The organism is Apilactobacillus waqarii, from assembly GCF_019061205.1.
Lineage (GTDB): Bacteria > Bacillota > Bacilli > Lactobacillales > Lactobacillaceae > Apilactobacillus > Apilactobacillus waqarii.
Window position 1 is genome coordinate 1 of the sequence record NZ_JAHQYH010000008.1, and the last position, 57,671, is coordinate 57,671.

A 57,671-nucleotide genomic window follows, 5' to 3' on the forward strand; every position below is an offset into this window, starting at 1 on the left:
GAAGTTCTTTCAGATAAATAGTGTGGTGGCGATAGCTAGAAGGATACACCTGTTCCCATGCCGAACACAGAAGTTAAGCTTCTAAACGCCGATAGTAGTTGAGGGATCGCCCTCTGCAAGGGTAGGAAGTCGCCGCGCAATTATGGAGGATTAGCTCAGTTGGGAGAGCATCTGCCTTACAAGCAGGAGGTCACAGGTTCGAGCCCTGTATCCTCCATCCATACGAGCCGTTAGCTCAGCCGGTAGAGCATCTGACTTTTAATCAGAGGGTCGGCAGTTCGAACCTGCCACGGCTCATTAATTTAATATAATATGCCGACTTAGCTCAGCTGGCAGAGCACCTGTCTTGTAAACAGGGGGTCGGAGGTTCGAATCCTCTAGTCGGCATTATGCGGAAGTAGTTCAGTGGTAGAACATCACCTTGCCATGGTGGGGGTCGCGGGTTCGAATCCCGTCTTCCGCTTTGCCAATTCATTATATATGCCGGGGTGGCGGAATTGGCAGACGCACAGGACTTAAAATCCTGCGGTTAGTGATAACCGTACCGGTTCGATCCCGGTCCTCGGCACCATATGCACCCATAGCGCAACTGGATAGAGTGTCTGACTACGAATCAGAAGGTTGTAGGTTCGACTCCTACTGGGTGCATTTCTCGGGAAGTAGCTCAGCTTGGTAGAGCACCTGGTTTGGGACCAGGGGGTCGCAGGTTCGAATCCTGTCTTCCCGATAGAGTTTAATAACTCGTCATATTAGTCACATATCGCGGTGTAGCTCAGCTGGCTAGAGCGTCCGGTTCATACCCGGGAGGTCGGGGGTTCGATCCCCTCTGCCGCGATTAGGTCTTGGACCTTTAGCTCAGTTGGTTAGAGCAGACGGCTCATAACCGTCCGGTCGTAGGTTCGAGTCCTACAAGGTCCATAGTGGACTTTGTTTCACATCACATGGAGAATTACCCAAGTGGCTGAAGGGGGCGGTCTTGAAAACCGCTAGGTGGGTCAAACCACGCGAGAGTTCGAATCTCTCATTCTCCTTTATATTATCGCGGGATAGAGCAGTCTGGTAGCTCGTCGGGCTCATAACCCGGAGGTCGTTGGTTCAAATCCGGCTCCCGCAATTTTGGTTCGTTGGTCTAGTTGGTTTAGGACGCCTGCCTGTCACGCAGGAGGTCACGAGTTCGAGTCTCGTACGAACCGTTTATATGGCTCGGTAGCTCAGTTGGTAGAGCAACGGATTGAAGCTCCGTGTGTCGGCAGTTCGATTCTGTCCCGCGCCATTTAACTAAATATATGTTATACTTTATATTATGCGGGTATAGTTTAGTGGTAAAACCATAGCCTTCCAAGCTATTGTCGCGAGTTCGATTCTCGTTACCCGCTTTTATATGGGCCTATAGCTCAGTTGGTTTAGAGCGCACGCCTGATAAGCGTGAGGTCGGAGGTTCGAGTCCCCCTAGGCCCATTGGAGAAGTACTCAAGTGGCTGAAGAGGCGCCCCTGCTAAGGGTGTAGGTCGGGTTACCGGCGCGAGAGTTCGAATCTCTCCTTCTCCGTTAGTTTTTGACTGACCCGTTGGTCAAGTGGTTTAAGACACTGCCCTTTCACGGCAGTAACATGGGTTCGAATCCCGTACGGGTCATTAAAATATTTCTTTTATATAATTATCGCGGGATAGAGCAGTCTGGTAGCTCGTCGGGCTCATAACCCGGAGGTCGTTGGTTCAAATCCAGCTCCCGCAATTTTTGGTTCGTTGGTCTAGTCGGTTTAGGACGCCTGCCTGTCACGCAGGAGGTCACGAGTTCGAGTCTCGTACGAACCGTAAATGAGATCGTCCTTGATGGATAATCTTTTTTTATTGTCATAATATTTATTATGACCCGTTGGTCAAGTGGTTTAAGACACTGCCCTTTCACGGCAGTAACATGGGTTCGAATCCCGTACGGGTCATCATTTATGGAGAATTACCCAAGTGGCTGAAGGGGGCGGTCTTGAAAACCGCTAGGTGGGTCAAACCACGCGAGAGTTCGAATCTCTCATTCTCCTTAACGCAGAAAACAAAGGATTGCATTAAGTTGCAATCCTTTTTATTTGACTTCTTTTGTCTACAATTGTAGACTATAAATTGTTAAATAAATGAGTGGGGTGATACAGCTTTTGGAAAAGACTGATATTACGAAATCCGAATGGGAGGTAATGAGAATAGTTTGGACACTAGGGGAGACAACTAGTAGCCAATTGATCGACATTCTATCCAATAAAATGGATTGGAGTGCATCTACTATTAAGACGTTACTATCTCGTCTATGTGATAAAGAATTTTTAGGCATAAAAAAAGATGGCAGGAAGAACATCTATTATTCAGCCATTAAGGAACAAGCGGCATATGATATGTCTGTTAAGAGGGTATTTGAATCAATGTGTTGTATGCATTACGGAGAAACGCTTCATGACATTATCGAAAACATTGAACTAAGTAAAAGTGATATTGATTCAATCATCGATGTTTTAAAGAAAAAGAGAGATACAGCGCCTGAAGAGGTTCATTGTAAGTGCTTAGAAGAATAATTAATTTGGAGATGAAATAAATGTGCGGAAAAAAGCATGATATGAATGATGAAGAAAAACACAACGAAGAGATGGCTTGCTGCAAGAATCAGAATCACAATAACCCAGATCATAAGTGTGATATGCACCATGATGACATGAAAATGGAGGGTCATGCCCATTCTGACCATGAAAACATGAGCTGTTGCAGCCATGGTGGGGAAAATAACCACTCTCATGGAGACCATCATTGTGATATGCACCATATGAATCATGATATGGGTAACATGGACCATGAACATATGAATCATGATATGAGCCACATGAATCATGAAAACATGGGACATGATATGAGTCACATGGGTCACATGAACATGAGTGGTATGGACCACGGTAGCATGGGTCACATGCATATGGGAAACTTAAAGTTGAAGTTTTGGATTTCATTAATCTTAACGATTCCAATTATTATCATGTCACCAATGATGGGAATGAAGATGCCTTTCCAAGTAACATTCCCTGGATCTGATTTTGTTGTTCTAGTGTTAGGAACTATCCTATTCATTTACGGTGGTTACCCATTCTTTACTTCATGTATCAGTGAAATGAAGAACAAAAAACCGGGTATGATGTCACTAATCACAATGGGAATTTCCGTTGCTTACGTATATAGTGTTTACGCAGTTATTGCTAACGACATTTTAAAGGTAAGACCAATGGTAAATGATTTCTTCTGGGAATTATCAACATTGATTGTCATCATGCTATTAGGACACTGGATTGAAATGAATTCAGTAATGAACGCTGGTTCTGCTTTAAACAAACTAGCTGAATTATTACCTGACAATGCTCACTTAGTTCAATCAGATGGTCAAACTAGAGATGTATCAGTTCATGAATTATCAGAAGGCCAAACCATCTTAATTAAATCAGGTGAAAAGGTTCCTGCTGATGGAACAATTATCGATGGTAGTACTGCTTTAAATGAATCATTAATTACCGGTGAATCAAGAGACGTTCAAAAGGGTGTCAATGATTCAGTTATTGGTGGATCAATTAACGGTAGTGGAACAATCAAGGTTAAGATTACTGGTACTGGTGAAAGTGGTTACTTATCAAAGGTTATGAACATGGTAAGTGAAGCACAATCATCAAAATCAGAAGCAGAAGATTTAGCTAACAAGGTCGCTGGATACCTATTCTACGCCGCATTAATTGTTGCATTAATTGCTTTTGTAACTTGGAGCATCATTCATGGTGTCGCATACGCAATTCCAATCACTGTCAGTGTATTAATCATTGCTTGTCCACACGCATTAGGACTAGCCATTCCTTTAATCATTTCTAGAATGACTTCAATTTCAGCCACTCATGGATTATTGATTAGAAATAAGACTGCGCTAGAAGGTATCAAACAAATTAGATACGCTTTAATGGATAAAACAGGTACTTTAACTCAAGGTGATTTCAAGGTTAATGCATACGATAGTTTAGATTCAAACATCGACAAGAATGATGTAATTAAGATTTCTGCGGCAATTGAAGCATCCTCAAGTCATCCACTTGCTCAAGGAATTGTTCAAGCATTCAAGGATTTAAACGAAGAAGGACTTCAAGCAGAAAACGTTGAAGAAATCGCCGGTTCAGGTATCAAGGGAACAGTTGATGGTAAGGAATACCAAGTTGTCTCAAGTTCATACTTAGACAAGAACGATATTGATTACGATCAAAAGACTGCTGACAAGTATCTACAACAAGGTAACTCATTGAGTTATGTTGTCGAAGACGGCAAAGTTGTTGGATACATTGCTGAAGGTGATTCAATCAAGCCAGGTGCAAAGGACATGATTGAATTCTTAAACAGTCAAAACATTATCCCAGTTATGCTAACTGGTGATAATAAGCAAGCTGCTGATAAGGTAGCAAGCATTTTAGGAATTAAGGAAGTTAACGCTCAATTAGTTCCAGAAGACAAACAAAAATTAGTTACTAAGTACCAAGAAAAAGGTAAAGTTATGTTTATCGGTGATGGTGTCAACGATGCACCCAGTCTTACTAAGTCTGATTTAGGTGTTGCCATCGGTTCAGGTACTGATGTTGCCATCGAATCCGCCGACGTTGTCTTAGTAAACAGTGATCCAGCGGATGTGATTAACTTGATTAAGTTAGCAAAACATGCTCGCACCAAGATGATTCAAAACCTATGGTGGGGTGCTGGATACAACATCATTGCATTACCACTTGCAGCCGGAGCACTTTCTTCAATTGGTATCATTATTGGACCAATGTTAGGTGCCGTTATCATGTCACTAAGTACAGTGATTGTTGCAATTAATGCTATGACATTAAAAATTAAGTAAATAAAAAAAGCACTTGGATTAATTCCAAAGTGCTTTTTTATTATGCTCGTTTATAGTTTAATGACATTTCGGCTAAATTCAAAAAGTCATTTCTCTTCTTCCAATTATTGAAATCAAAGTAATTATGCCAAGTGGTCATTAGAACAGTTCGCTTACGGTTAACAGTTTCCTTTAGGATTACGAATGAAACCATGTTATCCAGATTACCATCATTGTCCATTTTTTCGATGCTTGCATCAAAGATTTTTTGATCATCTTCTGATAGGTTGAAGTATGAATAATTTACAAACTCAAATTTTTCTGTAAAGTTATGATTTTTCAATACATCGAATGTAATTGGGTTTTTGAAAATATTATGGTTCCCAGAAAAATCGACGATTTGGTACTGATCGTCACCATTTTTAAATAAACTTAATTTTACGTCGGGATGTTGTTTTCTGATTTTGTTTAAAATTTGATTACTACCAAATGTCATGCAGATTTGATTTTCCATTTTTACGCCTCCAAGATGATAAAAAAGATTTTACAAATCACACCTATATATTTACACTAAAGATAAATAAAAACAAGTAGAAGGTATGCAAAATGAAGGTTACTGTATTAGGATATTATGGTGGTTATCCAGATAATGGAATCGCCACCAGCGGATATTTAATTCAAACTGAAAAATTCAATCTATTATTGGACTGTGGAAGTGGTGTGCTATTGGAACTAGAAAAGCACTTAAACCCATACAATCTAGACGCTGTCTTATTATCTCACTACCACAGTGATCATATTGCAGATGTTGGTGTTTTACAACACTACTGGCAACTAGCACCTAATAAGCCAAAGGAAGGTCCTTTATCAATTTATGGCCACACTGAGGATGAAGAACACTTCAATGCTTTGAACTGGTTCGACGATACGGTTGCTAAACCATACCATGAAGATGATGTCTTAACGTTAGGTAACTTGGAAATTACATTTAAGAAAACACAACATCCTGTCGTTACATTCGCAATTAAGATTAAAGATAAAACAACTAAACAAGTACTAGTTTACACAGGTGACACTAGATACTTTGAAGACTTGGCATCATTTTGTGAAGGTGCCGACTTATTGATGACCGATACTAATTTCTATAACGATAAGGAAGGTCAAAAGTGGCATATGACCTCCAAAGAAACCGGTAAATTAGCGTTGGATGCTAAGGTTAACAACGTTTTAATCAGTCATTTACCACAATATGATGACTTTGATGATTTAAAGAAACAAACTGAATTGGCAACAAATAATTCAGTAAACGTGATCTTACCAAAAACAGGGATGGTAATTAATTTAAAAGACGGTAAATCATTGAACTAACCGTTGATAATAGGTTAAAATGTAGTTATCAAATAGCGAACGTGAGAAGAGGTGTCGATAATGAGAATGGAAAAAATTAATTCTGGAACAATCAAAGTAACAATCACTAATCAAGAATTAGATGAACGCGGAATTGATTTATTATCACTTTTAGGTGATGAAGATGGCATTGAATCTTTCTTATACTCAATCTTGGACGAAATCGATGTAGATGATGAATTCAAGAGTACTGGAGCGGTATCTTTCCAAGTATTACCAAACAGTACGGGGTTAGACATGTTTATTAAGAATAAGAATGTTTTTGATAACCAAAACCAAATCAATAACAACGATGATGAACAAGTAGAAGATGATAACATCGACGACGAAATAGAAGACGACGAAAACGATAATGAAACTTATGATGGTGCTGGTTCTGAAATGTTTACCGACACTGGTGAAGACAGAACCGACGAACAAAGAGCACAACTACCAAGTATGGGTCATTTTAAGGACTATACTGATACTAAGAGCTTGTACTCATTGATTCGTGCCAAGGAAATGCTTGGTAAAATCCTAGATTTCAAGAGTGAAGATCATAAGTATGATGACAAGACAAAGGAATTCATTGATAACATTCAATTGAACCTTTCAACTATGATCGATGCGCTCGAAAGAAGCGATGACTATGCGCATTACAAGCTAATGATGATCGCAACAATCAATCAAGCTAGAAGCGAACGTCAAGACTTGGATTCAACAAGCAAACGCTCAAATAGTGATCCATTCAAGGATATGGTTAAAAACGTCAAGCAACCAAGTTTAGGTCATTTTAATCCACAACTTGAAAAGTGGGAAATGATTCTAAAGGTTAGTGACTTCGACAACGTTGTTAAACTAGCCGATGCAATTCATGGCATTCAAGACGTTGATTCAATATTGTACAAGGTTGGTTCATTCTACGTGGTTCAATTAACTACCACTAGAACTGAAAACGAAGTCGACTTCAAGCACTTCACCAGTGCTGTGAGTGAAGCTGTTGAATATGGTAACCAAATCAACGCTGTGGACTTCAAACACTACAACGACAAGAAAGTAATCATGGATCATTCTGCAATGACCCAAGTGAATAAATACTTTGGCTAATAAAAAGACTGGCAAATATGCTAGTCTTTTTTTTCGTATCTAATTTATTGGGTGATGAAAATGTTAATGGCATCTAATAAAGATAAACTAGTTAGTGCGACAGTGGCTAAAGATAATGAAAAGTATTACTGTCCCATCTGTAAGGAAGAGTTAATTTTAAAACGCGGTAACATCAATGCGCCACACTTTGCGCACTTTAAGAATAGTCAGTGTGTGATATCCATGGAAGATGGTGAGAGCAATGAACATCTAATGGGGAAAGAACAACTATTGAACTTCATTGATAAAAGAAATACACATGTGGAAAAGTATTTATCTGAAATTAATCAACGTCCCGATTTGATATATCAAAAACTAGCGTTTGAGTTTCAATGCAGTCCGATTTCGCGGAAACGATTGTCAGAACGCATCGCGGGATACCATAAATTACATATGAAATCACTATGGATACTGGGAAGTAACTATAGAAAGCGGTTTGGCAGCGATAGTGTAAATAAGTTTTATTACTATATCGATTCAATTGGCTTTACCATCTTTTTCTGGTTGGTAAACGAACGCAAAATCGAGGTGCGCTACAACTGTCAGTACGTGTGTGGAAAACTACGATATCAGCGAAGCACATTTGCTCGATTGGATGAATTATTGAATTTTATTCACAATCCAGGAAACATCGTTAAGTATAAGAGCAATATGCATGGCGTGATTAGTCAGTTAACTAGGATTGAAAACCAGCTTTTTTATCGGAATCAACAGATTATAAAGTGGCAAAACGTTTGTTATAACCAGCATCATAATATATCCGGATCACCAATTGTTTGTGATATCAAACAGGTGACCAGTCCAATCATGGGGAAGAACTTCTTGATATGGAAAATATTAATTGTGGCTAGTATCAAAGAAAAAGTGAAATTAAGGGATGTGTTTGAGTTTGCCAATCAAATGGTCGGATTACAAACGAATTATCCACTTGTGCATAACACCACTCAATATATTAAAGATGAGTTCAAACTGTTGATAATGCAGCTGATAACTCAACGAAAAATTCAAATTAAAAATGGTAGAGTCCACATAATCGACGAAATTAAGTGGTTTGACGATTACTATCAAAAATTAAATGAGCTAAGTACGCAAAATAACACTATTTTTTGATAAGATGGAGATAGCATATTTCAAAAGGCGGTGTTTTTATGAGTGAAGTACAACAATTACCAAAGAGATCAGAAGTACCAGAAAAATTAACCTGGGACTTAACAACTATTTATAAGACAGATGATGACTTTGAAGCGGATTTCAAAGAATGCGTCAAGGAAGTCGAATCTGTGGAAAAGTTAAAGACTGATCATTTTGATGCAAAAACACTTTTAAGTGATTTAAAAGCAATCGAAAAACTAGAACGTAAAGTGGAAAAATTATATGTATACTCATCATTGAAGAGTGATGCTGATACATCAAATTCTGAATACCAAAGCATGAATGCTAGATGTGCTGATTTAGCATCTAAAGCATCATCAGCACTAGCATGGTTTGAACCAGCGGTTTTAAATATTAGTGAAGATAACCTAAAGAAGATGCTAGTTGAAGAATCAGAATTAGCAGATTACACACACTATTTTGATGAACTATTCAGCCAAAAGGACCATATCCTGGATGCTGAACATGAAAAAATTCTATCAAGTTTAGGTAACATCTTTGATACCCCTTCAAACGTATATGGTGTAATGACCAATTCCGACTTGAAGTTCCCAGTGGTATCAGACGAAGATGGTAACAAGATCGAACTATCAAATGGTGTCTACAGTAAGTTACTTGAATCCACAGACAGAAGTGTTCGTAAGGAAGCATTCCAACAGTTATACACAGTTTATAACCAATTCAAGAACACATTAGCATCAACACTTTCTGGTGAAGTGAAGGTGCATAACTTTAGAGCTTCAATGCGTCACTTTAGCTCAGCTAAGGAAGCTGCATTGAGCAATAACCACATCGATGAAAAGGTATACCAACAACTAATTGATACGGTTAATAAGTACCTACCTTTATTACATCGTTACGTGAAACTAAGAAAGAAATTACTTTCATTAGACGAAATGCACATGTATGACTTGTACACACCATTATTCGGTAACTCACCAATCTCATACAATTTTGATGAAGCCAAGGAAGAATCAATCAAGGCGTTATCAATTCTTGGGGATGATTACATTGATCATATCAAGGAAGAATTTAACAATCGTTGGATTGATGTAGTTGAAAATAAGGGAAAGAGAAGTGGTGCATACTCATCAGGAGTATACGACACTAACCCATATATCCTTTTAAACTGGCAAGATAACCTTGATAACTTGTTTACACTGGTTCATGAATCAGGTCACAGTATGCACAGTTACTACACAACCCATAATCAACCATTCCAATATGGTGATTACTCAATCTTCTTAGCCGAAATCGCATCAACCACTAACGAAAATATCTTAACAGATTATCTTTTGAAGAATACCGATGATGTTGAAGTTAAGAAGTACGTATTAAATCACTTCCTAGATGGTTTCAAGGGAACTATTTTCAGACAAACTCAATTTGCTGAATTTGAAGACTTTGCTCACCAACAAGAACAAGCTGGTAATCCACTAACAGCTAAGATGTTAAGTGATTTCTACTACAAGCTAAACCAACGCTATTATGGTGATGGAGTAGTATCTGATCCAGAAATTGCATATGAATGGGCTAGAATTCCGCACTTCTACATGAATTACTATGTATATCAATATGCAACTGGTTTTGCAGCCGCCATTGATTTATCAGATGGCATCTGTGACAACGACCAAGAAGCAATTGATAAGTACATCGGTTACTTAAAATCAGGTAGTTCTGATTATCCATTAAACGTAATGAAAAAAGCTGGTATCGACATGACTAATGCAGATTACCTAGAAAATGCATTCAAGGTCTTTGAAGAAAGATTAAACGAATTAGAATCATTAATTTAATAACAAAAAAGCTTCCAACTTTTAGTTGGAAGCTTTTTTTATTTTAGAACACGAAGGTGTTTCATTTTAGTTTCTTTTAGACTGCTTTCGCTTAATGCATCCTTTAAGTATTCAGGAGTTAAGTTCTTATCACAGCAAGCATTAAATAATGTTGAATATTCAATGTCATCAGTTAAAATACCATCATCGTTTCCTTCGCAGTTGAAGATAACAGCTGAGGCTGGTTTTTCAATCTTCATATTTTGGACCAAATCTTGGTCTTTTTTGATTGATTTCTTAGCAAGGTTTGAACGACGATCTTCCTTAAACATTTCAACATCTAGACCGCATTTCTTGGCAATTTCAATCGCCATTTCGTCTGAGTAGATGTAACCTTCAGTCAATAGTTTATCCTGAATCGCTGTTAAGAACTTACGTCCTTTTTTCATACCTTGGAATAAGGCAGCCTTATAATCTAAGACAACGTTTCTGTATAAGGCAGAAAGTTCTTCAGAAGATAATCGCTTTTTAAGTTGATTGTTTGAGTTACAGAAGTCGGTTTGGACAACCTTTAGATTGTAAATCGGAATGAACTGCAACTTAAATTTTGAATCAACGTCTTCAGAAATCTGTAAAACGGTATTTTCTGAATTTCTGCATGCTTTACACAATGGATCTATAAACAGAAATAGTTCAAACACTTTTATCCCTCCATTAAGATTTTTGTTTCGTTCTATGAATTCCATTAAATAGAATACCAAATACACCGGTAAATACAACCATTTCGCTCATAAACGGTAAAAAATTGTTTGCTTTTTTACTTCTTGAATAGTGTGGTAAAATAATGTAGTAAATTAGGTTTAACAAGGAGGTTAGCCTAGTGATAAAAAACTGGAGTGACTTTTTATTTCCATACGAACAAGCCGTAGGTGAATTAAAGGTTAAATTAAGAGGAATTCGTAAAGAATTCATTCAATCGGATAAAAGAAGTCCGATTGAGTTTGTTACTGGTCGAGTAAAACCAATCGACAGTATTAAAGAAAAAATGAAACGCCGCTATGTATCAGAAGATCGTTTATCTCAAGATATGGAAGATATTGCGGGACTTAGAATTATGTGTCCATTTGTCGATGATATTTATGTCGTTGTCGACATTCTTAGAAGAAGAAGCGATATTAATATCTTAGAAGAACGTGATTATGTAAATCGTGAAAAAGCTAGTGGATATCGTTCATACCATATTGTTTTTGAGTATCCAATCGAGTTAGTCGGTGGAGAAAAGAAAATTTTAGCCGAAATTCAGGTGAGAACACTTGCCATGAATTTCTGGGCAACAGTAGAACATTCACTAAATTACAAATACAATGGTGAATTCCCAGAAGAATTGAAGAAGCGTCTTCAACAATCTGCGGAAACAGCATTCGAGTTGGATGAAGGAATGTCTGAAATCAGAGATGAGTTAATTGAAACTCAAGAAGATGGAACCAAAAATGAACATAATAGGGATGAATAGTTATGAAGGTTGCAATTTATAGTAACGACGGATTTACATCCAAAGAGGTTGCTACACAATTAAAAGAAAAAATTGATGCGTCTGAAAAACTTGAATACGATGGATTAAATCCGCAAATTGTGATTTCCGTTGGGGGAGACGGAACACTTTTGTCAGCTTTTCATCATTACCGCGATGCAATTAGCAAGATTCGTTTTGTGGGAATCCATACTGGCCACCTTGGTTTTTACACCGACTGGCGTGACTACGAAGTAAAAGAACTAGTCGACAGTTTGGAGGACGATAATGGTCAAAGCGTTAGCTATCCATTGCTATCAATCAAGGTTCAATACACCGATGGTGGACCAGACGATAGTTTCGTTGCGCTAAATGAATCTACCTTAAAACGCATTAACGGAACAATGGTTACTGATATTTACATCAAGGATGAATTCTTTGAAAAGTTTAGAGGGGATGGACTTTGTGTTTCCACACCAACCGGTTCTACCGCTTATAACAAGTCAGTCGGTGGGGCAATCATTAATCCTCAACTAAACGCTATTCAGGTTTCCGAAATGGCATCCATCAATAACCGTGTCTTTAGAACTTTAGGTTCACCTGTAATTGTGCCACCTGACGAAACAATCACAATTGTTCCCGATTCACCAAAACACAACATTTTAACATGTGACCAGTTATTGATTTCTGATCGTCCAATTAAATCAATTTCATATTCCATCTGTAACGATAGAATTTACTTCGCTCAATATCGTCATACCCATTTCTGGAAACGTGTAAGTAATTCATTCATCGGAGTTCACGAGGATGACTAGGTTTACCTGGTCCAATCAACAGGACAGTCCCATCCGATTAAGAACATTCTTACGCCAAAATGGTATTTCGCGCACACTATTGAAACAGATTAAATTCGAAGGCGGAAAAATTGTAGTCAATGGAAGTGAAGAGAAGGTTAATTACATGTTGGCACAGGGTGACGAGGTAACCATTACGTTACCACCCGAACCAGCAAACGATATCATTGCGGTGTCGAATCTACCGATTAATATTTTGTATGAAGATGACCACTTCTTGGTTGTTGATAAACCAGCGCACGTGGCGTGTCTACCATCTCATTTATATAAAAATGACACGATTGCCAATCGAGTGAAAGGATACTTCTTGAGACAAGATTACGACAATCAAAAGATTCATATTGTGAATCGATTGGACATGGACACTAGCGGGATTATCATTTTTGCTAAACATCATTTTGCGCATTCAGTATTGGATAAACAGATGCAACACCATCAAATTGAAAAGATGTATGTGGCAATTGTGGAAAATCCATTGAATGACAAACATCTAGAAATTAACCTACCAATTGATCGACAACCGGGTTCGTTTATTAAGAGATGTGTGATTGATGGTGGAAAACCTTCCAAGACAGAGGCATGGGTGGTAAAAAATACACCTAGTCATTCATTGGTTAAAATTAAATTGCATTCTGGTCGAACCCATCAAATCAGGGTCCACTTCAATGCAATCGGTCATCCGTTAATTGGGGATTGGCTTTACAATCCTGACAATCATGAGCTGAATCGTCAGGCACTACATTGCTATAAAATGAAATTTTATAATCCGTTTACACGACAAGACGTAGTTTGTGAATCAAAAATTCCTACAGACATGTCGTCAATTATTCAAGGCTTCTAATATCTTGATATTAGGGGCTTTTTTTAGTTCCTGTAAATGAAGACTTTACGAATATGATATACTTATATATTGAATTGGATAAGGATGATTTAGATATGAAAAAAATCGAAATTGCAAAGAAATTTTTAAAACAAAATATCGATTTATTTAGATGCCCAGTATGTAAAAAAGCATTTATTAACCAAGTTGATAATTCAATCGTCTGTCCTAACAACCACTCATTGGATATTTCCAAAAAGGGAACCATTCAATTTATTAACCACAAGGTGAATACAGAATATGATGGGGATATGTTAGAATCAAGACGAAGAATTATGCAGGCGGGTTTTTTCGATGGGATTTTACACAAGATTAATGAACTAATCGATGCCGGGCATAAGAATATCGTCGACATCGGTAGTGGAGAAGGAACACCACTAAAACGTTTGGAAGACTTAAGGAAAAACGTGGATAGTGCGATTGGTTTTGATATTTCTAAACCAGGGGTCAACCTATCAACCAGTGAATTAAGCGATCAAATGTTTTTCTGTGTTGCTGATTTGGCAAACCTTCCATTTAATGATCAAAGCATTGATATTATTATGGATTTATTCTCACCATCAGCATACAAGGAATTCAATCGAATCATTGCACCTAATGGTCACTTGATTAAGATTGTGCCAAACTCACATTACCTATATGAATTAAGACAAAAACTTTATGGTAATGATAGCGAAAACAGTAGCTATGATAACCAAAAGGTTGTCGATTTATTTATGGAGCATTATCCAAATGCGAAGAAATACGATGTGAAATACACCGTTGAGTTACCAAAAGAGTTAACTCACGATTTAATGATTATGACACCACTTCATTGGGGCCATAATGCGAAAGATTTAACACAAGCAGAGGTTGAATCACTAACATCAATCACGGTTGATGTATCAATATTAGATAATCAGTTTTAAAGCGAGGAAAAATTATGACTAACCATATTGTTTTATTTGAACCATTAATGCCAGCTAACACTGGTAACATTGCTAGAACATGTGCCGGTACCGATACTGTTTTAGACTTAATCAAGCCATTAGGATTCTCAGTTGATGACAAGCACCTAAAAAGAGCCGGATTAGACTACTGGGACAAGGTTGATATTAACTATCACGAAAGCTTACCAGCATTCATGAACACACTAGGTGAAAAGGACAAACTTTACCTAGTATCTAAGTTTGCTAACCACGACTACACAGATCGTGATTACACTGATGATGACTACAACTACTACTTCATGTTTGGTAAGGAAACAACTGGATTACCTGAAATGTTCATGCGTGATAACGAAGAAAAGGCAATCAGAATTCCACAAGATGATACTCATATTCGTGCATTGAACCTATCAAACACATGTGCCATCGTTATTTATGAAGCATTAAGACAACAATCATTTCCAAACCTTGAAAGAACACACAAGTACGAATACGACAAACTAAAATAAATGATAAGGGGTAATCAATTTGGCAAAGAGAAAAACAAGCGCGCGTAAAAAGAAAAAAACAACCACCAATGCCAAATTATTTAATATCGATAGCAAGTATCAAAATCATATTATTGGATTTGTTATGATTTTGGTTAGTGCATTCAGTCTCTTTAAATTGGGCTTTTTAGGAATCACTTTCGATAATATCGTTAGATTCTTTATCGGAGATAGTAGTCCGTTTGGATTATTGATTACACTAGTTGTTGGCTTTATCTACCTAATTAAGGGACCTAAGCTTGAATACAATAAGCGTTGGATAATTGGTGGAACCATCTTTTATCTTGGGTTATCACTGTTCTTATCAGCATTATTGTTTTCAAACAGTAGCGACAATGCATTTATATCAAAGACACTAACTTTAATTAGTCAGGATTTCATTCACCTAACCGATGCTTCGTCAGTTGGTGGTGGAATGATTGGGGCATGCTTACTAGTAGTATTTGATTTCTTGGTTTCAATACTGGGATCAGAAATCCTATCAATCATCATGATGATTGTCGGATTGATTGTATTCTTTAACGTTCCAATGAACAAAGTCATGGATAACGTTAGAAAGTACTCTGAAGAATCATCACAAAAGATTGGTTCTGCTATCGAGGAACGTAAGCAACGCCGTTTAGAAGCAAAAGAAGCTAACCAAGAAGACGAAGAACCAAGTGAAGACGTTAATCCAATGTCTAGGGTTCAAAGAAGAAAGAATCCATCTCAATCCGAAGAAAAGCCTAAGATTAAACTTTCAGGTTGGATGGATAATGAACCCGAAAAACCAGAGGTAAAAAGTAAGCCAGAAGCTAACTTGGATCGTTCCGACTTCAAGTCAGCAGACGACTACAATCAAGATACAAGAAACAAACCAAAGTTATCTGAAATCATCAACGGTCACACCGAAAACGATAGTAAGGGAATCGATATTAAGGATATTGATGATTCCAACTATCAATTACCACCAATTGAATTGTTATCTGATGTAGCAAGAAGTGACCAAAAAGATGAGTTTAAAAACATCGACCGCAATACAACCGTATTGAAGAAGACATTAAACAGTTTTGGTGTAGATGCCGAAATTAAGAATGTTAACTTGGGACCTTCAGTTACCGAATACGAATTACACCCAGCAATCGGTGTTAAAGTTAGCAAGATTGTTAACCTAGCAGACGACTTGGCTTTGGCACTAGCAGCTAAGGACATTCGTATTGAAGCACCAATTCCAGGTAAATCATTAATTGGGATTGAAGTACCAAATAAGAAGGTCGCAATGGTGTCATTTAAGGATGTTGTCAAAACATCACAACAATCCAAGCACGGATTATTGACAGTGCCATTGGGAAGAAATGTTAGTGGGGATGTTATTACAACCGACCTAACTAAATTGCCTCATTTATTAATCGCTGGTTCAACAGGTAGTGGTAAGTCAGTTGCCATCAACGGAATCATTACTAGCATTTTAATGAATGCTAAACCAAGTGAAGTTAAGATGATGCTAATTGATCCTAAGAAGGTTGAATTAGGAATTTACAATGGAATTCCACATTTGCTATCACCGGTTGTTTCAGAACCTAAGAAGGCTGCAAGAGCCCTTAATAAGGTTGTTGCAGAAATGGAACACAGATATGACTTGTTTGCTAAGCATAATCAAAGAAAGATTAGTACTTTTAATGAATATGTAAAAGGGATGACCGAAGAAGAACGTGGCGATTTAAAGCCACTTCCATACATCGTAGTAGTTGTTGATGAATTGGCTGACTTGATGATGACAGTTTCAAATGACGTTGAAGGTGCCATCATTAGATTGGCACAAATGGGACGTGCTGCCGGAATTCACATGATTTTGGCAACCCAACGTCCATCAGTTGACGTTATTACTGGTCTAATTAAGTCTAACGTTCCATCTAGAATTGCCTTCGCCGTTTCAAGTGGGATTGATTCTAGAACTATCTTAGATACTAATGGTGCTGAAAAACTATTAGGTCGTGGGGATATGTTATACCTACCAATTGATAAGAATAAGCCAAGTCGTGTGCAAGGTGCATTTATATCTGATCAGGATGTTGAAAATGTGGTAGATTATATTAAAGAACAACAACCTGCCGAATATGACGACGATATGATTGTTACGGATGAAGAAATCAAGGTCGACGAAGAAAATGAAGACCAAGATGACTTATTCGATGATGCTCTAGCTTTTGTTGTAAAAGAACAAAAGGCAAGTACATCATTATTACAACGTAACTTTAGAATCGGTTATAATCGTGCAGCTAGAATTATTGATGACTTAGAACAACGTGGTTACATTGGCCCTCAGGAAGGAAGTAAACCAAGAGAGGTTTATAAACAACCTGATAATGACTAAAAAAATGGAACCCATCATTTTGATAGGTTCCATTTTTTATTAGTTTTCAAATAGTTGGAAGGCAGCACCTAGTACTAAACCACCAACAGTTGAGATAATCATTAACCAAACAAAAATCATGGTAATGATTTGAAATCTAGATTTCTTTTTCTTAGCCATTATTAACACCACTTTCCGCAATTAATAATATATTTTAAAGTTTACAGTTCATTAGTAAATAATGCAAACTAATTCATATTGAGGTGATTGTTATTTCTCCGTTTGGATTTTTGACCACGGTATTAGTTCAGGTGGTATTCTTATTCCTATTGTCCTTACTGTTCAATATCGTCAAAAAAATTATTAGCAAACTTTATAAGATTTCGATTAGAGCAAGTGATTTTTTTCCAATTATCATGAGCTATTATATCTACCAATTATCATTGGATAAACACGATCAATCGTTCTTACCATATGTATGGTTAGGACTTGTTATCATTGGGATTATCTACGCAATCTACTACTTATTTACACGCAATAATGCCAAAGTGGGGATTTTTTACAAATTCTTGTGGAGATTTTCAGTAATTTACTTTTTTGTGGTCTGGTCCTCCACCATTTTGATAATTGCAGCAAAAACGCTTTAAAACATTGAGTTACCAACTTTGGTAGCTCTTTTTTTATTGTCTAAAATTAGTGGATTTTAATCTAAATGTGGTGAAAATTAGTACATATTGGAAGAAATTTAATAATAAGGTGGTACGAAGTGGTGGATAGTGGTAAAATCAAGGTAATATAAATTGGAGGGAGTGAAGAAGCGTGTTAATGGGTGAATATGAACATTCAATAGATTCAAAAGGGCGCTTAATCATTCCTTCCAAGATTAGATCAGAAATAGGTGCGAACTTCATCATCACACGTGGACTTGATGGATGTTTATTCGGATATCCTATGGATGAATGGAAAAAGGTTCAAGAAAAGATTAATCAACTTCCTGTAAGCAAGAAGTCAGCAAGATACTTTTCACGTTTTCTATTCTCAGCCGCCGACGAAAGTAAGGTTGATAGCCAAGGAAGAATTAACATTCCAGATACTTTGATTAACTACGCTGGTATCGAAAAAAAATGTGTGATTGTAGGGGTTTCCACAAGAATTGAAATCTGGAGCAAGGAAAAGTGGGACGAATTCTCAGCTACTGCTGGTGAAGAGTTCGACGACATTGCTGAAGACTTAATTGATTTTTAGAAAAGAAGGTGACTAATTATGACGGAATTTCATCATGAAACTGTACTACTTAAGGAAGCGGTTGACGGATTAAATATTAAACCCGATGGCATTTACATCGACTGTACCCTCGGTGGGGGAGGCCACAGTGCCCGAATTTTGTCACAATTAACATCTGGTCATCTTTATTCATTCGATCAAGATGAAGTGGCAATCGAATATAACAAAACTAATCTCAAGCAATACATAGATGAAGATAAGGTTACTTTTGTTAGAAGCAACTTTAGATACATTCAAGAAGAAATGAACAAATTAGGAATTCAATCTGTTGATGGAATTCTGTATGACTTAGGAGTTTCATCTCCACAATTTGATGACGCAAGCAGAGGTTTTAGTTATCAACACGATGCACGATTAGATATGCGAATGGATCAGAGAAATCCATTAGACGCATGGAAAATCGTTAACGAATGGCCATACGAAAAGTTAGTGAAGATTTTCTTCCGTTATGGAGAAGAAAAATTTTCTAAGCAAGTTGCACGAGCGATTGAAAGGAACCGAGAAAACCATTCAATTGATACAACCGAACAACTTGTTGATGTGATTAAGGAAGGAATTCCAGCCGCGGCTAGACGTCACGGTGGTCATCCTGCCAAGAAAGTCTTTCAGGCATTGAGAATTGCCGTTAACGACGAACTGGGTGCTTTGGAAGAATCATTGGAAAAGGCAATCGATTTAATTGATGTGAGCGGAAGAGTGAGCGTCATTACTTTCCAATCACTAGAAGATCGATTGGTTAAGACAATGTTTAAGGAAAAGACCACGATTGAAGATTTACCAAGTGGTTTACCAATCATTCCAGATGACATGAAACCAGACTACAAACTAATTAATAGAAAACCAATACTACCGAGTGATGACGAATTGAGAGATAATCATCGTTCGCATAGTGCAAAATTGAGAGTTATTGAGAGAATTAATAAATAATAGAGAGAAGAGTTAATCTGATGGCACAAAATAATCTAGCTAATAGCGTATACGCTACCCCTGGTTATTACTCCGCAGGGGAACAACAAAAACAACAAAATCCAGAAGTAAAATCAAATGTAAGACTTGGATTGTCAAAATTTGAAAAAACTGTTGTAATATTAGGATGTTCACTTGTATTCTTTTTAATGGTTGGTCTAGTTGGTGAAAAGATTGCACTAGGTAACCACGCCACAGAACTTCAAGTAACAACTAATTTATTAGGCAAGGTTAAAGATGATAACAGTACATTAAAGCAAGAAGTAAGTGAACTTCAAAGCGGAAATCGTCTACAAAAAATTGCTAAACAAGCCGATTTATCTTTGTCCAATAAAAACGTAAGGAATGTTAGCAAATGAATAAATTAAATAATCGGAACAAACAAAAAAAACGCCGAGAAAACCGTAGCCGCTATGGACAATTTTTACTATTGCTATGTCTAGGCGTTTTTTTGTGTATGGTATTGAGATTTACATATGTATCAGTATTTAAAAACGTTGGTGGATACAACTTAAGCGAAATGGCGAAGAGTTTGTACACACAAAGCAACGTAATTTCTGCTAAGCGTGGAACTATTTACGATGCAAACGGTCAACCTCTTGCTGAAGACACTAACGTCTATACAATGTATGCCATCTTAAATAAGAAACAAGTTGGTCTAGATAACAAACCAATGTACATCACTGATAAGGAAAAGGCTGCCAAAGCCATTTCTTCAGTGTTGCCAATTTCCTATAAACAAGCATTAAAGGATCTTTCTCCTAGTACCAACGCTTTCCAAGTTGAATTTGGTGCAGCAGGTACTAACATTTCATTAACTCAAAAACAAAAATTAGATTCATACCACATCTCTGGTTTGAATTTCTTACAACAACCATCAAGACTATACCCAAATGGTGTCTTCGCTTCTCACATCATTGGATATGCGTCTGCTAACTCAAACTCTAGCGATAGCAAGGTATCACTAACCGGTCAAATGGGAATCGAAAAGGTATATAACGAACTATTGACGGGTAAGAACGGATACAAGACTACTCAACTAAACAACGCAGGTGTTGAAGTTGATAACGGTGAAAGTGTTAACAAACCAGCTAAGAATGGTGACGACGTTTACACTACTTTAGACTATCGTCTTCAATCATTACTAGAAACTGAAATGACAAGTGTTTACAATCAAGTTCATCCAAAGACAATGAATGCCGTTTTGATGAACGCCAAAACTGGTGACATTTTAGCAGCTACTCAACGTCCTACATTTAACGCTACTACCAAGCAGGGACTAAGTAGTATCTGGCGTAACACATTGATCCAGGATTCATACGAACCTGGTTCAACAATGAAGATTTTCACTGTGGCATCATCAATTAACAGTGGTCACTATAATGGAAATGCAACATATCATTCTGGTAAATACCTAGTTGATGGTAAGGTCGTTCCTGACTGGAATACTAATGGTTGGGGTAACATTACTTACAACAAAGGTTTCGCATTATCAAGTAACGTTGCCATGGCCCATCTTGAACAACAAATGGGTGCCAAGACTTGGCGCAACTACATGAACCGTTTCCAATTCTTTACTTCAACTAACTTAGGTTTCCCTGGAGAAGAAACAGGAAGCGTTCAATTTAACTACCCAATCGAACAAGCTAATACAGCGTTTGGACAAGGTATCCAAGTTAATGCAATGCAAATGATGAGAGCATTAACTTCAATCGCTAACGGTGGTACAATGTTACAACCAAGACTTGTTACAAAGATTGTGGATCCAAAGACCAAGAAGGTCATTAAATCATATCCAAAGAAGGTAGTTGGTCATCCAATTACCGCAAGTACAGCAAAACAAGTTATTCAACATATGGAAGATGTTGTTTATAAATCATACGGTATTGGTGGAGCATACAAGATTCCAGGCTACAAGATTGCCGCAAAGACGGGTACTGCCCAAGTCAGTGATGGTAAATCAGGATACGAATCTGGTGACGACAGTTACCTATACTCAGTTGCCGGAATTGCACCAGCAAATAATCCAAAATACATCTTATATATAACAATGAAACAACCTCATTTAACTGGAACCAAGACAGCCTCACAATTAATGGCCGAAATCTTTAACCCAGTGATGAGATTAGCATTGGAAGAAAACGTAAATGCTGAAAGTGAAAATAGTCTAAAGGTTCCAAGCATTACTGGTAAGTCTACTAGTGAAGCTAAGGCAGAACTAAAAGCTGCCGGTTTGAAATATGCAATTATTGGTGACGGGGATAAAGTATTAGATCAATCAATTGATGCCAACGAAAAAGTTTCAAAGAATCGAATGGTAATCGTTCAAACCAATGGTAGTAAGACGATGGCTAACCTAAAGGGCTGGTCTAGATATGATGTTGCGACATACTGTCGAATGGCAGGTATTGGTGCCGAACTTGACGGTGACGGATATGCCTATAAGCAATCAGTCAAACCTGGGGCAAGTCTAGACGGTGGAACCAAGGTAACCATAAAATTTAAATAGGGGATTGAAATCAGGATGTTTATGAATATTGTTTTACCAATCATAATTAGTTTTTTAATTACATTAATCTTTATGCCATCTCTAATTGGCTACTTCAGAAGAAAGCATGAAGGCCAAATGATTAGAGAAGAAGGACCAAAGTGGCACGAAAAGAAATCAGGAACACCTACAATGGGTGGTCTTCTTTTCATCATCGCAATTATTATTGCGTCACTAATTAGTGGTGGGGTTGCTCACATGATGAACCCAACGCTACTAATCCTATTGTTCATCCTAGTATTGTACGGATTATTGGGAATGTGGGACGATAGTATCAAGCTATTTAGACGTCAAAACGAAGGTCTAAAAGCATGGCAAAAACTAGCGGGTCAAATCGTGGGTGGACTAATCTTCACTTTCGTTTACGCACACCACTTCCCACTGGCATTAAAGATTCCATTTATGGGTGATTTACACCTTGGTTGGTTCTACGCAATTTTCATTATCTTCTACCTAACTGGTTTCTCAAACGCAGTTAACTTAACTGATGGTTTAGATGGTCTAGTTAGTGGATTATCAATCATTGCCTTCTTAGCTTATGCAGTTGTTGCATTAGTTCAACACCAAATGGATGTTGCAATTTTCTGTTTAGCAGTAGTTGGTGCACTATGTGCATTTATGGTATTCAACCACAAGCCAGCTAAGATTTTCATGGGAGACATGGGATCATTAGCACTAGGTGGTTCATTAGCTGCCGTATCAATTCTGGTTCATCATGAACTTTCATTAGTTTGGATCGGTTTCATGTTTGTATTGGAAACATTGAGTGTAATGATTCAAGTTACATCATTCAAACTTACTGGTAAGAGAGTGTTCTTAATGTCACCAATCCATCACCATTTTGAAATGCTAGGTTGGTCAGAATGGAAGATTGATATTGTTTTCTGGTCTGCAGGTGCTATTTTGGCAATTACCGGAGTTTTATCAATTATTTTATAATAATATTTTTGGGAGCATGAATTATGAAAAATATTGACGATTATCAAAATAAAAACATACTAGTTTTAGGTGCAGGAATGAGTGGAATCAACGCATCTAAGCTATTAAAGCAATTAAACGCTAACGTTTGGTTAAATGACGCTAATCCTTTGAAATCGGACGCAAAAGAAGAGTTAGAAAAAATTGGCGTTGAGGTAATTGATGCTAAACAAAGTCCAAAGATTTTAGATGATTACAATTTTGATTTAATCGTCAAGAACCCTGGAATTTTTTACGATAATGAATTAATTAAAGAAGCAATTAAAAGAAATATTCCGATCACAGTTGAAGTTGAAATTGCTAGTGAAGTCAGCGAAGCACCAATTGTTGGTGTAACTGGTAGTAACGGTAAGACAACCGTTTCAACTATGATTAATGACATCCTAAACGAAGAAAGAACTACTGGACATTCTTACGTAGCCGGAAACATTGGTGTTCCTGCAAGTACTGTTACCACCAAGGCAACTAAGAATGATGACATCGTCTTAGAACTATCTAGTTTCATGCTAGTTGGTATTAAGACGTTACATCCACACATTGCCGTATTAAACAACGTCTTCTCTAACCATCTTGACTACCACAAGACCAGAGAAAACTATGTTAACGCCAAAATGCGAATTACCGAAAATCAAGATGAAAATGACTTTTTCGTTGTTAACTTTGATAATGAAGAATGGCGTGAATTAAGCAAACGTAGTAAGGCTAAGGTGGTTCCTTTCTCATACGATGCAGTAAGTACAGATGGTGCATACGTGAAAGACGAACAAATCTTCTTTAAAGATGAATTTGTTATGAACATCGATGAAATTAGAGTGCCTGGTCAACAAAACGTGCAAAATGCACTAGCGGCAATTGCTGTTGCCAAGATTATGGGCAAGAGTAACTCAGCAATCAAGAAGGCACTAAGTACATTTGGTGGTGTCAGACACCGTGTCCAATACGTATTAACTGCCGATGGTAGAAAGTTCTACAATGACTCAAAGGCTACAGACATTGAAGCGACTCAAGTGGCTTTAAGAAGTTTTAAAGATAACGTTGTTTTAATTGCCGGTGGATTAGATCGTGGTTACACTTTCGAAAAACTCGAAAAGGATTTTGCCGACCACGTTAAGGCAATCACTTTATTTGGTGAAACTAAGGATTTATTAGCAGATACTGCTAAGAAGGCCGGCGTTAAAAACATCAAGATTGTTAACAACATGAAGGAAGCTGTGGATGAAGCGTGGGCAATGAGTGAAGAAGGCGACATTGTTCTATTGTCTCCAGCTAATGCTAGTTGGGATCAATATGATACCTTTGAACAAAGAGGAGACGAATTCATCCAACTAGTAGAACAAAAAACAGGTAGAAAGGAAGAAAACTAATGAGACTAATGATTTCAGGTGGAGGAACTGGTGGCCACATCTATCCTGCACTAGCATTAATTGAAGAACTTCGCAGAGTTGATCCTGATGCTGAAGTTTTATATGTTGGATCAACTAGAGGCTTGGAAAAGGATATCGTTCCAAAGCACAACATCGCTTTTGAAGAACTAGAAATTCAAGGATTCAAACGTTCTCTTTCTTTATACAACGTAAAAACCGTTAGTTTGTTTTTAAAGAGTCTACATAAATCAAAGAAGTTAATTAAAAAATTTAAACCAGATATCGTGATTGGAACTGGTGGATATGTTTCTGGAGCCGTTGTTTACGCTGCTTCACAAATGAATATTCCAACAATGATTCATGAACAAAATAGTGTGGTTGGTTTAACTAACCGTTTTCTAAGCAAACACGTTGATAAGATTGCCGTTGGATTCGAAGATGCCATCAGTCAATTCCCCAAGGAAAAGACTGTATACACTGGTAATCCACGTGCCCAACAAGTGGCGAACTTGAAATCTGATTTTTCTTGGGATCAATACGGATTAAAAAATGATGTTCCAACACTTTTAATCTTTGGTGGTAGCCAAGGTGCATTGAAGATTAACAAAGTTGTTTGCGAAAGCATTCGTCAATACAACGAAAAGAATTACCAAGTTGTGTTTGTTACTGGTAAGAAGCGTTATGATGATGTTATGGAACAACTAAAAGGACAAACAATTAACGATAATGTCGTAATTAAGGATTACATTGCTGATATGCCAAACGTTTTGCCAAAGGTTGATGCAATCGTTGGTAGAGCAGGTGCTACTAGTTTAGCTGAAATTACTGCCCTTGGCATTCCGTCAGTGTTAATTCCAAGTCCATACGTTACCGCTGATCATCAAACCAAGAATGCTTTGAGCTTGGTGAAAAACGATGCCGCTTTAATCATTACTGAAAATGACTTAAATGCGAAGACATTAATTGAAAATTCTGACTTTATCATGAACGATAAGGACAAGAGAAATGAAATGGCTGAAAACTCAAGAAAAATGGGTTGTCGTGATGCCGCAAGTCGTCTGTTGGAAGTTGCAAAATCAATTTGTCATTAATGGAGGAACTTTACTATGAAGTCTAAATTATTTTCCTCAAAAAAATCCTCGAATAGGGCTTCAAGAATATCCGATGATTTTGTTGAATTGCATAAGCAAAAGATAAAAAATAAAATGAAATCTTCCTCATATATCATCATTCCGTTGGTTGTGTTACTACTAATCTTGATTTACTTGGTTTCACCAATGAGTCGAATTAGTAGTATTAGCATTAATGGAAACGGATATATCTCTCAAAGCGATATTAAGAGAGAACTTCAGTTAGATGAAGGGGACAGTATTTTTAAAGTTATTGGTCATAAAAATAAAATTAACCAAAGGGTTATTAATGATGATCATCGCGTTAAATCGTTAGATTTTAAATTTACAGGATTTAATCATCTTTCTGTTGCAGTTTCACCATACAAAGAAATTGGTTATGAAACTCGTGGCAACAAGCAATATCTAATATTAGAAAACGGAAAGGTTACTAATATTGCTGTAAAGAATCCTAATGATTCTAAGATGCCTTATATAGTGAAATTTAATAATCAGTCATTATTGAAATCCATGATTGAAAAATATGTAAAGCTACCTAAGGACATCAGAGACAACATTCGTGTCATTTCATACTCACCAACTAAGGTGTACCCAGATGAATTACACGTTTATATGCGAGATGGTAATCGCGTTATTATCTTGATGCACGATTTTAATGATAAGATGAGCTTCTATCGTTCAATCGCCACTCAATTAAAAACAAAAAGTGTTATTAATTTAGAGGTTGGAGCTTACTCATTTCCAATCAATGATGAGAAAAAAAGTAGCAATACAACCACTAAAGCATCTACTAAAACTAAGCTAAAAGAAACGCTAAATAAGGATGCTAAGAAAACAACAACTACAACTAAAAAAAGAAACTAATAATGGTTCTTTAGAGTTGTCTACTCTTGTGTTAAAATTAACTTATAACTAACTTAAATATAAACTAGAGTATCTAAGAATAATTATGCTTAATTGGAGGTTCCCTTAGATAATGAATTCAGAAATGTATGTTGGATTGGATATTGGAACTACGTCAATTAAGGTGATTGTTGCCGAAAAAGTAAAAGGCCAAATGAACGTTTTAGGTTTAGGAAACGAACGTTCTGAAGGTGTTAGCCGAGGCATCATCGTCGATATTGACAAGGCTTCTGAATCAATTAGAAGAGCTGTTAACCAGGCAGAAGAAAAAGCTGGTATTCAAATTCATGATGTGATTGTTGGTATTCCTGCCAACCAATTAAAGATTGAACCATGCAGCGGTATGGTGGCAATCTCAGATCAATCAAGAGAAATTTCAGATGAAGACGTTAAAAACGTTACTGTATCTGCAATGATTAAAAACCTACCACCAGAAAGAGAAATTATGGACACCTTAGCTGACGAATTCATCGTTGATGGATTTGACGGCATCAAGGACCCAAGAGGTATGGTCGGTGTAAGACTTGAAATGAAGGGTCGTATCATCACTGGACCAAAGACTATCATCCATAATATTAGAAAAGCGGTTCAAAGAGCTGGATTAAATCCATCTTCAATCATCAACATGCCATTAGCACAAGGCATGACCATTTTAGATGATGGGGAACAAGACTTTGGAACTGTTCTAATCGATTTAGGTGGTGGCCAAACAACTGCTTCTGTTGTTCATGATCATCAACTAAAATTCACTACTGTAGATAGTGAAGGTGGAGAATACATCACTAAAGACATTTCTGTTGTGCTTAACACTTCATTAGAAAGTGCCGAAAAAGTTAAACGCGATTACGGTTATGCTGATGAAATCGAAGCATCAGAAAGCAATGAATTTCCAATTGAAGTTGTTGGTCAAAGCCAACCAGTCAGAATTTCTGAAAAATACCTAGCAGAAATTATTCAAGCTAGAGTAGACCAAATCTTTACTAGAATGTACAAGAGTTTAAGTAGCATCTCTGCTTTAAACTTACCTGGAGGTATTGTTCTAACTGGTGGAGTTGCAGCATTGCCTGGAATCTCAGAATTAGCAGCCGATAGATTTGATACTAACGTTAGAGTCTACATTCCAGATCAAATGGGATTAAGACACCCATCATTTTCACTTCCATTGTCACTAGTAACTTATCGTGCTAACATGAGTGAAATTCAAGTGTTAGTAAGATCATCACTAGAAGGCAAAACTGTAGTGAACAACACTCAATCCAATGATGATTTCATTGGTAACGATTATGGCGATGATGTAATCGATAACTCATCTGAATACATTCAACAAGATAATCAACCACAACAACCAAGCAAACCTAAAAAGTCTGGTTCAAAACTAGCTAAAAGCACTAAGGGAAGACTTAAACGCTTTTACCAAGACTTTTTCGAATAAAATAACAGAAGTACACGGAGGAAGTTAAAATGGAATTTTCATTAGATTCTACTGAAAACCAAGGCGCAAAAATTAAAGTTATTGGTGTAGGTGGCGGTGGTAGTAACGCCGTTAACCGTATGATTGCTGAAGATGTTAAAGGTGTTGAATTTATCGTTGCAAATACCGATGTTCAAGCATTAAACACATCAAAAGCTGAAACAAAAATCCAATTAGGACCTAAATTAACTAGAGGTTTAGGTGCAGGTTCAGATCCAGAAGTAGGAACTAAGGCCGCTGAAGAAAGCGAAGAAGCTATCTCAGAAGCACTTCAAGGTGCAGATATGGTATTCGTAACTGCCGGAATGGGTGGTGGTACTGGTAACGGTGCTGCTCCTATCGTTGCAAAGATTGCTAAGGACTCAGGTGCCTTAACTGTTGGTGTCGTTACTAGACCATTTACTTTTGAAGGACCAAGAAGATCTAAATATGCTGCAGAAGGTGTTTCAGCATTAAAAGAAAACGTTGATACTTTAATCGTAATTGCCAACAACCGTCTATTAGAAATGGTTGATAAGAAGACACCAATGATGGAAGCTTTCCAAGAAGCTGACAACGTATTAAGACAAGGTGTTCAAGGTATTTCAGACTTAATTACTAGTCCTGGATACGTTAACTTGGACTTTGCTGATGTTAAGACTGTTATGCAAAACACTGGTTCAGCACTTATGGGTGTTGGTACTGCTACAGGTGAAAACAGAACTGCAGAAGCAACCAAGAAGGCTATTTCTTCACCATTGCTAGAAGTTTCAATCGATGGTGCAAAACAAGTATTATTAAACATCACTGGTGGCCCAGACATGTCACTATTTGAAGCCCAAGATGCTTCAGACATCGTTGCTCAAGCTGCAACTAGCGATGTAAACATTATCTTTGGTACTTCAATTGATGAAGACCTAGGCGATGAAATCAAGGTTACTGTTATTGCTACAGGGATCGAAACTAGTCCAGAAGAACTACTAAACGGCCAAGCACGTCCATCAAGAGTATCAGAAAATCCTGGTAAGGTAGTTAGCCCAAGACATCACAAGGAAGACCAAGGTAACGTTAGAACTAACGACGAAAACACAGATAGCGACAAGCCATCTGACACACGTTTTGAAAACGTACAAAAGAAAGAATTTGATCCATTTGATGCTAACAACTCAAGTGACAATCAAAAGGAAGATAAATCAAGCGATGACGATTTGCCTCCATTCTTCAAATTCCGTCGTAAGAACTAATCACTTTTTCTAGATTTCTTTGAAGGGAATGAATTGAAATGACAGCTAAGTTTAGTTTTAGTAAATTCTTCGGAACTGATTACGATCAAGACGAAGATTTTTACGAAGAAGATAACTCCCAAGTGGAGAACAATGATAAGGTAGTTTCAATTAGCAAAAACTCAAGTCAAAGTCGTAATAGTAAAATTTCTGTCTTTGAACCTAAGATTTATGCTGATGTAAAAACAATTGCGCAAAAATTAATTGATAACAATGCTGTAATCATTAATTTTGATGCTGCTAGCGATGAAGCAACTAGAAGAATTATTGATTTCTTAAACGGAGTTGTTTTCACTATTGATGGAAATATTGAGAGAATTTCTGAATTAGTTTTTCTTTTCACTCCACACAACTACTATGTAGACGGGGAAATCAGAAAAGAAATGAATGAACGTTTAAGATAAAATGGATAAAAATATTGAACAGCATTTTAGAAAAGAAGAAGTTCCTTTCATCGATTCTTGTGCAGATTTAATTGATGAGTCAATTAATCAATATCGTCCAATCTTAACTAAGTTTTTAAATCCCAGACAGGTTTATATTTTAACAACTTTAGTTAACCGCCAGAGTGACTTGTCGGTCGCCTTTTTCGGGGGATATCCAAACTCAGAAATGAAACGTGGCTTGATATATCCAGAATACTTCGAACCATCTGAAGATGATTATCAAGTTAAGTTGTTTGAAATTAGATATCCAGTAAAGTTCTCAAAATTACGTCACAGTAAGATATTGGGAACTTTATTAGGTTCAGGTGTTGAGAGATCAACAATTGGAGATATTTTAACTGACGGAACAAGATGGCAATTCATATGTACAAGAGAAATTGCTGACTTCTTAAAAATGCAAATTAGCTCAATTGGTAAAACAAAAGTTTCACTGATTGAAACAGAATTTTCTGACGTAATTACGCCGGAGAATGAATGGAGAGATGAATCAACGACTCTATCATCATTTAGAATGGATAACTTAATTTCGGAAGGATTTAACATATCCAGAAATGATGCGAAAGAGTTAGTTAGTCATCAAAAGGTTCACCTTAACTGGGCGGTAAACAGTCGACCGGATTACGAAATTACAACACACGATGTTGTATCGGTTAGAAGATTCGGCCGCATTCGTTTAAAGCGTCAGGAAGGCCAAACCAAAAAAGGTAAATATAGAGCCATTATTTCTGTATTAAAAAAATAGGTTGGAGGAGAGATACAATGGTACTTAGCCCACAAGATATTCATAATAAAGAGTTTTCTGTAAAAATGAGAGGTTACAATATTGACGAGGTAAACGAATTCTTAGATCGTATTATCAAGGATTACCAATTAACTTTATCCGAAAATATCGATATGAAGAACCGTTTGAAACAAACTGAAGATGAACTAAAATACTATAATGGTATGAAGGATTCATTGAATCAATCAATTATCATTGCACAAAATGCTGCTGATAAGGTTAAGGTTGAAGCTCAGAACGAAGCCAACAACGTAACTGAACAATCAAGAAAACAAGCTGATGAAATTTTGAATGATGCTAGCGTTAAGGCTAAAGACATCGTTGAAAATATCTCAAACCAATCTAAAGCACTACTTATTGCAAATGATGATTTAAGAAAGACAACTGAATCATTCAGAGAAAAAATCAGAACTTTACTTGAAAGCCAAATGCAATTTGTTAATAGTCCAGAATGGGATCAAATGATTTCCGGAATTGACGGTAATTTCAACAAGGTTAACGAACAAATTAATAACCTTGACAATTTTAAGGAAACAGTTGTACAATCTGAAGGTAAAGAAATGCCAGCAGATGCAACTATTAAGATTTATCCTGATGGCTCATTCAAAGAAATTGAATAACTTGAGATAGAGAATAGAAAGCTTAGAATTCGACACAATATAGCGAGCTGACAAATGGTGGAAGGTCAGTTGTAAATCATTCTATGCAGATCACCTCTGGCTAATCTCTTTTAATGTAGTAAATAAAGATGGGATATTAAATTTTAATGTCCTAATTTGGGTGGTACCGCGGAAGACTTCGTCCCTTGTGATGAAGTCTTCTTTTTTTATAATTTGAAAAGGGAGTGTGTGTTATGCGTGTAAAAGATACTTTGAACCTAGGTAAGACCAAGTTTAAGATGCGTGGGAACTTACCTGTTAAAGAAGTTGAAAGACAAAAAGCATGGGAAGACAATCACGTCTACCAAATGAGACAAAAACTAAACGAAGGAAAACCATCATTTGTTCTTCATGATGGACCTCCATATGCTAATGGTGACATTCATATGGGACACGCTTTAAACAAGATTTCAAAGGACTTTATTGTAAGATACAAGTCAATGAACGGCTTTAGAGCACCTTACGTACCAGGTTGGGATACTCACGGTTTACCAATCGAACAAAAGCTTACTCAAGCTGGATATGACAGAAAGAAAATGGATACTAATGAATTCAGAAAACTTTGTCATGATTATGCTTTGAAACAAGTTGATCGTCAAAGAGAAGGTTTCAAACGTCTAGGTGTTACTGGTGAATGGGACAACCCATACCTAACTCTAAAGCCTGAATTTGAAGCTGCTGAAATTCGTGTATTCGGTAAGATGGCTGAAAAAGGCTTAATCTACCGTGGTAAGAAACCAGTTATCTGGTCATGGTCTTCAGAATCAGCTCTAGCTGAAGCCGAAGTTGAATATCACGATATCGAATCACCTTCAGCTTTCTACGCTGAAAAGGTTGTCGATGGTAAAGGTGTTTTAGACGAAGATAACACATACATGGTTGTATGGACTACTACTCCATGGACCATTCCTGCTTCAATGGGTATCACAATTGATGCCGGATTCGACTATGCAGTTGTTAAACCAGCTAACGATGATCGTAAGTTTGTTTTAGCTGCTGAATTAGTTGAAAAAGATGCCGAATTATTCGGTTGGGAAAATTACGAAATCGTAAAGACTGTAAGAGGTCAAGAACTAGAAGGTGTATTAGCTCAACATCCATTTATGGACAGACAACTATTAACCATGCTAGGTGATTTCGTTACTATCGATACTGGTACTGGTTTAGTTCATACTGCTCCTGGTTTTGGGGAAGATGACTACTACGTTGGTAAATCATACGGTCTAGACATCTTTGTTGATGTTGACGCACAAGGTTACCTAACTAAGGAAGCTGGTCCAGATTTTGAAGGTGTCTTCTACGACGATGCAAACGAAATTTCATTAAACAAGTTAAAAGAAAAGAACTTATTATTGAAGTACCAACCAATCACTCATAGTTACCCATTTGACTGGAGAACTAAGAAGCCGGTTATTTACCGTGCTACTGATCAATGGTTTGCTTCTGTTGATAAGATTAGAGATGACATTCTAAATGCCATCGAAGACGTTCAATTCAAACCTGAATGGGGTAAGAAACGTCTATACAACATGATTAAAGATCGTGGTGACTGGGTAATCTCAAGACAACGTGTTTGGGGTGTTCCACTACCAATCTTCTATGGTGAAGATGGTACTCCTATCATCACTAAAGAAACTACTGACCACGTCGCAGACTTATTTGCAAAACATGGTTCAGACATTTGGTTCGAAAAAGAAGCTAAGGACCTATTACCAGAAGGATTCACTAGTGAACATTCACCAAATGGTAAGTTTACTAAGGAAAACGACATCATGGATGTATGGTTTGACTCAGGTTCATCACACCAAGGTGTTTGTGCCGAACGTGATTACCTAACATACCCTGCAGACCTATACCTAGAAGGTTCTGACCAATACCGTGGATGGTTCAACTCAAGTTTAATTACTAGTGTTGCATTTAGCGGTAAGGCTCCATACAAGCAATTATTATCACAAGGATTCACTCTTGATGGTGAAGGTCACAAGATGAGTAAATCACTTGGTAACACAATTGCTCCTGATGAAGTTATTAAGAAGATGGGTGCAGAAATCGTTCGTCTATGGGTAACTTCTGTAGATACTTCTGCCGATGTTCGTGTATCAATGGAAAACTTTGTTAAGATTTCTGACTCATACAAGAAGATTAGAAATACCATGAGATACATGCTTGCCAACACTTCTGACTTTGATCCTAAGGAAAACAGTGTTGATTTTGCAGACATGAAGTCAGCTGACCAATACATGATGGTTAAGTTAAACAACTTCGTAAAAGACATTAAGGCAGACTACGACAACTTTGACTTCTTAAGTCTAAACCGTCGTCTACTTTCATTCATCAATGCTGATCTTTCAGCTTTCTACCTAGACTTCGCTAAGGATATCCTATACATCTATGCTGAAGATAGTGCGGAAAGAAGATCAATGCAAACAGTTCTATACAATGCAGCTGTTGCAATTACTAAATTAATTACACCAATTCTTCCTCACACTGCTGAAGAAATCTGGCCATTCCTATCTGAAAAAGAAGAATTCGTTCAACTATCAGAAATGCCAGAACAAATGGACTTACCTGGTGCAGATGAACTTTCATCAAACTGGCATAAGTTCATGGAAGTCAGAGATGACGTATTGAAGGCATTGGAAGAAGCTAGAAATAACAAGCTAATTGGTAAGGCTTCAGAAGCTAAGCTATCATTATTTGTAAATGATGAAGTGAAATCATTACTAGAAAACCTACACACAAATGTTGGTCAAATTTTGATGGTTTCACAACTAGAAGTTAAAGATTTAGCTGATGCTCCAAGTGATGCACAAAGCTTTAACGACGGTGTTTCAATCGTAGTTGAACATGCTGAAGGTGACACTTGTGAACGTTGTCGTCTAATCTCTACAGATGTTGGTTCTGATGCAGATTATCCACAATTCTGTGCACGTTGTGCTAAGATTGTTCGTGATAACTTCCCAGAAACAGCTACTGAAGGATTCGAAGAATAATCGATAAAAAACTGGGATTATCCCAGTTTTTTATTTTTAAGGAGAAATAATATGATTAAAGGTAAAGTAAATAATTTTAACCCAGATCACGATTTTGGTTTTCTAAAGGGCGAAGACAAGAACAAGGTCTTCTTCCATGGTTCAGCGGTCGAAAACAAGACTAGAAATGAAATTGAAATTGGTCAACAAGTGGAATATCAAATTGCACAAGGCATGAAGGGCCCACAAGCTGTCAAAATTCGTGTAATTGATTAGTCAGTCCATTGAAAAAATAATTAAATATATATAGAATGAATATATAACAAAAAAAGGGCTGATATTATGGATTTAGAGGAAAAGGTACTAGGTGTTGAGCCTAAGTACGATGGCGCAATTATCAACGTTGAAAAACAAACAGTTGAATTGCCAAATGGTGAAACATCGACTAGAGATGTTGTTCATCATTCCAATGCCGTTGGTATTTTAGTCTTAACTAAGAACAACAAGATGTTATTAGAAACCCAATGGAGAGCTCCTGTTGCTAAAGAAACAATCGAGATTCCTGCCGGTAAAGTTGATAGTAGAGACCATGGCACTGCCTTGGATACTGTAGTTCGTGAGTTGAACGAAGAAACTAGATACAAGGCTAACAACGTCAAACGAATCACCGGATTTTATTCAAGTGTTGGTTTTTGTGATGAATACATGGACCTATACTTGGCAACTGATCTGGAACCAGTTGAAGATGAATTACCTAGAGATCAAGGTGAATACTTGAGAATTAAGGAATACTCACTTGATGAAGCCATGGCAATGATTGAAAGTGGCGAAATCGAGGATGCTAAGACAATTACTGCTATTTATTATTGGAAGTTACATGACAAGATTGGTCTTTAATTAATAAAGGAGCAAGTCCAATATGATAACTAGAAAAGAGTATCAAAATAGTCAAAAAAGAAATTCTATTGACGATGATTTTATAAAAAGAGACGAACCAGTTGAGCAACCTACATTGAAGAGAACTAGACCCGAAGAAAAAAAGGGTAAGGCCCATGCAATGACAACCGAACAAAAGACAAAACGTTTAGGCAGAAGACTTAACTGGGCAATTGCATTTTTAATTCTTGCAATCATTGTCGTTTACTTAATACTAATCTACGTTAATCCTTAAGGAGATATTTATGAAATTTGGAATTTTATGTGCAATGGACGAAGAAATCAAATCATTGCTAGATAACTTAGACAACACTAAGAAAGTTGACATCAAAGAAATGACTTTCTACGAAGGTAACATTTCTGGACAAGAAGTTGTTCTTGTTCGTTCAGGAATCGGTAAAGTTGAAGCTGGTTTAACAACTGCTCAATTAATTACTAGCTTTGATGTTGATATCGTTATCAACTCTGGTTCAGCCGGTGGAATTGGCCAAGGCCTAGCTGTCGGTGATGTTGTTGTTTCAACTGAAACTGCATACCACGACGTTGACGCTAGAGCTGCTGGATACGAATACGGCCAATTGCCAGGCCAACCAGCAAGATTCAAAGCTTCAGAAAAATGGGTAAAAGAAATTACTGAAGCTTCTAAGGAAGTTGGTTTAAACGTTCAAAAGGGATTAATCGTTACAGGTGATCAATTCGTTGCCGACCAAGCAGTGATTGATAACATTCTAAAGAACTTTCCTGACGCACTTTCATGTGAAATGGAAGGGGCAGCTGTGGGACAAGTTGCTAACCAATTTGATATCCCATACGTTGTAGTTAGAGCAATGTCAGACAACGCCAACGGTGATGCTGATCGTAGCTTTGACGAATTCATCATTGATGCAGGTAAGAAATCTGCTCAAATGTTATTAGACTTATTCGCAAATCAAAAATAGAAGGGGTTTAGGTATACTTGACTGAAATCTACTTAGATAATGCCGCTACCACTCCAATGGATAAAAACGTTTTAAATGACATGTACGATAAGATGCAAAACGTTTACGGTAACGCTTCTACCTTGTACAGCATTGGTAGAAAGGCTCATACCGTATTGGAAGATAGTAGAGACATTATCGCCAACAGTATTAATGCGAAGCCAGACGAAATTATTTTTACAAGTGGTGGTAGTGAAAGTGATAATACCGCAATTCTTCAAACTGCTGAAGCAAGAAAGAATTTAGGAAACCATATTATTACAACTGCCATTGAACACGAAGCTGTGTTAAAACCACTTGCTTATCTTGAAGAACAAGGTTTTAAAGTAACTTATTTACCAGTTGATGAAACTGGAGTAATTAGTTTAGACGACTTCAAGGATGCATTAGACGATGATACCATCTTGGTAACTATCATGACTGCTAACAATGAGGTTGGTTCTCACATGCCAATTCATGAAATTGGTGAAATCTTAAAGGACCATCAGGCATGGTTCCATACCGATGCCGTTCAAGCTTATGGATTGTTAGATATTGATGTAAATGAGGACCAAATTGATTTACTATCAACATCTGCTCATAAGATTAATGGTCCTAAGATGACTGGTTTCTTATACAGACGAACTGGGGTAGATTTTCCAAGTTTTGTAAAAGGTGGAGACCAAGAAAAGAAGCGTCGTGCTGGAACAGAAAACATTCCTGCAATTTCCGGATTTGCGACCGCGGTTTCTCAAATTACACCTGAATTAAAGCACGAACTACATGATCGTTATTATGGATTCAAACATCAAATCATTGATGCTTTAAATGATAATGATATTGATTTTGTTGTTAATGGAACTGTAGAAGACAACCCGGTCCAACATGTGTTTAACATTTGGATTAAGGGGATTTCTTCAGACATCATTTTGGCTAATTTGGACTTGGAAGGAATTGCGATTTCAGCTGGTTCAGCATGTACAGCTGGAAACATTGAACCATCACACGTTTTGATGGCAATGTTTGGTAATGATACCAATCGTTCATCTCAATCAATTCGAATTAGTTTTGGTAAATTCACAACAGATTCAGAAATCGATGCCTTTACCACTGCATTAGTAAAGGTAATTAAGAGAATAAAGAAGGTTGACTAATATGGCTTTTGAAACAGCAAATCAATTACAAGGTGATTCTAAAACATACGCAGTTAGTCCTGAAATCAAAAAATTCACACTATCTGACATGGGTTTTGTAAAGACTAATGCTGGTAACTTTCAATTTGAAAGAACATTAGATCCTGAAGATCCTTACAATGGTATCAAGTTAAAGATTGTTTTTAAGAGTGATTTAAAAACATTCAAGATGAGTACCGTCACTGCAAATGGTTTAAATAAGGTTAATATTTTTACCAACAAAAATGCTGATGCATTAGTTGAACAATTCAATTTCTTGATGGATAACTTTGTGGAAAGAAAAGTTTTCGTGAGAAAATAATTAAAAAGAGGGCTTAATAGCCCTCTTTTTTGCATCTTCATTGCAATTGGTGCATTAAATGGGTTATTATATTTTTTATGGAATATACGACCTTCAAATCGTAGATTCTAAGAATCTAAAAGAAATGATGGTGATTTTAAATGGCAGACAATAGTAATACCCGTGTTGTTGTCGGAATGTCAGGTGGGGTGGATTCATCCGTTACCGCCTACCTTTTGAAGCAACAAGGATATGACGTTGTAGGTGTATTTATGAAGAACTGGGACGACACTGACGAGAATGGTGTTTGTACCGCAACAGAAGACTACAAGGACGTAGCCAAAGTTGCCTCAGAAATCGGAATACCTTACTACTCTGTTAATTTTGAAAAAGAATATTGGGATCGCGTTTTCACTTATTTCTTGAATGAATACAAAAAAGGTAGAACTCCAGATCCCGATGTTATTTGTAACAAGGAAATTAAGTTCAGAGCGTTCTTAGACTACGCCTTAGATTTAGGTGCAGACTACATCGCTACTGGTCACTATGCTCGTTTGCAACGTGATGCAGATGGTCACAACCACTTGCTTCGCGGAAGCGACGACAACAAGGACCAAACTTATTTCTTAAGTCAATTATCCGCAGAACAATTAGACCGCGTTATGTTCCCACTAGGTGACATGCCAAAGCCTAAGGTTCGTGAAATTGCAAAAGAAGCTGGTCTAGCCACTGCTGAAAAGAAAGATTCAATGGGAATCTGTTTCATCGGTGAAAAGAATTTCAAGTCATTCTTAAGTAACTACTTACCTGCAACACCTGGTAAGATGATGACTTTTGATGGTGAGGTAAAGGGTAACCATGATGGACTAATGTATTACACAATTGGTCAACGTAAGGGATTAGGAATCGGTGGAGACGGTAAAGATAACCGCCCATGGTTCGTAGTTGGAAAAGACCTTTCAAAGAACATCTTGTATGTTGGTAAGGGCTATGAAAACAAGCACCTATATGCAGATTACCTAGAAGCTTCAGATATTTTCTGGATTAATGACATTGCTGATCGTGGCAACGACTTCCGTTGTACAGCTCAATTCAGATATCGTCAAAAAGACGTTGGCGTAACTGTTCATCTAAACGATGATGGTAAGTCACTACGTGTTGATTTTGATGATCCTGCAAGAGCCGTTACACCAGGACAAGCCGTTGTATTCTACGATGGTGATGAATGTCTAGGTTCAGCAATTATCGATGCAGCATACCAAGACGATAAAGAATTACAATACATTTAAAACCAAAAGATGCTTATTCATTAAGCATCTTTTTTTATATAAACTTTGAATTTATCCGCATAAATTGAGATAATATATATAAATCAAAATGAACGAGGGATAAAAGTGAAACTTTACTTTGTAAGACATGGAAAAACTGAATGGAATCTAGAAAGCAGATACCAAGGCGCTGGAGGAGACTCCGAATTGTTGCCGGAAAGCTATAAACAAATGGATCAATTAGGTGAGTACCTAAAAGATGTTAAGTTTAGTCATGCTTATTCCAGTCCAATTAAGCGTGCTCGCATTACCGCTTATAGAGTTATCCAACACTTCCATCGCAAACCTCAATTGAGCCTATGGAACCGATTTGAAGAGTTTCATTTAGGTAAGATGGAAGGCCAAAAGTTTGACGATGTTAAAAAACAATTTCCAGAAAGTTTTGACAATTTCAGAAATCATCCAGAAAAATACGATGCCGACGAAATTGGTGGAGAGAGTTTTAATGACGTAATTAGCAGAATGCAGTATGCTATAAAACGTGTTGTAAATGAAAACGATTATGAAGATAACGTGATTATTTTCAGCCACGGTGCTGCCTTAAACGCACTAATCAATTCACTTTTGGGTGTTGAGATTAAGGATTTAAGAAAACGCGGTGGCCTAGCTAACACTAGTACAACCATTCTAGAAACAACCGATGGCGGAAAGTCATTTGAACTAGTAAGTTGGAATAATACTAAATATCTTACAAAGAAAACTGATAAAACTGACGTAATTTAATATGTAGGTGATTAAAATGGATCAAAAGTCTGAAGAAATTAAAGAAAAGCAACAAGCTGTTGAAAAGAAACGCGAAGAACAACAAAAAAAGGCCGATGAAACTCTTCATAAATTAGTTGAAGATATTGATAATCATCCAGATGATTACCGTACCTACTACGACTTAGGAAGCTTTTTAGTTCAATTACATAACTACACCCAAGCCGAAGAACTAATGATGAAAGCCTTAGGTCTATTCGCTGACAGAAGTAAGAAAGCCAAAGAAACCTTGGTATATGGACTAGGAAATGTCTACTATGCAGCCGGTGAATACGACAAGGCGATTGAACAATTCAATAACCTATCCGATGGTGACATGAAGACCGATGCCTACATCATGTTGGCACAAAGTTACATGGCCAAAGAAGATTACAAAAAGGCGGTCGTATTTGCTTTAACCGCACAAGGTTTTAGAAGACAAGACCCAGAAATAAACTACCTACTAGCAAGTAGTTTATTAGCTTTAGGAAACTTCAGTGAAGCAGCAGAATTCTATGACAAGGTCCTACAAGCTAAACCAAAAGATGGCAAGGCTAACTTTGATCGTGGAATCGTCGCAATGGTATTGGAAGAAGACTTTAACCAATACTTTGAAGTTGCTAAAAGAGCAGATCCTAAGTACTTTGAAAAGGGTCAAAAACGTCTAGCAGATATCGAAAAGTTTATTCAAGTAAAAAATGGTAAAAAATAAGGGGAGATAAGCCGTGGCAGAATCAATGAATTTGTTCTCAGTAGACGACAATGACGAACATATTGAAGACAATCAAGAGCTATTTATAAAAGGTAAAGTTGCGGCTACTTTCTTTGAAAGCCCCGATAGCTTCTTTAAGGTGCTATTGGTAAAAATTTCTGAAACAAACATTTCAGATTGGCATGAAGATGAAATTGTAATTACTGGTAATTTTGCGGATATCGCTGAAGAAAGCGAATATCAATTTTATGGTGAATTAGTTGATCATCCAAAGTATGGGAAGCAATTCAAATCAGATAACTATCAAAGCACGGTCCCAACTTCAAAAGAGGGACTAGTCGAATACTTATCTGGTGACAATTTTCCTGGAGTTGGTAAGCAAACCGCTAAACGAATGGTGGATGCTTTAGGAACCAATCTAATTTCAGATGTGTTGGAGAACAACTCATTGTTGGATCGAGCTGGATTATCCGACAAACAAAAATCAACTGTGTTAGAAACATTGAACAAGAACAATGGAATGGAACAGGTGATTATTGGACTAAACAGTTATGGGTTCGGGAGCAGTCTATCTTCTGCAATCTATAACAAGTACAAGGGTGATACCCTAAAGGTAATCCAAGAAAATCCATACAAGTTGGTTGAAGATATTGACGGGGTTGGTTTTAAAAAGGCCGACGATATTGCCAAACAAATGGGGATGTCTGCCAACAATCCTGGAAGAATTCGTGCGGGGCTAATTTATGCCCTTAAGACGCTTTCTTTACGTAATGGTGATACTTACACTCAAACCGGTCCAATCCTCGAAGAAACGCTAAAATTATTGAATAACGGTAATGCTGAACCAGTTAGTGGAGAAGACTTATCCGCTCAATTTTTAGAGTTAGCCAAGAACCAAAAGATTGTTGGTGAAGAAGACCGTGTTTACTTAAAAGAATTATATGATGATGAATGGCGTATTGCCGAACACATTAGTCGAATTATCAAGAATCCGGTCGTTAAGAAATTTGATGATGAGACAATTGATAAGAAGATTCGCTTAATCGAAAAGAAACTAAATATTAACTATGATGAATCACAAACCAATGCGTTAAAACAAGCCATCAAGTCACAAATGTTCCTATTAACCGGTGGTCCCGGAACTGGGAAGACCACTATCATCAAGGGAATTATTTACTTGTACGCTTATTTAAACGACTTATCTTTGGATATTAACAAGTACAAGGAACGTGAATTTCCAATTCTTTTAGCAGCGCCAACCGGGCGAGCTGCCAAGAGAATGCAGGAAACTACAGGAATTCCTGCCAGTACCATTCACCGTTTACTTGGATTAAACGGATATGAAGATAGTGATGAAGGGACTCAAGACATCGAGGGTGGCTTGTTAATCGTTGATGAAATGTCAATGGTTGATACCTTCCTATTCAGAGCGTTGGTACGTGCTATTCCAAACCAAATGAAGGTTGTGTTTGTTGGTGATAAGGATCAATTACCATCAGTTGGACCTGGTCAGGTCTTCACTGATTTATTGAATTCGAAACGAATTGATAGCATGCAATTGACCACCATTTATCGTCAAGATAGCAACTCAACCATTATTCCGCTAGCTCATAGTATTCAACAAGGAAAACTACCTGATGACTTTAACGATAAGCAATCAGACCGTAGTTTTATCCCATGTAATGCTAACCAAATGAGTTCAGTAATCGAACAAATTGTAAAACGCGCTAAACAAAAGGGATTCAGTGCAACCGATATTCAAGTATTATCACCAATGTATCGTGGTAATGCTGGGGTTAATCATTTAAACGAAGTCATCCAACAAATTATGAATCCTAACAATACCGATAACCAGGTAGAATATCGTGGCATTCATTACCGCCTCGGCGACAAGATTTTACAATTGGTAAATAGTCCCGAGGATAATGTTTTCAACGGTGATATTGGTCAAATTATCGATATTGAAAAAGGTAGTAAGCAAAGCTTAGATAAGATAACCGTTGCCTTCGATCAAAGCGAGGTAACTTATCAACGTAAAGATTGGATTCAAATCACTTTGGCTTACTGTACAACCATTCATAAGGCCCAAGGTAGTGAATTCAAGATGGTCATCTTGCCAATTGTTCCGCAATTTACCAAGATGTTGAAGAAGAACTTGTTGTACACAGCGATTACTCGTGCCAGTGATACTTTGATTATGATTGGGGATTATAACTCATTCCTATCATGTGCACAAAGTGAATCTGACAACAGAAATACTAGTTTGATGCAAAGAATCCAATCATTATTGGATGGAGAAGTTAAACCAGTGACAACATCTGTCAACGACCAAAGTAGTATTGTTAAAGAAGTTGCTGAAGAAAAGAAGTCACAAGCACCTGTTGATAATAAACCGGTGGAAGAACCTAAAGACAATTCAGTTTCAGATACTACGCAAAATAATGTGGCAACTGATGAAGATGAGGAATCACCTTTTGACGAGGCAACATTCGATGATAAACCAAAATCATACCGCTTAACTAAAGACATGATTTTATTGAATCAGGTTGATCCGATGATTGGGATGCACGGAATCAAACCATAATTGTTATATCAATTTGCTTTTTTTGTGGTAAAATTTAAGCATTAAAAGAACTCGAGAGGAGCACTTTCATGGTGGAGTCAATGGATAATAAAAATATGAAAATCTTTTCCTTAAGTTCTAACAGACCGTTAGCAGAAAAGATTGCCCAAACTTGTGGACTTAAGCTTGGTGAAGCAACAATTAATCGTTTTAGTGATGGCGAAATTCAAATTAAAATTGATGAAAGTATCCGTGGGGATGCCGTATACATCATTCAATCACTAAGTGAACCAATTAACGATAATATCATGGAATTATTCATCATGATTGATGCTGTTAGAAGGACTAGTGCAAAATCTATTAATGTGATTATTCCATATTATGGTTATGCTAGGCACTCTGCTAAGAAGCGTGAAAGAAAGGCAATCATTGCCAAATTAATCGCACGTGTATTAGAAAGAGCGGGAATTGACCGTGTGTTAACCCTTGATTTACACGCTGCTCAAATCCAAGGTTTCTTCAACAAACCAGTTGATAACCTAAAGGCTGATAAGCTAATGGCTAAGCACATGTTAGAAAACTACGATTTAGATAACGCCGTTGTCGTTTCACCTGATCATGGTGGAGTAGGAAGAGCCAGAGGTTTTGCAGGATTAATTGATGCACCAATTGCAATTATTGATAACAGAGATCCTGAAAACGATGCCCACATTCCAACATTCATCATTGGTGATGTTAAGGACAAGGTGGCTATTGTGGCTGATGACATGATTGACACTGCTTCACGTGCTGTAAAGGCAGCAAATGTTTTAGCTAAGAACGGTGCTTCAGCAGTATACCTTGTTACTACACACGGTATCTTTGCTGGGGATGCTATTAAACGCATCGAAGAATCACCAATCAAAAAGGTGATTGTATCCGATTCAGTTTACATTAGCGACGAAAAGAAAATTGATAAATTAGACATTGTGTCTGTAGCAGATTTAATGGGTAAGGCAATCTTGCGTATTCATAACAACAAATCTGTTGGTAAATTATTTAGATAAGAAGTTCACCCATGATTGGTTGGGCTTTTTTGTTTGCTTGTTTTCTTGCTTTGAGGGCCAATAAAATTTAAAATATAGATGTAGTATTATGAAAATTGAGGTGTTTAAAATGTATAAAGCTTCAGATGAACGATACGATAATATGAAAATCAGAAGAGCCGGAAACTCCGGTCTACAATTACCCGCATTATCATTTGGAATGTGGCATAGCTTCGGTGACGACGCCAACTTTAAAGACAGTCGCGAAGTAATGCTAAATGCTTTTGATAAAGGAATCTTTAGTTATGATTTAGCAAATAATTATGGTCCTGGTTCAGGAGCAGCTGAAAGAATGTTTGGTCAAGTCTACAAGAATGACTTGAAGCCCTACCGTGATGAACTAGTGATTACTACTAAGGCTGGTTACCACATGTGGCCTGGACCATACGGTTCATTCTCAGCTAGAAAGACTTTGATTGCCGCATTGGACAGATCACTAGAAAGAATGGGTCTAGACTACGTAGATATCTACTACAGCCATCGTTTTGACCCAAACACTAGTCTAGAAGAAACCGCCGAAGCATTGGACAGCACTGTTAGATCTGGTAAAGCATTATATGTTGGTATCTCTAACTACAATGGTGAACAAACTCGTGAAATCATTAAGTACTTCAAGGAATTACACACGCCATTTGTTGTTAACCAAGCATCATACAATATGTTAAACCGTTCTGCTGAAACAGACGGCACTATCGATGCATTAAAAGAAAATAACGACGGTTTAGTTGCTTACGGTCCATTAGCTGAAGGAATCCTAACTGATAAGTATCTAAACGGATTACCTGATGACTTGAAACTTCACTTTACTAACAGTTTCATGATGGAAAATAAGGATGAAGTTGTAAAACGTCTAAACCAATTAAATGAATTGGCTAAGAACAGAGACCAAACACTAGCTCAAATGAGTTTAGCTTGGTTATTACATGACCCAGTGGTAACAAGTGTTGTTACTGGTGCATCTGATCCTAAGCATTTAGATTCAAACCTAAAGGCTTTAGATAACCTAGACTTCACCGAAGATGAATTAACACGTATCAACGAAATTTTGAAAAAATAATTTTTAAAAAAGGAGCAGTCTTTTATGACTGCTCCTTTTTTTATATGACAAACATGGTTTAAATGCGTTATAATAGTAAATTGTTTTCAATCGTTTAAAAAAGGAGAGATAGAATGAATGATTCCGCTAAAAAGCTGAATTTAACGGAACTAATTGGTTTAGTTATTGGTTCAATCATTGGTGGAGGAATCTTCAACCTTATGCACGACATGGCATCACAAGCTGGTGTTGGGTCAGTGATAGTTGGTTGGGTTATCACAGCCATTGGGATGCTTTGTCTAGCATTCACATTTCAAAATTTAACTAACAAACGACCAGATTTACAAGCTGGAATTTACAGTTTCGCTGATGCTGGATTTGGTCACTATATCGGGTTTAACTCCGCATGGGGATACTGGTTATCAGTTTGGTTAGGAAACATTAGTTATGCGACTCTATTGATGAGTTCACTAACTTACTTTTTCCCAATCTTTGATAACGGTCATAACTTGGTATCATTTATTGCTGCTACTATTATTCTATGGGGTGGCCACTTCCTTGTGTTAAGGGGAATTCATTCAGCATCATTTATTAACACAATTATTACTATTATCAAGTTGATTCCAATCTTCTTGTTTATCGTTATTATGATTACTGCATTTAAACTAAACGTATTTACTAGCGACTTCTGGCTAATGCATGGTAAACCATTTAACTTCTCAGATGTGTTGGGACAAGTTAAGAGTACAATGCTAGTTACAGTTTTCGTATTCTCAGGTATCGAAGGAGCAGTAATCTTCTCAGGATACGCTAAGAAGCGAAAAGATATTGGTAGAGCAACCGTTCTTGGAATTATTGCCGTAACCATGATTTACATGTTGGTAACACTACTTTCATTTGGTGTTATGCACCAAGCTCAATTATCACAACTAGGTCAACCAGCCATGGCCGATTTATTACAACACGTTATGGGTAAGTGGGGTGCTATCATCGTAAACATTGGTTTAATCATCGCTGTATTGGGTGCATGGTTATCATGGACAATGTTTGCTGCGGAAGTGCCTTATGAAGCTGCAAAAGTTGGGTCATTTCCAAAATTCTTTGCTAAGGAAAACAAGAATGGAACTCCCGTTAATTCACTAATCTTTACTAACGTGTTAGTTGAATTATTCATGGTTTCATTCTTCCTAGCATCAAGTGCTTATAACTTGTTTTTATCAATTTCAAGTTCAGCGGTGCTAATTCCTTATGCATTCTCAGCATTATACCAAGTTAAGTATTCATACCTTGATAAGGGTGCTAGCGACCGTAGACGTAATTTAATTCTTGGAATTATTGCTAGTGCATATTCCATTTGGTTGATTTATGCAGCTGGATTAAACTACATTCTATTGACCACAATATTGTTTGCGGCAGGGCTACCAGCTTATTGTTACTTACAAAAGGTCGATAATAAAAAAGATCATATTTTTACCAAACTAGAAAGATTATTAGCGATAGCATTGGTTATTTTAGCCGTAATTGCTATTTACGAACTAGTCACTGGTGGAATTACCATATAAAAAAAGAGTGATTAATATCACTCTTTTTTTAGTATATAAATGGATATTTTGTTTTACGGTATTCTATATCGTAAAAGCGGCTTCCCAATGTTTCACCATCGGCATGAGCGTATTCCAATGATGGAATTTCAACATGAATGTTATCGCTTGTGATTCTAAAAGCAGACTTCACTTTTAACTCACGTTTGAATAACACACGCATGATTACGTAGCATAGTTGGAAAATATTTTTTCTAGTTAAGACTAGTAATTCAATGTCATTATCATTGTCATGATTTAAAGCAGTCACCATGAATGCCTTTTTAATCTTATGTTTTTCATCGTTAGCCTTAATATCTACAGGGAATGTGCTTAGGTTGTAGATAGTAGGGAAGATTGAAAGGTAGTATTCGATTCTGGTCTTTAAGTTGATCTTATGTGAAATGAAATTGTTTTTTAGGTTAAAGACGTTGGCATCTAAACCAATTCCTAAATTGTTTAAGAAAATACCACGTTGTTTTTTAATGTGTTCATCGAATAAGCCAATTTCATGATTTTCAACATGATGATTCTTGATTTGTTCAATGAAGTTATTATTCATGTTATGTTGTTGCTTCATGTGGGTGTAGAAGTTATTGTTAGCTCCGGTTGGAATAATCAATACCGGTACGTTTGGAATTGATTCATTCTTTGATTGAGCAGCATGAATACCTTCGATGGTTTCATGAACTGTTCCATCTCCACCAATCACAATAATGGCCTTAGGTAGTGAGTCATTTCTAAATGATGTAACTAAATAATGCGAAATAATGGATACGCAGTGAAGAGGGCGTCTAGTAATCTTTAGACGGTACTTAATATCGTTTGCGTCCAATTGCTTTTTAATTTCGGGCCATTGATGTTTAGCTCTTCTTTTATTAGCCACTGGATTGAAGATGACTAAATAATCAGTGTTCAACTTAAATACTCCTTTCTATGTAAAAATAAAAACGAATTCAATTAAGAATTCGTTTTTAATAAGCATCAATTTGAAATTATTTTTTATTCATAATTAACATTGGTAAAATCAAAGGATGTCTTTCGGTCTTATTATATAAGAATTCTTGTAAATCATCGATGATAGCGTTTCTGATGCTTGATTCGTTGGCATTCTTGTTACGCATAGCACGACGAATAGTTCTAAATACTAATCGTCTTCCTTCGTCTAGTAATTGACCAGACTCTCTCATATATACGAAACCTCTGGATAGTAAGTCAGGACCAGATTGAATTTCTTGATCTTTTAGATTAATTGTAGCAACAACTACAACTAGTCCTTCTTCAGATAATAGTTGACGGTCACGTAAAACAACGTTTCCAATGTCACCAATTCCGTTACCATCAATGTAAACATCTCCGGCAGCGAAGTGACCAGCAATTCTAGCTGAATCCTTGGTTAGTGCTAAGACATCACCATTCTTCATAATGAAACTGTTTTCCATTGGAACACCACATTGTTCCGCTAGTTCAGTATGAATTTTTAGCATTCTGAATTCACCGTGAATAGGCATGAAGTATTTTGGCTTCATTAAACTAAGCATAAGCTTTTGTTCTTCTTGTCCACCGTGACCAGAAGTATGGATCTTGTTAATCTTACCATGAATAACTTTAGCACCAGCTTCTTCCAATTCGTTGATAACACGGTTAACACTAACCTTGTTACCAGGAATTGGGTTACTTGAGAATACTACAGTATCATTTGGTTGGATTGCAATTTGTCTATGAGTACCATTAGCAATTCTGGAAAGGGCAGCCATAGTTTCACCTTGAGAACCTGTACATAAGATAAGGGTCTTTTCGGCTGGAAGAGATTGTAATTCAGAAGCGTCAACGAATGTACCATCAGGAACGTTTAAGTATCCTAATTCTTGTCCATTAACAATTGCAGCTTCCATACTTCTTCCGAAAACAGCAATCTTTCTACCATGTCTTATGGCAGCGTCACAAGCTGTCTTAATTCTGGAAATATTTGATGCGAAAGTCGCAAAGATGATTCTTCCAGTTTCTTCATCAAAGATGTGTTCAACTGCAGAACCAATCCAACTTTCTGACTTAGTCCAAACAGGTCGTTCAGCGTTTGTGCTATCCGACATTAGACATAGGACACCTTCGCGTCCCAATCTTGCCATTTCTTGTAAATCAGGCGGCTGTCTCGTAACAGGGGTCAAATCAAACTTGTAATCCCCGGTTTCGACAATCACTCCAGAAGGGGTGTGAACCGCGATTCCCAAAGTATCAGGAATTGAGTGGGTGGTACGGAAGAATGAAACTTTTGTCTTGTTAAACTTTAAGACGGTTTGTGGATTAATTTCATGAATTTCAGTACTTCTCAATAAACCATGTTCTTCTAACTTGTTCTTGATTAATGCTGACGCCAATGGACCAGCGTAAATGGGAACATTTAAATCGCGGATTAGGTATGGAACACCACCGATATGATCTTCATGTCCGTGGGTGATAACTAATGCTTTGATTTTGTCCTTGTTTTTTACTAGGTATTGATAATCAGGGATAACGTAGTCGACCCCTAATAAATCATCCTCTGGGAATTTAATCCCTGCATCGATTAAGATGATTTCATCTTGAAATTGAACACCGTAAGTGTTTTTTCCAATTTCACCAAGTCCACCAACGCCATAAATAGCTGTTTCGTTATTTTTGACGTTTAGTTTGTTCATAATTATTTAAACTCCGTAATTTTAAAATCTGGGCTCTTTTGTTCGTAAGCCAAATGGTTACCTTCAAGAGGTTCAATAAATTCAATGTTGTGATCAGTGTTCTTGTCAACAAGTTCTCTTGCTTCAACTTCTGTATCACAGTCTACATAAAGTGATTTTGTGAATTCTCTCTTAGGATTAGCCTTAGTATCTTCTTGGTATAAAACTTTAAATATCATAAAAATTAAAATCTCCTTCTATGTTTTTTTTACCGATCGATTGTGTAATACACATCTAATTGTTTTTAATTTTATCATATTAATAATGATAAGTATAGTAACCAATAATTTGATAAAATGATAGAATAAAACCAGATAATATTTGCAAGGAGGAGATGATTTTGCCACTTTTTGTAGAAATTGTAATTGGCTTTATTGTCGCAGTTATAGCGTACAATTTAATCCATTATTTCTTCATTACTCGACCAATTGATAAAGGTCACAATCAAACATTAAAAATATTAAATGGATTAGTTAATAACCTCTTAGAAAAGGAAAAAAATGAAATTATAGAAGTTCATGATTTATCCAATATTTGGGGGAGAAACATATATGCGTTTGAATATGTGATTTCAAAGTGTCCAACAGATGAATTAAACGATGAACTAATCAATCAAATTAAAGAAGCAATCAACAAAGCAAATGAATCGAAAAGATTTAACCATGAGGTGGTGTTAACCGATTCATTTGTGAGGGATAATCAAGTTCACGTCGATTTAGCATACCTATTAAATGCAGCGACATACGAGTATGTATTAGATATGCGTCAGTTAAATAAGGTAAATTAAAAGACCTAACAAAATGTTAGGTCTTTTTTTGATTATTCGATGAACAAGTCATTGTCCACTTTTGAGAATGGGTTTTCTTTGTCGACGTGATCGTAGAATAGAGTTCCGTGTAAGTGATCAATTTCGTGTTGGCAAACAATCGCAGGATAGTTTTTAAGTCTAACTGTGTGTTCAGTACCTTCAACGTCTTGATACTTAAGAGTAATTCTAGCAGCACGGTGAATGAATCCAGGAACGTCTTCATCAACTGATAGACATCCTTCACCTTCAGTGATAGCACATCTTTGAACTGAGCTTGATAGGATGACAGGGTTGATAATGACATCCTTAAAGATTGGTTCGCCTTCACCTTCGAAGTCGTTTGGCACTAGTACAGCAGCCATCATTTCTGATACACCAACTTGAGGTGCAGCTAGACCAACTCCAGCTCTTAGTTTATATTTGGCACAAAGTTCAGGATCTTGACTTACTTCAAGATATTCCATCATGTCTTCAGCTAATTTTTTATCTTCCGCGCTAAGTGGAAATTTAACTTGTTTAGCTTGTTGTCTTAATACTTTATTTCCATCGCGAACGATGTCTTTCATTAGTATCACTTAAATGACCTCCCAAAAAGTTTATTATTGTATTATAACATAATAACGGAAATTATTTGATACTAATATGATACATAAGAGTTGCTTATTTTTAGAAAATGGTATAATTACAGATACTAAATTAAACGGAGGCTCATTATGAAAACTAATTTGGTAGTTGATGGAGAGCAGCAAAGAATTGAATCACTAATTGAATTCATGATTTTAGAGGATTATCCGGTTAACTTAACTATCGCAAATTTAAAAATGAATGATTTTATCAATCAACTTCAATCTAATTTGCTATGTGAACATTTTGAAGTCAAATTAGCGGATGACAAAATGGATTATCATGATTTTGATGGGTACTTGTACCTATATGATTTTCCAAAGGAAACTGTTGAAGAAAAAAGCGAAGTTACTTCATTTTTATCACCTTACTTAGATCACTTTAGAAAGTCACTAAATCAAGTTATTAAGGAAGGGTTTAGCGGCAAGATTATCGTTAATGGTTTTCATGATGAAGTTTTCGCATACTTTGCAACCAAGTTTTCCGGAAAAGAAAATAACAAAGTTGTATCAACAGGGATGCTAGCAAAGACATTACTATTAAAGCACTCACTACGTCGCTACTTTGATATCAGTTTATCCGATATCAACGTCAGTGTATTAGGTAGTGAATCCAATAACTTAATCTCATGGAGTAGGGCTTACATTGGTCAATCCCCAATCCTAGCTTACCTAGCAAATCCTAACAATATGTTTAGCACCGAAATCTTTGCTAAAGCAGAAGAAATTATCAATAAATCTGACACACCTTGTGACGAAGTAATCCAAGCCAAGGCAATTGGGGTAATTCTGGATGCCTTTTACATGGGTAACTCTTGTTTGGCAAGTGTAGGACATGTTAGTCAAATAGATGGTAAAATAACAGTGACAAGCGAACCAATCATGTTGAATCAAACAGGATTGGTCCCAACTGTGGAATTAGTATTATCTGACAAAGAAAAACAAGCTTTCGATGATGCCAAACAATATACTAATGAAATAATTGATGAAATTTTAGAAAGTAAGTAGGAATGATTATGAATAACTATTCTTATCCCATTTTTCCTGATTGGTCCAAAGAAGAATTAATGGACATGATGGCCTTATACAATGCTGTGGAAAGTGCCTACGAAGATGCCAATGGCGTTAATGCTGAAAAGGTGGTCAAACTATACAATCGTTTTAGAGAGATTAATCCGGCTAAGATGGAACAAAAACAAATTGACCGTGATTTTCAAAGCATCTCCGATTACAGCATTTATCAAACTTTCCAAGCAGCCACAAAGGCTAAGACCAAAAACGTAAGAATGTAATTTGTTTTAAGGAAGATATGTATGAATGATTTATGGTTAAAAAACGCAGACGAGGCAATTCAGTCTTGGTTTAAAGAAATTCGTGAATTCACCGTTAGTTCACTTAATCAGATTCATGATATTTCCACTAAGTCTAGTCGAACTGATTTGGTTACCGAAGTTGATAAATCAAACGAACAGTTCTTTATAAAAAAGATTAGGGAATTTGATCCCAAAGCACATATTCTAGGTGAAGAGGGCTTTGGGGATGATGTGACTAATCTAGATGGCCATGTATGGATAGTCGATCCAATTGATGGAACGATGAACTTTGTAAAGCAGCATAATCATTTTGCGATAATGTTAGCTTTATACATTGATGGCAAAGAAGAGCTCGGCTATATTTTAGATGTAATGAATGACAAACTTTATCACAATTGGGATGGTAAAGTTTATGAAAATGATACAGAAATTAATCCACCAGAAGATATTTCATTATCAGAAGGATTAATGGGATTAAGTGGACCATTATTAATAAATAATGAGAAAAACATGCAGGCAATCTCTAAAGCAAGTGAAGGTGCCAGAATATATGGTAGTGCAGGTATCCAGATTATCGCTGTTTTGAAGGGCGAACTAGTAGGATATATTTCCACTTTAAAGCCATGGGACATTGCAGCTGGAAAAGTGCTTTGTGATACGCTTGGTATTAAGGTGTCTGATATTGACGGAAATATAATTGATGTGGTATCATCAGACATTGTATTGGTAGCGACGAAGATTGCACAAAAGGACATACTTAATATTGTTAAGTATGGTTCTGACTGTGACTGATGTCACAGTTTTTTTATGCAAATTTAATTATTTAATGTAATAAACTTGGTCCGAGTTGCTAAGTATTAAAGAAACAAATATTTATGCTTCGAAGGGAAGGAAACTAATAATGAAGACAAGAGACGATATTAGAAATATTGCTATTATTGCCCACGTTGACCACGGTAAGACAACTTTGGTTAACGAATTACTAAAGCAATCAGATACTTTAGACGAACACGTTCAAATTGATGATCGTGCCATGGATACTAACGATATTGAAAAGGAACGTGGTATCACAATCCTTTCAAAGAATACTGCCGTTAGATACCAAGACAAACAAATTAACATCTTGGATACACCAGGACATGCTGACTTCGGTGGAGAAGTTGAACGTATCATGCGAATGGTTGATGGTGTTCTACTAGTTGTTGATGCTTTTGAAGGAACTATGCCACAAACTCGTTTCGTTTTAAAGAAAGCTTTAGATCAACACCTAACTCCAGTTGTTGTTATTAACAAGGTTGACCGTCCAGGTGCACGTCCTAGTGAAGTAGTTGATGAAGTATTAGACCTATTCATTGAATTAGGTGCTGATGATGAACAACTAGACTTCCCTGTTATCTACACTTCAGCTATGAACGGTACTTCAAGTTATGATGAAGACCTATCAACTCAAGAACACACTATGAAGCCTGTATTTGATACTATCATCAAGGCTATTCCTGCTCCTATCGACAACTCAGACGAACCATTACAATTCCAAGTTGCTATGCTTGATTATGATGATTTCGTTGGTCGTATCGGTATTGGTCGTGTATTTAGAGGTACTATCAAGGTTGGGGATAACGTTACTGTTATGAAACTTGATGGTTCAACTCAAAACTTCCGTGTTACAAAGCTTATGGGATTCTTTGGTCTAAAGAAATTAGATATTAATGAAGCTAAAGCTGGTGACTTAATCGCTGTTTCAGGTATGGATGAAATCAACGTTGGTGAATCTGTTGTAGATCCATCAAACCAAGAAGCTCTACCAATCCTAAGAATTGATGAACCAACTCTACAAATGACTTTCGGTACAAACACTTCACCATTTGCTGGTAAAGAAGGTAAGTTTGTTACTGCTCGTCAACTACAAGATCGTCTAGAAAGAGAATTACACACTGATGTTTCTCTACGTGTTGAAGAAACTGACCAACCAGGTTCATGGACTGTATCTGGTCGTGGTGAACTTCACTTATCAATCTTAATTGAAAACTTAAGACGTGAAGGTTACGAACTACAAGTTTCTCGTCCACAAGTTATTATTAGAGAAGTAGATGGTCAACAATGTGAACCATTCGAATCAGTTCAAATCGATACTCCTGACGAATACTCAGGTACTATCATCCAAACATTATCTGAAAGAAAAGGTAACATGCAAAACATGGAAAGTGTTGGAAACGGACAAACTCGTTTGACATTCCTTGCACCTTCTCGTGGTTTGATTGGTTACTCAACTGAATTCCTATCAATCACTCGTGGTTACGGTATCATGAACCACACATTCGATAGTTACCAACCAGTTATCAAGAACTGGAACCCAGGTAGAAGAAACGGTGCCTTAGTTTCAATTAACGAAGGTAAGACTACTACTTACGCTACTATGGGTATCGAAGACCGTGGTACTATCTTCGTAGATCCAGGTACTGAAGTATACGAAGGTATGATCGTTGGTAAGAACAGTCGTGACAACGATATCTCAGTTAACATCACTAAGGGTAAGCAAATGACTAACGTTCGTGCTTCTGCTAAGGATGAAACTGCTAAGATTAAGGAACCACAACACTTAACTCTAGAAGAATCACTAGAATTCTTGAACGAAGATGAACTTTGTGAAGTAACTCCAGAAAACGTTCGTCTAAGAAAAGAAATTCTAAACACTAACGAACGTGAAAAGCAAGCTAAGCGCAAGCGTCACAACAGCTAATACTTTAGCGTTTAATAAAAAGGATGGACATTTTGTCCATCCTTTTTTGTTGTCTTTAAAATACTAAAGCAAATAGTGTAGATATGCTATAATGTTAGTTATATTAAAAGGTTACGTTGGAGATGTAAAAATATGATACGCAAAATAGCCGAGTATTGGCACAAGTGGCATATATCAGAACACTGGAAAAGAATGAAATTTAATATTAACGCAATGGACTACTACATTTTTGTTCCATTTCTACTACTATCTGTAATTGGAATAATTATGGTTTATTCAGCTAGTTCAAACGTTGCGACGCAAATTGGTGGAACCCCAACTGGATACTTAATCAAACAAAGTATGTTTGTGGTAGTCAGTTTAGTGATTATTCTAATTTGTTTGGCGGGGAATAATCAGTTTGTCAGAAAAGCTAAATTTTTAGGGATTTTCTTTATCGTATTATTTGCTGCCTTGATCTTGCTAAAGGCATTTGGACATTCAGTTAACGGTTCTGCAGGATGGATTCCAATCGGTCCTTTACATGTGCAACCAGCCGAAGTTGCCAAGGTTTATATCATTTTAAGAATGGCTCAATTCTTGGCTTCTAGAGAAGATCGAATCATTAACGGAGAAAAATCAAGAACACATGTCCAAGTTTTTTCAATCTTCGTTATGTTGTTCCTTGTTTTTATCCAACCCGACTTGGGTGGTACCGTTATTAACTTAGCAATTATGTTTGCAATCCTATTTGGATCCGGAGTTAATTGGCGAGGTGCAACGTTACTTACCTCCGCTGGATTATTATTTGGATGGATATCACTAAAAATCCTATCCTTTGTATTTAAAGATGGAACAAGCATTTACCAAATCCAACGTATCACCGCTTACAGTAATCCGTTTAAATACGCCAACGGAATTGGACAACAATTGGTTAATTCTTACTATGCATTAAGTAATGGTGGAATCTTTGGTGTTGGTTTAGGAAACAGTATTCAAAAGACCGGATACCTACCCGAACCAAATACCGATTTCATCATGGCAATTATCGCTGAAGAATTAGGACTAATTGGGGTATTGTTCATCCTATTCCTATTACTTACAATTATTGTTAGAGCATTCCAACTAGGCATTCGTTCAAACGATACATACGATACTTTAATTTGTTATGGTGTTGGAACATACATGTTGGTTCAAGCATACTTCAACGTCGGTGGTGTAATTGGTTTACTACCAATCACCGGGGTTACTTTCCCATTCATTAGTTATGGTGGATCTAGTATGTTAACCTTAGCATTGTGTATTGGAATGATTTTGGTAATTAGTGCAAAACAAAAAACTCAAAAAACTAGAAGAATCCGTTACTAAAGTGGAGGGAATTTTTTGACAGATACAATCGAAAACAGAAAAAGCCTAATTGTTTATGTTTATTCAACTAAACAAGTCAGACAATTGAAAAAATATGGCTTAATATATTATGTCTCACAAAAAATGCACTACGTGGTTATGTATGTAAATGCTGATAACTACGATTGGATTAAAGAAAAAATTAGTAGCTTAAAAATTGTGAAGAAAATCGAAGAAACGCCTTACGAACAACTTTCCAGTGAACTATCACTTGAAGGGGACTTCGAAGATGTGGATGATGACGAAGATTATTAAGGAGTTTGGATAAATGAGAGTTGTTTCAGGTAAATTTGGTAGTCGAAGCCTTAAACCTGTGCCAGGTAGTAAGACGAGACCAACAACCGATAAAGTGAAAGAATCCTTATTCAATATGATTGGCCCATTTTTCAATGGTGGGTCATTTTTAGATTTATACGCAGGTTCTGGTTCGGTCGCAATCGAGGCAGTATCTAGAGGAATTGATAGTGCGGTATTGGTGGATCACCAATATCTAGCCATCAAGACAATCAAAGAAAACGTTAAGATGACCAAGGAAATGGATGCCTTTAGAATTTACAAGATGGATTCAGACATGGCATTAAATCGTTTTGCTGAACAAAATGATAAGTTTGATTACATTTTCTTGGATCCACCATACAAAGACCAAAAGATGGTCGACCAACTACATATCATTAGGGAAAAAGAATTACTTAATGATGATGGAATTGTCATTTGTGAAACCGATGATAACGTTGTTCTACAAGACGACGTAGAAGGTTATGATATGGTCAAACAAAAGAAGTATGGAATTACCATTATTTCTATTTACAGAATAAAGAGGGGATAGTTATGACAAAAGCAATCTTCCCGGGAAGCTTCGACCCATTGACTAAGGGACATCTAGATCTAATTAAGCGCGCAAGTAAGATGTTTGATGAGGTTGTCGTTACTGTGGCCAAGAATACCAGTAAAAATGGTGTCTTTAGTTATGATGAAAGAATGAGTTTAATTAAACCCAATATCGAAGAAATTGAAAATGTCTCAGTCACTTCTGCTGATGGATTAACAGTTGATCTTGCCAAACAGGTAGGCGCAACCGTAATTGTCAGGGGACTTCGTAACTCTAGTGACTTTAATGCTGAAAGCTCAATTGCTTCAATGAACTACAACTTGGATAATTCAATCGAATCAGTCTTTTTGATTACACGTCCTGAGTTTCAATCTGTTTCATCTAGTTTGATTAAGGAAATTGCTCATTTTGGCGGAGATATTACTCCTTATGTACCACAAAACGTTGCTACGGCATTGAAAGAGAAGTTAAGTTAATGTTTAAAAATAACAGACGGAATAAATTAATCGCACTCTTTGTGGCAATTGCTGCACTAGCGATTTTTGTTAATATTCCATTTCTACCAAAGTATATTGAAAGTCCCGGAACATCACCTAATTTAAAACCAGTTGTTTCAATCAAAGGACACAGTGATAAGTTTAAGGGTAAATTCATGTTTACCACGGTGAGTGAATCACAAGCATCAATTGCATCG

The 57,671-nt window shown here is 36.9% G+C and carries 57 protein-coding genes, 21 tRNA genes and 1 rRNA gene (1 of these 79 running past the window's edge); 72 read left to right on the top strand and 7 right to left on the bottom strand.

Annotation, left to right across the window (positions count from 1 at the left end):
- Positions 1-21: 21 nt before the first annotated feature.
- The 24 genes from rrf to KTJ72_RS05545 all read left to right on the top strand — a co-directional run bounded on the left by rrf (position 22) and on the right by KTJ72_RS05545 (position 4,899).
- A 5S ribosomal RNA gene (rrf, locus tag KTJ72_RS05430) occupies positions 22-138 on the top strand.
- Positions 139-144: 6 nt separating this feature from the next.
- Positions 145-217: transfer RNA gene (locus KTJ72_RS05435), tRNA-Val, on the top strand.
- Positions 218-224: 7 nt separating this feature from the next.
- Positions 225-297 (top strand) — tRNA-Lys (locus KTJ72_RS05440).
- 17 nt (positions 298-314) lie between these two features.
- Positions 315-387 (top strand) — tRNA-Thr (locus KTJ72_RS05445).
- Between the two features lie 4 nt (positions 388-391).
- Positions 392-463: transfer RNA gene (locus tag KTJ72_RS05450), tRNA-Gly, on the top strand.
- 19 nt (positions 464-482) lie between these two features.
- A tRNA-Leu gene (locus tag KTJ72_RS05455) sits at positions 483-571 on the top strand.
- 3 nt (positions 572-574) lie between these two features.
- Positions 575-648: transfer RNA gene (locus KTJ72_RS05460), tRNA-Arg, on the top strand.
- Positions 649-653: 5 nt separating this feature from the next.
- Positions 654-727 (top strand) — tRNA-Pro (locus tag KTJ72_RS05465).
- A 34-nt stretch (positions 728-761) separates the two neighbouring features.
- A tRNA-Met gene (locus tag KTJ72_RS05470) sits at positions 762-835 on the top strand.
- Positions 836-844: 9 nt separating this feature from the next.
- Positions 845-918 (top strand) — tRNA-Ile (locus KTJ72_RS05475).
- Positions 919-943: 25 nt separating this feature from the next.
- Positions 944-1,031: transfer RNA gene (locus KTJ72_RS05480), tRNA-Ser, on the top strand.
- Between the two features lie 9 nt (positions 1,032-1,040).
- Positions 1,041-1,114: transfer RNA gene (locus KTJ72_RS05485), tRNA-Met, on the top strand.
- A 4-nt stretch (positions 1,115-1,118) separates the two neighbouring features.
- Positions 1,119-1,193, top strand: a tRNA-Asp gene (locus KTJ72_RS05490).
- 7 nt (positions 1,194-1,200) lie between these two features.
- Positions 1,201-1,273: transfer RNA gene (locus KTJ72_RS05495), tRNA-Phe, on the top strand.
- A 32-nt stretch (positions 1,274-1,305) separates the two neighbouring features.
- A tRNA-Gly gene (locus tag KTJ72_RS05500) sits at positions 1,306-1,376 on the top strand.
- Between the two features lie 7 nt (positions 1,377-1,383).
- Positions 1,384-1,458: transfer RNA gene (locus KTJ72_RS05505), tRNA-Ile, on the top strand.
- Positions 1,459-1,460: 2 nt separating this feature from the next.
- Positions 1,461-1,548 (top strand) — tRNA-Ser (locus KTJ72_RS05510).
- Between the two features lie 13 nt (positions 1,549-1,561).
- Positions 1,562-1,634, top strand: a tRNA-Glu gene (locus tag KTJ72_RS05515).
- 26 nt (positions 1,635-1,660) lie between these two features.
- Positions 1,661-1,734, top strand: a tRNA-Met gene (locus KTJ72_RS05520).
- 5 nt (positions 1,735-1,739) lie between these two features.
- Positions 1,740-1,814: transfer RNA gene (locus KTJ72_RS05525), tRNA-Asp, on the top strand.
- 55 nt (positions 1,815-1,869) lie between these two features.
- Positions 1,870-1,942, top strand: a tRNA-Glu gene (locus KTJ72_RS05530).
- Positions 1,943-1,950: 8 nt separating this feature from the next.
- A tRNA-Ser gene (locus KTJ72_RS05535) sits at positions 1,951-2,038 on the top strand.
- A gap of 90 nt (positions 2,039-2,128) precedes the next feature.
- Complete coding sequence (locus tag KTJ72_RS05540) at positions 2,129-2,560, top strand: CopY/TcrY family copper transport repressor (protein WP_283249225.1); 432 nt, start codon at positions 2,129-2,131, stop codon at positions 2,558-2,560.
- 281 nt (positions 2,561-2,841) lie between these two features.
- On the top strand, positions 2,842-4,899 hold the full coding sequence (locus KTJ72_RS05545; RefSeq protein WP_217304356.1) for a heavy metal translocating P-type ATPase: 2,058 nt from the start codon (positions 2,842-2,844) through the stop codon (positions 4,897-4,899).
- A 40-nt stretch (positions 4,900-4,939) separates the two neighbouring features.
- On the opposite strand, the gene KTJ72_RS05550 is transcribed toward KTJ72_RS05545, so the two are convergent.
- On the bottom strand, positions 4,940-5,392 hold the full coding sequence (locus KTJ72_RS05550; protein ID WP_217304330.1) for a hypothetical protein: 453 nt from the start codon (positions 5,390-5,392) through the stop codon (positions 4,940-4,942).
- Between the two features lie 92 nt (positions 5,393-5,484).
- Here KTJ72_RS05550 and KTJ72_RS05555 point away from each other — a divergent pair, with 92 nt between their 5' ends.
- The 4 genes from KTJ72_RS05555 to pepF all read left to right on the top strand — a co-directional run bounded on the left by KTJ72_RS05555 (position 5,485) and on the right by pepF (position 10,358).
- Complete coding sequence (locus KTJ72_RS05555; RefSeq protein WP_217304331.1) at positions 5,485-6,246, top strand: MBL fold metallo-hydrolase; 762 nt, start codon at positions 5,485-5,487, stop codon at positions 6,244-6,246.
- Between the two features lie 60 nt (positions 6,247-6,306).
- Positions 6,307-7,371 (top strand): adaptor protein MecA, encoded by a 1,065-nt coding sequence (locus tag KTJ72_RS05560; protein WP_217304332.1) that lies wholly within the window; start codon positions 6,307-6,309, stop codon positions 7,369-7,371.
- Positions 7,372-7,437: 66 nt separating this feature from the next.
- Entirely contained in the window at positions 7,438-8,520 is a 1,083-nt protein-coding gene (locus KTJ72_RS05565; protein WP_217304333.1) for a competence protein CoiA, read from the top strand.
- Positions 8,521-8,558: 38 nt separating this feature from the next.
- Entirely contained in the window at positions 8,559-10,358 is a 1,800-nt protein-coding gene (gene pepF / locus KTJ72_RS05570) for an oligoendopeptidase F (protein WP_217304334.1), read from the top strand.
- Between the two features lie 38 nt (positions 10,359-10,396).
- Here the strand turns inward: pepF and KTJ72_RS05575 are convergent, their stop codons facing one another.
- Positions 10,397-11,038: a DsbA family protein gene (locus KTJ72_RS05575; RefSeq protein ID WP_051592213.1), complete on the bottom strand. Its 642-nt coding sequence runs from the start codon at positions 11,036-11,038 to the stop codon at positions 10,397-10,399.
- Positions 11,039-11,217: 179 nt separating this feature from the next.
- Here KTJ72_RS05575 and yjbM point away from each other — a divergent pair, with 179 nt between their 5' ends.
- The 6 genes from yjbM to KTJ72_RS05605 all read left to right on the top strand — a co-directional run bounded on the left by yjbM (position 11,218) and on the right by KTJ72_RS05605 (position 17,408).
- Positions 11,218-11,850, top strand: coding sequence for a GTP diphosphokinase (gene yjbM, locus KTJ72_RS05580; RefSeq protein WP_034534502.1), 633 nt, complete (start codon positions 11,218-11,220; stop codon positions 11,848-11,850).
- A gap of 2 nt (positions 11,851-11,852) precedes the next feature.
- Complete coding sequence (locus tag KTJ72_RS05585) at positions 11,853-12,662, top strand: NAD kinase (RefSeq protein ID WP_034531818.1); 810 nt, start codon at positions 11,853-11,855, stop codon at positions 12,660-12,662.
- Positions 12,655-13,542 carry an RluA family pseudouridine synthase gene (locus KTJ72_RS05590; protein ID WP_034534498.1) on the top strand — a complete coding sequence of 296 codons (888 nt, stop codon included), beginning with the start codon at positions 12,655-12,657 and terminating at the stop codon, positions 13,540-13,542. The genes KTJ72_RS05585 and KTJ72_RS05590 overlap by 8 nt, the downstream gene beginning before the upstream one ends.
- A 95-nt stretch (positions 13,543-13,637) precedes the next feature.
- Positions 13,638-14,489 (top strand): methyltransferase domain-containing protein, encoded by an 852-nt coding sequence (locus KTJ72_RS05595; protein ID WP_217304335.1) that lies wholly within the window; start codon positions 13,638-13,640, stop codon positions 14,487-14,489.
- A 14-nt stretch (positions 14,490-14,503) separates the two neighbouring features.
- The gene (locus KTJ72_RS05600) at positions 14,504-15,016 is read left to right on the top strand and encodes a tRNA (cytidine(34)-2'-O)-methyltransferase (RefSeq protein ID WP_034531812.1); all 513 of its coding nucleotides are present in this window, start codon (positions 14,504-14,506) and stop codon (positions 15,014-15,016) included.
- A 19-nt stretch (positions 15,017-15,035) separates the two neighbouring features.
- Positions 15,036-17,408 carry a DNA translocase FtsK gene (locus tag KTJ72_RS05605; RefSeq protein WP_160184496.1) on the top strand — a complete coding sequence of 791 codons (2,373 nt, stop codon included), beginning with the start codon at positions 15,036-15,038 and terminating at the stop codon, positions 17,406-17,408.
- 39 nt (positions 17,409-17,447) lie between these two features.
- On the opposite strand, the gene KTJ72_RS05610 is transcribed toward KTJ72_RS05605, so the two are convergent.
- On the bottom strand, positions 17,448-17,567 hold the full coding sequence (locus KTJ72_RS05610; RefSeq protein ID WP_080695541.1) for a DUF4044 domain-containing protein: 120 nt from the start codon (positions 17,565-17,567) through the stop codon (positions 17,448-17,450).
- Between the two features lie 131 nt (positions 17,568-17,698).
- On the opposite strand from KTJ72_RS05610, the gene KTJ72_RS07210 reads away from it, so the two are divergent.
- The 28 genes from KTJ72_RS07210 (at position 17,699) to arcD (ending at position 46,543) form a co-directional block, all read left to right on the top strand.
- Complete coding sequence (locus KTJ72_RS07210; protein WP_430385414.1) at positions 17,699-18,034, top strand: DUF3397 family protein; 336 nt, start codon at positions 17,699-17,701, stop codon at positions 18,032-18,034.
- 172 nt (positions 18,035-18,206) lie between these two features.
- Positions 18,207-18,632: a division/cell wall cluster transcriptional repressor MraZ gene (gene mraZ, locus KTJ72_RS05620; protein ID WP_034531808.1), complete on the top strand. Its 426-nt coding sequence runs from the start codon at positions 18,207-18,209 to the stop codon at positions 18,630-18,632.
- A gap of 18 nt (positions 18,633-18,650) precedes the next feature.
- Positions 18,651-19,598: a 16S rRNA (cytosine(1402)-N(4))-methyltransferase RsmH gene (gene rsmH, locus KTJ72_RS05625; RefSeq protein ID WP_041152402.1), complete on the top strand. Its 948-nt coding sequence runs from the start codon at positions 18,651-18,653 to the stop codon at positions 19,596-19,598.
- Between the two features lie 20 nt (positions 19,599-19,618).
- Positions 19,619-19,996: a hypothetical protein gene (locus KTJ72_RS05630; protein WP_041152401.1), complete on the top strand. Its 378-nt coding sequence runs from the start codon at positions 19,619-19,621 to the stop codon at positions 19,994-19,996.
- Positions 19,993-22,146 (top strand): penicillin-binding transpeptidase domain-containing protein, encoded by a 2,154-nt coding sequence (locus KTJ72_RS05635; RefSeq protein WP_057198123.1) that lies wholly within the window; start codon positions 19,993-19,995, stop codon positions 22,144-22,146. Before KTJ72_RS05630 ends, KTJ72_RS05635 begins: the two co-directional genes overlap by 4 nt.
- Before the next feature lie 21 nt (positions 22,147-22,167).
- Positions 22,168-23,124, top strand: a complete 957-nt coding sequence (gene mraY, locus KTJ72_RS05640; RefSeq protein ID WP_041152417.1) for a phospho-N-acetylmuramoyl-pentapeptide-transferase — start codon at positions 22,168-22,170, stop codon at positions 23,122-23,124.
- A gap of 23 nt (positions 23,125-23,147) precedes the next feature.
- On the top strand, positions 23,148-24,527 hold the full coding sequence (gene murD / locus KTJ72_RS05645) for a UDP-N-acetylmuramoyl-L-alanine--D-glutamate ligase (protein WP_217304336.1): 1,380 nt from the start codon (positions 23,148-23,150) through the stop codon (positions 24,525-24,527).
- The gene (gene murG, locus KTJ72_RS05650) at positions 24,527-25,618 is read left to right on the top strand and encodes an undecaprenyldiphospho-muramoylpentapeptide beta-N-acetylglucosaminyltransferase (RefSeq protein WP_140999887.1); all 1,092 of its coding nucleotides are present in this window, start codon (positions 24,527-24,529) and stop codon (positions 25,616-25,618) included. The genes murD and murG overlap by 1 nt, the downstream gene beginning before the upstream one ends.
- Before the next feature lie 114 nt (positions 25,619-25,732).
- Positions 25,733-26,521 carry a cell division protein FtsQ/DivIB gene (locus KTJ72_RS05655; RefSeq protein WP_171823655.1) on the top strand — a complete coding sequence of 263 codons (789 nt, stop codon included), beginning with the start codon at positions 25,733-25,735 and terminating at the stop codon, positions 26,519-26,521.
- Positions 26,522-26,630: 109 nt separating this feature from the next.
- Entirely contained in the window at positions 26,631-27,992 is a 1,362-nt protein-coding gene (gene ftsA / locus KTJ72_RS05660) for a cell division protein FtsA (protein ID WP_034531792.1), read from the top strand.
- A 29-nt stretch (positions 27,993-28,021) separates the two neighbouring features.
- Complete coding sequence (gene ftsZ, locus KTJ72_RS05665) at positions 28,022-29,254, top strand: cell division protein FtsZ (protein ID WP_034534477.1); 1,233 nt, start codon at positions 28,022-28,024, stop codon at positions 29,252-29,254.
- A 38-nt stretch (positions 29,255-29,292) separates the two neighbouring features.
- A complete protein-coding gene (locus KTJ72_RS05670; RefSeq protein ID WP_034534475.1) occupies positions 29,293-29,697 on the top strand; it encodes a cell division protein SepF in 405 nt (134 codons plus the stop codon).
- 1 nt (position 29,698) lies between these two features.
- On the top strand, positions 29,699-30,481 hold the full coding sequence (locus KTJ72_RS05675) for a YlmH family RNA-binding protein (RefSeq protein WP_041152396.1): 783 nt from the start codon (positions 29,699-29,701) through the stop codon (positions 30,479-30,481).
- A 17-nt stretch (positions 30,482-30,498) separates the two neighbouring features.
- Positions 30,499-31,140 (top strand): DivIVA domain-containing protein, encoded by a 642-nt coding sequence (locus tag KTJ72_RS05680; protein ID WP_051592212.1) that lies wholly within the window; start codon positions 30,499-30,501, stop codon positions 31,138-31,140.
- A gap of 233 nt (positions 31,141-31,373) precedes the next feature.
- Positions 31,374-34,172: an isoleucine--tRNA ligase gene (gene ileS / locus KTJ72_RS05685; RefSeq protein WP_217304338.1), complete on the top strand. Its 2,799-nt coding sequence runs from the start codon at positions 31,374-31,376 to the stop codon at positions 34,170-34,172.
- A gap of 51 nt (positions 34,173-34,223) precedes the next feature.
- Positions 34,224-34,427, top strand: coding sequence for a cold-shock protein (locus tag KTJ72_RS05690; protein ID WP_034531780.1), 204 nt, complete (start codon positions 34,224-34,226; stop codon positions 34,425-34,427).
- A gap of 66 nt (positions 34,428-34,493) precedes the next feature.
- Positions 34,494-35,048, top strand: a complete 555-nt coding sequence (locus KTJ72_RS05695; RefSeq protein ID WP_217304340.1) for an NUDIX hydrolase — start codon at positions 34,494-34,496, stop codon at positions 35,046-35,048.
- Between the two features lie 22 nt (positions 35,049-35,070).
- Complete coding sequence (locus tag KTJ72_RS05700) at positions 35,071-35,322, top strand: hypothetical protein (protein WP_034534465.1); 252 nt, start codon at positions 35,071-35,073, stop codon at positions 35,320-35,322.
- Between the two features lie 10 nt (positions 35,323-35,332).
- Positions 35,333-36,025 (top strand): 5'-methylthioadenosine/adenosylhomocysteine nucleosidase, encoded by a 693-nt coding sequence (locus KTJ72_RS05705; RefSeq protein WP_041152394.1) that lies wholly within the window; start codon positions 35,333-35,335, stop codon positions 36,023-36,025.
- Positions 36,026-36,042: 17 nt separating this feature from the next.
- Complete coding sequence (locus tag KTJ72_RS05710) at positions 36,043-37,197, top strand: cysteine desulfurase family protein (protein WP_217304342.1); 1,155 nt, start codon at positions 36,043-36,045, stop codon at positions 37,195-37,197.
- Position 37,198: 1 nt separating this feature from the next.
- Complete coding sequence (locus KTJ72_RS05715) at positions 37,199-37,537, top strand: DUF1831 domain-containing protein (RefSeq protein WP_217304343.1); 339 nt, start codon at positions 37,199-37,201, stop codon at positions 37,535-37,537.
- Between the two features lie 140 nt (positions 37,538-37,677).
- Complete coding sequence (gene mnmA, locus KTJ72_RS05720; protein ID WP_041152391.1) at positions 37,678-38,805, top strand: tRNA 2-thiouridine(34) synthase MnmA; 1,128 nt, start codon at positions 37,678-37,680, stop codon at positions 38,803-38,805.
- A 105-nt stretch (positions 38,806-38,910) separates the two neighbouring features.
- Complete coding sequence (locus KTJ72_RS05725; protein ID WP_217304345.1) at positions 38,911-39,567, top strand: histidine phosphatase family protein; 657 nt, start codon at positions 38,911-38,913, stop codon at positions 39,565-39,567.
- Positions 39,568-39,583: 16 nt separating this feature from the next.
- Positions 39,584-40,297 (top strand): tetratricopeptide repeat protein, encoded by a 714-nt coding sequence (locus tag KTJ72_RS05730; RefSeq protein ID WP_217304346.1) that lies wholly within the window; start codon positions 39,584-39,586, stop codon positions 40,295-40,297.
- A gap of 25 nt (positions 40,298-40,322) precedes the next feature.
- Positions 40,323-42,881 carry an SF1B family DNA helicase RecD2 gene (recD2, locus tag KTJ72_RS05735; protein ID WP_217304357.1) on the top strand — a complete coding sequence of 853 codons (2,559 nt, stop codon included), beginning with the start codon at positions 40,323-40,325 and terminating at the stop codon, positions 42,879-42,881.
- Between the two features lie 68 nt (positions 42,882-42,949).
- Positions 42,950-43,906, top strand: coding sequence for a ribose-phosphate diphosphokinase (locus tag KTJ72_RS05740; protein ID WP_041152388.1), 957 nt, complete (start codon positions 42,950-42,952; stop codon positions 43,904-43,906).
- Positions 43,907-44,015: 109 nt separating this feature from the next.
- Positions 44,016-45,002, top strand: coding sequence for an aldo/keto reductase (locus KTJ72_RS05745; protein ID WP_034531770.1), 987 nt, complete (start codon positions 44,016-44,018; stop codon positions 45,000-45,002).
- Between the two features lie 113 nt (positions 45,003-45,115).
- Positions 45,116-46,543 carry an arginine-ornithine antiporter gene (arcD, locus tag KTJ72_RS05750; protein WP_057198106.1) on the top strand — a complete coding sequence of 476 codons (1,428 nt, stop codon included), beginning with the start codon at positions 45,116-45,118 and terminating at the stop codon, positions 46,541-46,543.
- A 28-nt stretch (positions 46,544-46,571) separates the two neighbouring features.
- Here arcD and KTJ72_RS05755 read toward each other — a convergent pair whose 3' ends face one another.
- From KTJ72_RS05755 to KTJ72_RS05765, 3 genes are all read right to left on the bottom strand, one after another.
- Positions 46,572-47,480 (bottom strand): diacylglycerol/lipid kinase family protein, encoded by a 909-nt coding sequence (locus KTJ72_RS05755; protein WP_140999880.1) that lies wholly within the window; start codon positions 47,478-47,480, stop codon positions 46,572-46,574.
- Between the two features lie 76 nt (positions 47,481-47,556).
- Positions 47,557-49,239, bottom strand: coding sequence for a ribonuclease J1 (gene rnjA, locus KTJ72_RS05760; protein ID WP_041152385.1), 1,683 nt, complete (start codon positions 49,237-49,239; stop codon positions 47,557-47,559).
- A 2-nt stretch (positions 49,240-49,241) separates the two neighbouring features.
- Positions 49,242-49,457, bottom strand: a complete 216-nt coding sequence (locus tag KTJ72_RS05765; RefSeq protein WP_034534654.1) for a DNA-directed RNA polymerase subunit epsilon — start codon at positions 49,455-49,457, stop codon at positions 49,242-49,244.
- A gap of 161 nt (positions 49,458-49,618) precedes the next feature.
- Here KTJ72_RS05765 and KTJ72_RS05770 point away from each other — a divergent pair, with 161 nt between their 5' ends.
- Positions 49,619-50,065 (top strand): hypothetical protein, encoded by a 447-nt coding sequence (locus tag KTJ72_RS05770; RefSeq protein WP_217304347.1) that lies wholly within the window; start codon positions 49,619-49,621, stop codon positions 50,063-50,065.
- A 32-nt stretch (positions 50,066-50,097) separates the two neighbouring features.
- On the opposite strand, the gene def is transcribed toward KTJ72_RS05770, so the two are convergent.
- Positions 50,098-50,661 carry a peptide deformylase gene (gene def, locus KTJ72_RS05775; RefSeq protein WP_034531763.1) on the bottom strand — a complete coding sequence of 188 codons (564 nt, stop codon included), beginning with the start codon at positions 50,659-50,661 and terminating at the stop codon, positions 50,098-50,100.
- A gap of 138 nt (positions 50,662-50,799) precedes the next feature.
- Here def and KTJ72_RS05780 point away from each other — a divergent pair, with 138 nt between their 5' ends.
- The 9 genes from KTJ72_RS05780 to KTJ72_RS05820 form a co-directional block, all read left to right on the top strand.
- Positions 50,800-51,717 (top strand): Rossmann-fold NAD(P)-binding domain-containing protein, encoded by a 918-nt coding sequence (locus tag KTJ72_RS05780; protein ID WP_217304348.1) that lies wholly within the window; start codon positions 50,800-50,802, stop codon positions 51,715-51,717.
- An 8-nt stretch (positions 51,718-51,725) separates the two neighbouring features.
- Positions 51,726-52,001 carry a UPF0223 family protein gene (locus KTJ72_RS05785; protein ID WP_217304350.1) on the top strand — a complete coding sequence of 92 codons (276 nt, stop codon included), beginning with the start codon at positions 51,726-51,728 and terminating at the stop codon, positions 51,999-52,001.
- Positions 52,002-52,022: 21 nt separating this feature from the next.
- Complete coding sequence (locus tag KTJ72_RS05790) at positions 52,023-52,814, top strand: inositol monophosphatase family protein (RefSeq protein ID WP_217304351.1); 792 nt, start codon at positions 52,023-52,025, stop codon at positions 52,812-52,814.
- A gap of 109 nt (positions 52,815-52,923) precedes the next feature.
- Complete coding sequence (typA, locus tag KTJ72_RS05795) at positions 52,924-54,762, top strand: translational GTPase TypA (protein WP_034534662.1); 1,839 nt, start codon at positions 52,924-52,926, stop codon at positions 54,760-54,762.
- Positions 54,763-54,894: 132 nt separating this feature from the next.
- Positions 54,895-56,109, top strand: coding sequence for an FtsW/RodA/SpoVE family cell cycle protein (locus KTJ72_RS05800; protein WP_241772190.1), 1,215 nt, complete (start codon positions 54,895-54,897; stop codon positions 56,107-56,109).
- Between the two features lie 15 nt (positions 56,110-56,124).
- Positions 56,125-56,403 (top strand): DUF2129 domain-containing protein, encoded by a 279-nt coding sequence (locus tag KTJ72_RS05805; RefSeq protein WP_034531756.1) that lies wholly within the window; start codon positions 56,125-56,127, stop codon positions 56,401-56,403.
- Positions 56,404-56,416: 13 nt separating this feature from the next.
- Complete coding sequence (rsmD, locus tag KTJ72_RS05810; protein WP_041152381.1) at positions 56,417-56,974, top strand: 16S rRNA (guanine(966)-N(2))-methyltransferase RsmD; 558 nt, start codon at positions 56,417-56,419, stop codon at positions 56,972-56,974.
- 2 nt (positions 56,975-56,976) lie between these two features.
- Positions 56,977-57,453 carry a pantetheine-phosphate adenylyltransferase gene (gene coaD / locus KTJ72_RS05815; RefSeq protein WP_057198103.1) on the top strand — a complete coding sequence of 159 codons (477 nt, stop codon included), beginning with the start codon at positions 56,977-56,979 and terminating at the stop codon, positions 57,451-57,453.
- Positions 57,453-57,671: the beginning of a SepM family pheromone-processing serine protease gene (locus tag KTJ72_RS05820; RefSeq protein WP_217304352.1), read on the top strand. Its footprint extends 831 nt past the window's final position; the window shows 219 of its 1,050 coding nt (coding positions 1-219); its start codon is at positions 57,453-57,455; its stop codon lies off the right edge, out of view. Before coaD ends, KTJ72_RS05820 begins: the two co-directional genes overlap by 1 nt.

Bases quoted from the DNA above. Each gene is read 5' to 3' on its own strand.
- KTJ72_RS05540 (WP_283249225.1), top strand. From the start codon at position 2,129: ATGAGTGGGGTGATACAGCTTTTGGAAAAGACTGATATTACGAAATCC.
- KTJ72_RS05545 (WP_217304356.1), top strand. From the start codon at position 2,842: ATGAATCATGATATGAGCCACATGAATCATGAAAACATGGGACATGAT.
- KTJ72_RS05550 (WP_217304330.1), bottom strand. From the start codon at position 5,392: ATGGAAAATCAAATCTGCATGACATTTGGTAGTAATCAAATTTTAAAC.
- KTJ72_RS05555 (WP_217304331.1), top strand. From the start codon at position 5,485: ATGAAGGTTACTGTATTAGGATATTATGGTGGTTATCCAGATAATGGA.
- KTJ72_RS05560 (WP_217304332.1), top strand. From the start codon at position 6,307: ATGAGAATGGAAAAAATTAATTCTGGAACAATCAAAGTAACAATCACT.
- KTJ72_RS05565 (WP_217304333.1), top strand. From the start codon at position 7,438: ATGGCATCTAATAAAGATAAACTAGTTAGTGCGACAGTGGCTAAAGAT.
- pepF (WP_217304334.1), top strand. From the start codon at position 8,559: ATGAGTGAAGTACAACAATTACCAAAGAGATCAGAAGTACCAGAAAAA.
- KTJ72_RS05585 (WP_034531818.1), top strand. From the start codon at position 11,853: ATGAAGGTTGCAATTTATAGTAACGACGGATTTACATCCAAAGAGGTT.
- KTJ72_RS05590 (WP_034534498.1), top strand. From the start codon at position 12,655: ATGACTAGGTTTACCTGGTCCAATCAACAGGACAGTCCCATCCGATTA.
- KTJ72_RS05595 (WP_217304335.1), top strand. From the start codon at position 13,638: ATGAAAAAAATCGAAATTGCAAAGAAATTTTTAAAACAAAATATCGAT.
- KTJ72_RS05600 (WP_034531812.1), top strand. From the start codon at position 14,504: ATGACTAACCATATTGTTTTATTTGAACCATTAATGCCAGCTAACACT.
- KTJ72_RS05610 (WP_080695541.1), bottom strand. From the start codon at position 17,567: ATGGCTAAGAAAAAGAAATCTAGATTTCAAATCATTACCATGATTTTT.
- rsmH (WP_041152402.1), top strand. From the start codon at position 18,651: ATGACGGAATTTCATCATGAAACTGTACTACTTAAGGAAGCGGTTGAC.
- KTJ72_RS05630 (WP_041152401.1), top strand. From the start codon at position 19,619: ATGGCACAAAATAATCTAGCTAATAGCGTATACGCTACCCCTGGTTAT.
- KTJ72_RS05635 (WP_057198123.1), top strand. From the start codon at position 19,993: ATGAATAAATTAAATAATCGGAACAAACAAAAAAAACGCCGAGAAAAC.
- mraY (WP_041152417.1), top strand. From the start codon at position 22,168: ATGAATATTGTTTTACCAATCATAATTAGTTTTTTAATTACATTAATC.
- murD (WP_217304336.1), top strand. From the start codon at position 23,148: ATGAAAAATATTGACGATTATCAAAATAAAAACATACTAGTTTTAGGT.
- murG (WP_140999887.1), top strand. From the start codon at position 24,527: ATGAGACTAATGATTTCAGGTGGAGGAACTGGTGGCCACATCTATCCT.
- KTJ72_RS05655 (WP_171823655.1), top strand. From the start codon at position 25,733: ATGAAATCTTCCTCATATATCATCATTCCGTTGGTTGTGTTACTACTA.
- ftsZ (WP_034534477.1), top strand. From the start codon at position 28,022: ATGGAATTTTCATTAGATTCTACTGAAAACCAAGGCGCAAAAATTAAA.
- KTJ72_RS05670 (WP_034534475.1), top strand. From the start codon at position 29,293: ATGACAGCTAAGTTTAGTTTTAGTAAATTCTTCGGAACTGATTACGAT.
- KTJ72_RS05675 (WP_041152396.1), top strand. From the start codon at position 29,699: ATGGATAAAAATATTGAACAGCATTTTAGAAAAGAAGAAGTTCCTTTC.
- KTJ72_RS05680 (WP_051592212.1), top strand. From the start codon at position 30,499: ATGGTACTTAGCCCACAAGATATTCATAATAAAGAGTTTTCTGTAAAA.
- ileS (WP_217304338.1), top strand. From the start codon at position 31,374: ATGCGTGTAAAAGATACTTTGAACCTAGGTAAGACCAAGTTTAAGATG.
- KTJ72_RS05690 (WP_034531780.1), top strand. From the start codon at position 34,224: ATGATTAAAGGTAAAGTAAATAATTTTAACCCAGATCACGATTTTGGT.
- KTJ72_RS05695 (WP_217304340.1), top strand. From the start codon at position 34,494: ATGGATTTAGAGGAAAAGGTACTAGGTGTTGAGCCTAAGTACGATGGC.
- KTJ72_RS05700 (WP_034534465.1), top strand. From the start codon at position 35,071: ATGATAACTAGAAAAGAGTATCAAAATAGTCAAAAAAGAAATTCTATT.
- KTJ72_RS05705 (WP_041152394.1), top strand. From the start codon at position 35,333: ATGAAATTTGGAATTTTATGTGCAATGGACGAAGAAATCAAATCATTG.
- KTJ72_RS05715 (WP_217304343.1), top strand. From the start codon at position 37,199: ATGGCTTTTGAAACAGCAAATCAATTACAAGGTGATTCTAAAACATAC.
- mnmA (WP_041152391.1), top strand. From the start codon at position 37,678: ATGGCAGACAATAGTAATACCCGTGTTGTTGTCGGAATGTCAGGTGGG.
- KTJ72_RS05730 (WP_217304346.1), top strand. From the start codon at position 39,584: ATGGATCAAAAGTCTGAAGAAATTAAAGAAAAGCAACAAGCTGTTGAA.
- recD2 (WP_217304357.1), top strand. From the start codon at position 40,323: ATGAATTTGTTCTCAGTAGACGACAATGACGAACATATTGAAGACAAT.
- KTJ72_RS05740 (WP_041152388.1), top strand. From the start codon at position 42,950: ATGGTGGAGTCAATGGATAATAAAAATATGAAAATCTTTTCCTTAAGT.
- KTJ72_RS05745 (WP_034531770.1), top strand. From the start codon at position 44,016: ATGTATAAAGCTTCAGATGAACGATACGATAATATGAAAATCAGAAGA.
- arcD (WP_057198106.1), top strand. From the start codon at position 45,116: ATGAATGATTCCGCTAAAAAGCTGAATTTAACGGAACTAATTGGTTTA.
- rnjA (WP_041152385.1), bottom strand. From the start codon at position 49,239: ATGAACAAACTAAACGTCAAAAATAACGAAACAGCTATTTATGGCGTT.
- KTJ72_RS05765 (WP_034534654.1), bottom strand. From the start codon at position 49,457: ATGATATTTAAAGTTTTATACCAAGAAGATACTAAGGCTAATCCTAAG.
- KTJ72_RS05780 (WP_217304348.1), top strand. From the start codon at position 50,800: ATGAAAACTAATTTGGTAGTTGATGGAGAGCAGCAAAGAATTGAATCA.
- KTJ72_RS05785 (WP_217304350.1), top strand. From the start codon at position 51,726: ATGAATAACTATTCTTATCCCATTTTTCCTGATTGGTCCAAAGAAGAA.
- KTJ72_RS05790 (WP_217304351.1), top strand. From the start codon at position 52,023: ATGAATGATTTATGGTTAAAAAACGCAGACGAGGCAATTCAGTCTTGG.
- typA (WP_034534662.1), top strand. From the start codon at position 52,924: ATGAAGACAAGAGACGATATTAGAAATATTGCTATTATTGCCCACGTT.
- KTJ72_RS05800 (WP_241772190.1), top strand. From the start codon at position 54,895: ATGATACGCAAAATAGCCGAGTATTGGCACAAGTGGCATATATCAGAA.
- rsmD (WP_041152381.1), top strand. From the start codon at position 56,417: ATGAGAGTTGTTTCAGGTAAATTTGGTAGTCGAAGCCTTAAACCTGTG.
- coaD (WP_057198103.1), top strand. From the start codon at position 56,977: ATGACAAAAGCAATCTTCCCGGGAAGCTTCGACCCATTGACTAAGGGA.